Raw genomic sequence first — 54,440 nt, forward strand, 5'->3', positions numbered from 1 at the left:
CACATCGCTCCACAGGCCGTTGGCCAGCCCGGCCGACCCGTAGATGAAGAGCAGGGCCAGCGTGATCAGAAAGGACGGAAAGGAAAGGAAGACGTCGATGAACCTCGCGACGTGACGCGCCCCCGGGAACGGGACGAAGGCGATGACCAGGGCGAGGACGAACCCGAGCACCAGGCAGCCGACCGTGGCCCCGGCGGCCAGCCACACCGTGGTGCCGAGCGCCTCGCGGAAGGAGCGGGAGGCGAAGACGGACCCGTAGGCCGCGAAGGCCCCGCCGTTCTCGGGAGTGAAGGACTCCCGGACGACCAGCACGAGGGGATAGAGGAAGGCCAGCGCGAGCACGGCCACGGGCGGCAGCGCCCACAGCCCGCGCGGCAGCCGGCGGCGCCGGGCCTCAGCCGCAACGGGCGGCGCGGCGGACACGGCAGCCTCACCCATGGCCCACCCCCGCCGCCAGCAGCACCGCGTCCCGCGGCGCGAAGTGCAGGGTCACCCGGTCCCCCAGCGCCGGGGTCTCGCGCAGCTCGGGCAGGTCCGCGGTGACCCGGTGGCCGGCCACGTCCACGTACAGCCGGTGGGTCGAGCCCCGCCACTGCACCTCGGTGAGGGTGCCGGTCAGGGCATTGGCCCCGGCCCCGGACCCGGGGCCGGCGCCGGGGCCGGCGCCGAGCCCGAGCAGGTGCGGCCGTATGCACAGGGTCGCCTGCGCGCCCGGCACGGCCTGCCCGCGGTCCAGTTCCAGGGCCCGGCCCGCGAACACCGCCCCGGAGTCGGCGACCGTCACCGGGAGCAGGTTGGCGTTGCCGACGAAGGAGGCGGTGAACTCGGTGCGCGGGGACCGGTACAGCTCCTGCGGGGTGCCGCAGTCCTGGAGCCGGGCCCGGTCCATGACGGCGATGCGGTCGGCGAGGGTGAGGGCCTCGACCTGGTCGTGGGTGACGTACAGCATCGACACGCCGGGCAGTTCGCGGTGCAGGCGGGCCAGTTCGGCGAGCATCCCGGAGCGCAGCCGGGCGTCGAGCGCGGACAGCGGCTCGTCGAGCAGCAGCACCCCGGGCCGGATGGCGAGCGCCCGGGCGATGGCAACACGCTGCTGCTGCCCGCCCGACAGCTCGCGGGGGTGCCGCTTGGCGTACGCGGCCATCCCGGTCATCTCCAGGGCCTCGGCGACCCGGCCCGGGATCTCGGCCCGCGGGGTCTTCTGCGCCTTCAGCCCGAAGGCGACGTTCTCCTCGACCCGCAGGTGCGGGAAGAGCGCGTACTGCTGGACGACCATGCCGATGCCGCGCTTGTGCGGCGGCAGCGCGGTGACGTCCCGGCCGCCGATCAGGACCCGGCCGGACGCCGGGCGTACGAAGCCCGCAACGGTGCGCAGCGCCGTGGTCTTGCCCGAGCCGGAGGGGCCGAGCAGGGCCATGACCTCGCCCGGCTCCACGGTCAGGTCGAGCCGGTCCAAAACGGTGTTGCCGCCGTACGCGACACTGACCGACTCGAAACGGATACCGCTCACGCCCCGCCCCCCTCCAGCAGACCAGGCAGCTCGGCAACGGAACCGAGAACATTCGTGGCGCCGTTCTCCGTCAGCACGGCGCGGTCGTGGGTGCCGGTCAGCACACCGGCCACGATCCCGGCGCCGGCCCGGCGGCCGCTGAGCATGTCGTACGCGGTGTCGCCGGCGACCGCGATGTCCCGTACGTCGTCGACCGCGCCGGTCCGCAGGAACGCGGTCAGGACCATGTCGGGGCAGGGCCGTCCGCGGCCGCCCGCGTCGGCGGGGCACAGGGTGAGGTCGGCCAGCCCCTGCCAGCCGAGGGCGTCAAGGATGGCGTCCTGGGTGACGCGGGCGAACCCGGTGGTCAGAACAACGGTCCGGCCACCCGCACGCATCTTCTCGATCGCCTCGCGCGCACCGGGCAGCGGGGCGACGAGCCCGCCGTCGACGAGCTCGGCGTACGCCTCCTCGAACGCGGCGTTGGCCTGCCGTGCACGCTCTTGCGAACCGAACAGAGACCGGAACACCGAGATTTTCGACTCCCCCATGGTGTCGCGGACGTACCGGAGCTTGGCCTCGAAACCGGCGGAGCCGGGCTCCACGCCGAGGCGCTCGGCGGCGCGCCCGAAGGCCCGCTCGACGAGGCCGCCGTCAGCCACGGTGGTGCCGGCCATGTCCAGAACAACAAGATTCACGGTGGTCACCAGCCCATTTCGTCGGCGGTCGTCTCGGCAATGGCGGGCGAGCAGGTCATCCCGCGGCCGCCGGGCCCGGTCACGAGCCATACCCCGTCACGGACTTGCTCGCGGTGGATGACGCGGGAGGTGTCGGCGCACTGCGCGTACACGCCCGCCCAGCGGTGGCGGATCCTCGGCAGCGGGCGGCCCAGGAAGGCCTCGACCACCCCGGTGAGGTACTCGTACGGCTCCTCGACGGTGTCGAAGGCGAAGGGGTGCTCGTACTCGTGGGTGTCGCCGATGGTCAGGCCGCCGTCCCGGCGCTGGACCATCAGCAGCTGCATCTTGTGCGCGGCCGCCACCGGGTCCTGGGCCTGCGCCGCATTGAGCGCATCGAGAGCAGCGCTCCGATAGGCGGGGTAGTACCGAAAACTGTCGGCATCGGCGACGGACGTCGTCAGGGGCTCCCCCAGCGGATCGGTCTGCATCATCTGCAGCCGAACCCGCCGCACCGGCAGCTCGGGCGCCAACTCCCGCACCAGCCCGGACAGCCAGGCCCCGGTGGCCAGCACCACGGTGTCCGCCCGGTGCACATCCCCGTGATCATCGCGGACGCTCGCGCTCCCGATGACCTCGCGCACCTCCCGCCCCGGCAGCCAGGTGTACCGCCCGCTGCGCAGGAGCGCCTCACGCAGGTGCACCTGCGCGGTGCGCGGCTCGACGGCAGCGTCCCGCTCGCACCACAGGGCGGCTTCGAAGCTGCCGCGCAGCGCGGGGTTGATCTCCCGGGCCTCCCGGGCGGTGACCAGCCGGTAGCCGCGGGCGGCCGCATCCGACCGGGAGGCGGCCGCTTCGGCGACGGCGTACTCGGCCGCATTGCGGACCGGCGTCAGGGAGCCGTTGGCCCGGAAGCCCAGGCCGGGCACCCGCGCACCGATCTCCTTCCACAGCTCACGGGCCCGCAGGGCGGTGTCGAGCTCCTCGCCCCCGGCCCGCCCGCTGACCCAGATCTGGCCGAAATTGCGCAGTGACGCGCCACGGGCCTCGGCCTCCCGCTCGATGTGGACGACCTCGTGGCCGCGTTCGACTGCTTGCCAGGCGTGCATGGTTCCGACCACGCCGCCTCCGACGACTATGACTCTCACGCCGACCACGGTGGGTGCGGGGCATGGACCTCCGGGGTCCCGTCGAAGACGAAACGGTGAACAGGCCAAGACCTTTGGCCCAGACCCGTTACCTTCCCGTGATCACCCCCCAACCGTGGACGCTCCTAAGCGCGCAAATGAGTCGTAAAACTGAACCGGTCACCGCGATAGAGCGAACGCACCCGCTCCAACGGCCGCCCGTCCTGATCCCGCGAGAACCGGTGGATCAGCAGCATCGGCAGAGCGGGCGGGGTGCCGATCAGCAGCGCCTCGCGCGGCGTCGCGAGCACCGTCTCCAGCTTCTCGTCGGCGTCCCCGAAGACGATCCCGAGACGCTCGCGCAGATATCCGTAGAAGGACGAATCCGGCCGGAAGTCGCTGTCCAGCCGCGGCGCCCGGGCCACCCGGATATACGTGCTCTCCAGCCCCACCCGCTCGTCATCGGCGAGCAGGACGCGCTCCAGGTGCCAGACGGGCTCACCGGCCTCGGCGCCGATCCCGGGCGCCAGATCGGGCGGGCACGCAAACCGCTCCAGCCCGATCAGGTTACGGCCGGGCCGGCGGCCTTGGCGCCGTACGCCCTCGGTGTAACTCGCCAGCGACAGCGGCTGCTCCAGCTTGGGCCCGGCCACGACGGTGCCGCGGCCGGAACGCCGGATCCGCCCTTCGAGCAGCAGCTCGCGCAGGGCTTGGCGCACGGTCTCGCGGGACACCTCGTAGCGCTCGGCGAGATCGCGCTCGGTGGGCAGCAGCCCGCCTTCGCCGAGATCGTCGAGGAGCCCGGCGATCCGGGCCTTGACGGCGTAGTACTTGGGGATGCGGCCGTGCTCCGGAATACCGGAACGCACGGGCGAGCCAGGGCGGTGTTCTTCCACCCTCGGACTGTACGCAACCAAGGTGTCCCCGAACCCCACGCCGTCAAGGCACCGAGCCACCCGACCGCCGCAGCCGACGCCCGGCCAGCACCAGCCCGCCGCCCACGGCCACCACAGCGGCTGCCACCCCGGCCCCGTACGCCCGATCCCGGGGCCCGGTGTCCGCAAGAGACCCGGCCTCGGCGATGCCCTCCGCCACGGAGAACCGGTAGCCGCCGGCCTCGCCGACCCAGTCGCCGTCATCGGCCCGGCGCTGAACGAGCGCCGCGTCGACCACCACCTCCCCGGCCGGGGCATCGGGCGCGAACGCCAGATGCACCCGCACGGTCAGTGACCCGCCGCCCCCGACGGCAAAGCCCGGAAAGGCCGACCCCCCGTCGAACACGGCAATGATCTCGTCCCGATCACTCTGCTCCAGACTCACCGGGAACGTCCCGCCGGGCCCCTCGAACTCCATCCGCACGTGCTCCGGGCGCAGGGCGCGCGCCTCGTCCGTGAACACCACGACGGGATGGATGGCGGTGCACTCGCCGCGGGTGGTGTTCGTCAGGTCCAGGAACCAACTCTGCGACCCCCCGCCGGTCCGGTACACGGCCGGGCCGCCACGGATCCGGGCCCCGATGGGAAAGGCGCTGCTCTTGCCGTCGCCGCAGGTGGCCTGCGCCCGGGACGGCAGCGCGGGCGCGGGCCGGGCCCCACCGCCGGTGCCGATGTCGGCGCCCGCGGTCGGGGCGGCGACCGCAACCAGAACGGCGGAGAAGGCAAGGGTTCTGCGCAGTCGCATGGCGGACCTCCGCGTCGCTGCTCGCCGGACGGACTGACGATCGGACGAGGCGACAATCACCACGGCCTGCCCGCACCCTGCCACGCGCGCGCGACGCCCCCGCCACAGCCACGCCCGGCCACCCCCGCTTTCCGCCCGATCGGCCCAGCCCCGACAACCCGGCCAGGCCCAACGTCGACAGCGCGACGGCCGCGGGCCGTCGCGACGGCGGCGAGACGGCGGCGAGACGGCGAGACGGCGAGACGGCGCCCTGCTGGACCGGCGCTCCGCAGGGCCGCCGCACCGGCGGGCCGCCGCACCAACGAGCGGCCAGGCCACCGGACCGCCAGATCACCCGACCGTCACGCCGCCACCAAACCGCCAGACCACCCGACCACCGGCCGCCAACCGACGGGCCCACCACGCCACAGGCCAACGCCCGCAACGCCGAGCGGGCCCGCCCCCGTCAACGGCACCCAGCCCGCCGCATCTCCGACGGGAGCCGCATGCCCATCCGTCCCCCCTGGCCGTCCCTCCGGGGGTTCCCGGCTGTCTGTTGGCATTCCGGGGCGGGCCGGTCGGTCAAGGGTGGCCGAAGGCCATCGCGCAAGCGACGCGAGCGGAGTGAGCGCCCTTGAGGGACCGGCCCGCCCCGGAAGGACAATGGGCGGCCGGGAAGCCCCAGCCACCCGCGCACCCCCGACCAAGGGGATCCCGCCCCGTCACCCCCGACCGAAGGGGGGCCGCCCCGTCACCCCCGACCGAAGGGGGGCGCCGCCCCCTCACCCCGACCAAGGCGGGGCCGCCCCCTCACCCCCCACGCCCGAAGAACGGCCCCAGTGCCAGTTCCGCCGCCCCCTCCGCCACTCCGCCCGCGGCTACGCCGACCTCCGGCGCGATGCCGCCGAGGCTGCGGGCCTCCAGGACCCGGCGGACTCCCGCCGTGAACACCTCCGGGGCGGAATCCACCACGCGCCCCCCGAGCCACACCCGGTCCACGTCGAGCAAGGCCACCACGTTCGCCGCGCCCTCGCCCAGAATCCGGGCCGCCTCCGCCAGGTCCCCGCGCGTGACCGCCGCCAGGCACAGCACCTCCGCGCAGCCCCGACCGCCGCACCGGCAGGGCGGGCCGTCCAGGCTCAGCACCTGGTGCCCGAACTCCCCCGCCGCCGAACGCACCCCGCGGTACACCTCGCCGTCCAACCGCAGCCCCGCACCAAGGCCACTGCCCAGATGCAGGTACACAGAGGTCCCGAAATCAGCGAGTCCCTGCCCCTCGCCCTGCCCCTGCCCCTGCCCCTGCCCTCGCCCCGGCCCCGGACCAGACCCCGCGACCCCCGCGTTGGTGTCCTTGTCCACCACCACCGGCGGCGCGTCGGGCCCCAGCCCGTCCGCCACCGCCTGCCGCAGCGGGAACCCCTCCCACTCCGGATATCCGGTCACCCGTCCCATCACCCCGGCCCGCCAGTCGAGCGGCCCCGGCGCGGCAACCCCCACCCCGAGCAGCTGCGGCATTTCGGTCGCTGCACCGCCACCGCCCACGCCACCCACGCCCCCGGTGGCCACACCCCCGACCCGCCAGTCGAGCGGTCCCGACCCCCCGGCCAGTCGTCCCACCGCCCGTACGACGGCCTCCACCACCGCATCCGGACCGGCCCCGAAGTCCAGGGGGCCACTGCACCGGTCCACGACCCGGCCCGCCAGATCGACCCGTACAGCCCTCAGCTCGTCGCGGTCCGCGTGTACGCCGACGGCATGCCGGGCCTCCGCCACCAGCCGCAGCAGGGTCCGCGGCTTGCCGCCGGTGGACGCGCCCCGGCCGGCCTCCCCGACGAGCCCCTCCGCCCGCAGCCGCGCCGTGATCTTGCTGACGGCCTGCGGGGTGAGTCCCGTACGCGCGGCGAGGTCGGCACGCCCGAGGCCCCCGGCCCCGGCTCCGCGCAGCAAGGCCAGTACGAGGGCCTCGTTGTGCCCGCGCAACGCAGGCAGATTCACGCCACCGGCACCGACCCGACTCCCACGGCTTTCCCGGCTCCCGCCACGGCCATGCCCATGCCCATGCCCATGCCCATAGCCACACCCATCCCCGTCACGACCCCTGTTACCCCACTCCACCTGCCCATTGTCCACCGTCCTTGCACTTAAGCAACACTGTTGCCAAAGTAGCCCCCATGAACCCCACACCCCCCTCCCCCTCCCCTTCCCTCACCCCTTCCCTCACCCCTTCCCCCTCCCCCACCCACCCCCTCCGCGTAGCAGTAATCGGCTACGGCCTGGCCGGCTCCGTCTTCCACGCCCCCTTGGTCGCCGCCACCGACGGCCTCGTCCTCGACACCGTCGTCACCTCCGACCCCGGCCGCCAGGCCCAGGCACGCGAGGCCTACCCGGACGTCCGGATCGCCACGTCACCCCAGGACCTGTGGGGGGAATCCCCGGACCCCGCGACACAAGCGGCACCCGCGACATCCGCGGCACCCGCGACATCCGCGACACCCGCCACCCCCGTGGACCTCGTCGTCATCGCCTCCCCGAACAAGACCCACGTCCCCCTGGCCACTGCCGCCCTGAACGCCGGCATCCCGGTCGTCGTGGACAAGCCGCTCGCCGCGACCGCCGCCGAGGCCCGCGAGCTCGCCGAGCTCGCCGACCGGACCGGAACGTTCCTCTCCGTCTTCCAGAACCGCCGCTGGGACAACGACTTCCTCACCCTCCGCCGCCTCCTCTCCTCCGGCGAACTCGGCGAGATCCAGCGCTTCGAGTCCCGCTTCGAGCGGTGGCGCCCGCAGCTCAAGGGCGGCTGGCGCGAGTCCGGCGCCCCGGAGGAGATCGGCGGCCTGCTGTACGACCTCGGCAGCCACGTCGTGGACCAGGCACTCGTGCTCTTCGGCCCGGCCGTACGCGTGTATGCGGAGACCGACGTGCGCCGCCCGGGCGCCGAGACGGACGACGACACGTTCATCGCCGTCACGCACGCGAACGGCGTCCGCTCCCACCTCTACGTCAGCGCGACCACGGCCCAACTCGGCCCGCGCTTCCGCGTCCTCGGCTCCCGGGCCGGCTACGTGAAGTACGGCCTCGACCCGCAGGAGGCCGCGCTGCGCGAGGGGCACCGGCCGGGCGACGACGCCCCCTGGGGCGAGGAGCCCGAGCACATGTGGGGCCGCCTGGGCTCCGGCGAGTCCCCGCTGACCGGCGGCGGAACCCCCGTACCCACCCGGCCCGGCGACTACCCGGCGTACTACGCGGCAGTGGCGGCCGCACTGCGCAACGGGGGTCCGGCTCCCGTCACCGCACACGAGGCGGCGCAGTGCCTGGCGGTGCTGGAGGCTGCGCGCGTCTCGTCCCGGGACGGCGTCACCGTGGAACTCTGAGACTTTCGGCCCCTCTGAGACTCAAGTCCCTCACGGTCTCTGAGACTTGAGTCCCAAGCTCCGCGCGAGGCGGGTACGCGAGGCGGGTAATGGACGCGCCCGCCAACACAGACGATCTATCCTTCACAATCTGACGATCATCACACTTGTGAAGAATGGACCCGCCTCGTGAAGCTGCCCCGGATCGCGTCGGCCGTCGCCACGGCCGCGATCGCCCCGGCCGTCCTGCTGGCCTCGCCGGCTTTCGCCGCCGAAGCATCCGCTGCCGTGACGGTCCTCAAGCCGGCCTCTCCGACCGTCCCCGCCCAGGACCCGGTGAACAACGGGCAGCAGCAGGGCAAGCCGGGCGAGGACCCGCAGGCCGCCAAAGACCGGGCCGCCATCCAGGCGATCCTGGCGGACCCGGCGACCGGGCCGGGCGTACGCGAGGCCGCCGAGAAGGCGCTCAAGGGGACGGCCGAGGACATGCGGAAGTTCCTCGACGTCGAGTGGGCCAAGCAGCAGCTCGCGGACGACCGGGTGCTGGTCGCGCGGATCACCGAGGCCGGCGGCCCGGCCGTGCGGAAGGCCGGTGACGCCGCCATGGCCGTCGGCACGCGCGAGGCGATCACCGAGTTCCTGCGGAACGGACAGCACGTCGCCCGCTTCGAGGACGACAAGGCGGAGCTGGCGCGCATGCTCCCCGGCGCCGGCAAGGCGGTCACCGAGGCGGTGAACAAGCTGCTGAGCAGCGGGACGCGCGAGGAGGTGCGCGAGTTCGTCCAGAACGGCCAGCACAAGGCCCGCGCCGAGGACGACCGGGTCGCGCTGCTCGGCATGCTCAAGGACGCCGGACCGGGGCTGAAGGAGGGGATCGTCAAGCTCCTCGAGAAGAACCCGACCCCCGCCGAGCTGCGTACGTTCATGACGACGACGCAGCACGAGCTGCGGGACGACGACAACGCCGTCTTGATCTCGGCGCTGGTGAAGGGCGCCGGACCGGAGCTGAAGAAGGCCGCGCTCGCCGCCCTCAAGGGAACGCCCGCGGACCGCATCGAGTTCCTCAAGAACGGGCAGCACGTCGCCCGCGCCAAGGACAAGGCCGCCGGCAACCAGAGTGGCAAGGACGCCAAGGACGGGGGCACGGACGGCAGCGGCAAGGACGGCAGCGGCAAGGACTCCGCCACCAAGTCCGCCCCGGACACCGGCTCCGGAAACAGCTCCGGCAGCGGCGGCAACACGGCGACCCCGGCCGGCGGCTCCGGCCCGCTGGCCAGCACAGGTGCCAACGCGCAGCTGGCCGTGGCGGCGGGAGCGGGCGCGGCCGCGCTGGGCGCGGGCTCGGGCCTCCTCTACGCCGGACGCCGCCGCCGCGCGACGGCCAAGCGCTGAGCGCACGGCGTAGACGCAGCGGGGCAAGCGGCACACGCCTGCCCCGCTACAGCCGAGCCCGAAGCACCCCGGCCGAAGCACCCCGGCCGGAGCCCCGAACCCGAAACCCCAAGCCCGAACCGCTACCCCCACGCCCCACGCCCTGGACCGCACGCCCCAGGCCCTGTAACCCCACGCCCTGCACCGCACGCCCCACGCCGCACGCCCCACGCCTACGCGCTACGCGCTACGCACTCTTGAACACCTGCCGCTGCCGGCCCAGCCGCTCGATCTCCAGCTCCACGACATCGCCGGCCCGCAGATACGGCTTCGGCTCCGGCCGGCCCATGGCCACGCCGGCCGGCGTACCGGTGACGATGACGTCGCCCGGGTAGAGGGTCATGAACCAGCTCAGGTAACGCACGACCTCGCCGACCGGGAAAATCTGGTCGGCGGTGTTGCCGTCCTGCTTGAGCTCCCCGTTGACCCACAGCCTGACGTCCAGCACCTGCGGGTCCGGGATCTCGTCGGCGGTCACCAGCCACGGGCCGAGCGGGGTGAAGGTCTCGCAGTTCTTGCCCTTGTCCCAGGTGCCGCCGCGCTCGATCTGGAACTCCCGCTCCGAGACGTCGTTCACCAGCACGTACCCGCCCACATGGGCAAGCCCCTCCTCGGCGGAGGCCAGGTAGCGGGCCGTGCTGCCGATGACGACGCCGAGCTCGGCCTCCCAGTCCGTCTTCACGCTGCCGCGCGGGATCAGGACGGTGTCATCCGGCCCGACCACGGTGTCCGCGGCCTTGAGGAACAGGATCGGCTCGGCGGGCGGTTCGGCACCGATCTCGGCGGCGTGCCCGAAGTAGTTCAGCCCGATGCCCACGATCTTGCCGATACGGCCGACCGGCGCGCCGATCCGCAGCCCGTCCGCCTCCAGGACCGGGAGCTCCCCGGACGCCGCCGCCTCCCGTACCCGGGACAGCACGGAGTCGTCGGCGAGCAGGCCTCCGTCCACATCCGTGATCAGGACGGAAAGGTCGCGCAGCGACCCGTTCTGGTCCAGCAGTGCGGGGCGCTCCGCCCCGACCGGTCCGACACGCAGCAGCTTCATGGGCATTCTCCCGTGGTCGAGGCTGGTCGGCCCATGGGCGTGCCACCGGGCCGGACGATGGGGTGCGGCCATCGGAGGATTGGCTGATCCTCCAAGACCCTCGATCAATCCGCAAGACCCTGTTCACGGACTGGAACGCCGACGCCGGGACGCCCGACGAGGCCCGGGACACCCGACGAGGCCCGGGACACCCGACGAGGCCCGGGACACCCGACGACGCCGGGGACGCCGGGGACGCCGGGGACGTCGGCAACGCCCAGCGAAGACCTAAGCCCCACCCACCACCTCCAGCCGCTCCTTGCGGTACTGGAGCCACGCCCGCTCGGCGACGGACCAGGCAGTGGTGGTCGCCAGGTACAGCCCGGCGGCCAGCGGCACGATGGCGGCCGTGATCAGCGTTCCGAACGACAGCAGCGGCAGTACACCGCCCACCCGCCGCAGCATCTCCTGCTGCTCGGCACTCAGCTCGGCCCTTCCCGGGCCCGAGGCCGACGCCCTGCGACCAGAACCGGAACCTGACCCGGACCCGGAACCGGACCTGAACCCGGATCCGGATCCGGAAGCAGCTGCGACCCCAACCAGGGCAGCGGTCCGCCGCCCCCGCACCGCACTCCACGCGGCAACCACCGCAATGACCGCGAACAGCGCAAGAAACACCAGCCCCTGCGCCCCGAACACGCCCCCGGCCCCGAGCGCATCGCCCCACCGGGCACTCAGCGGAGCCGCGAGCAGCCGGTGGTCCAGCAGCTCACCGGACGAGGTGAAGGCCTGGTACATCAGGAAGAACACCGGCAACTGCAGCAGCACCGGCAGGCACCCGGCCGCCGGTGTGGCGCCCTTGAAGGCAGCCCGGTTCAGCGGGTGCAGGGCAAGCCGTACGAGGACGGTGAACAGCACGATCGCGGCAGCGGTCGCGGACTCGGCCAGCGCCGGCTCCAGGAGCCGGCCCAGCTCGACAACAAGATCAGTGAAAACGGACACGCGGGCCCTCCGAGGGGTCTCGTCGAACGTCGAAAGACAGACATGCATTTCGGCGCGACGACCCACGAGGGACGCACAACAAAGCCCAAGCCCAAACCCAAGGCAAGCCCAAGGCAAGCCCGAGGAGGCCCAAAGGCAAGCCCGAGGGAAGCCCAAGGCAAGCCCGAGGAGGCCCAAAGGGAAGCCCAAGGCAAGCCCGACAGGGCAGGGCAAAGCAGAAGGCGAAACAGAAGGCAGCGACGCTGCGCGCCCCTACGCGGCCGTCAGGGCAAGACGGCCGGGTGCCCTGGGGCGTGACCGGCCGGAGGCATCGGGATCACGCTGTGGCAGGAACGCCGTGCGCTGCTCGCGGTCACGGATCGCGGTGCGTATGCGGTGCGGCGGCACAGGCCGTACGAGGCGCGCCACCAGGGCTGCGGCCCCTACGGTGACGGCGGCGGCTGTGGCCGCGAGGGCGACCATGACGGCACCCGGCCCGCTCTCCCCGGCGAACAGCCAGAGGGCTCCTGCGAGCAGCCAGAGGGCTCCCGCGAGCAGCAGCAGCGGCGCCAGCCGCGAACCTGCGGCACCGATCAGGGAGCCGGCCCGGGAAGACACCCGGCGCTTGTCGCTGCTGCCCTGCCCTTCCATGATCCCGCCCCCTCTCCGCATCCCACTCCGCGCGGCCGCACACACCGGCGGCCCACCCCCGATACTAACCACCCCCACCGACACCCAACCGACAACCCCCTGCCCACGGGGCCACTTAACCGGCCGGCGCCGAACGTCCCCCGTCACCGCACGAGCGTCCCCCACACCACGAGCCGGTACTTGGACGAGTACTCCGGCGTGCACGTGGTGAGCGTGATGTACGCGCCGGGCTCGCTGAACCCGTACTCCGGCCGGACCGTGCTCCGCGGTACCGGCGCGATCACCCCGACGTCGCGCTCGCTCGTCTCGGCCAGCGTCTTGCGCACGACGTACGCAAACCTACGCCCCCGCACCTCGACGATCAGCTCGTCCCCGGCCCGCAGGCGGTTGATGTACCGGAACGGCTCGCCGTGGGTGTTGCGGTGCCCGGCCAGTGCGAAGTTGCCCTCCGCGCCGGGCTGGGCGGTCCCGGGGTAGTGGCCGGCGTACCCCTTGTCGAGCACGGACCGCTTGTCGACCCCCTGGGCGACGGGCACGACAACGCCGAGCCGCGGAATCCGCAGCACCCCGTACGCGGCGGAACGCCCCGGCTCAGCACCGGAACCCCCCGCAGACGACACCCCCGACCCAGCAGAAGCCCCACCATCCCCAGAAGGCAACGCCGATGGCGAAGGCAACGCCGACACCGAACCGGAACCCGAACCAGACCCCGAACCGGAACCGACCCCCGAACCCGCAAGAGCAGGCGGCCCCCCAGACGAGCCGGAATCACCACCCCCCGCCCCGACCGCCCCGCCCGCCCACCCCTTCTCCAATGCCGCAACCTGCCGCTCCGCGGCGGCAGCCGCCAGCTGGTTGGTCCACCACACCTGGTGCACGACCAGCAGCAACACCACCACGCCCACCGTCACGGCCAGTTCGGCCGCCACCCACAGCAGACCCCGCAACCGCGCCCGCCAGGCGCCCGCTCCGCGACCGTGCACCACCACACGCATGTGATCCCGCACGGGGCGCACCTTAAGACCTCCCCCGCCAACAGACCAGCGGCAGTACGGTGTGAACCATGCGCCCCGACACGCCTGCCGAGCACATCGCCGAAGCCGAGCGCCTGATCCGCACGGCGACCCGCTACCCCGAGGACCAGGAGCCGCTGCTGCTCCAGGCCGCGGCCCACCTCGAACTGGCCGACGCACGAGAGCGGGCGAGCGCGCTCTACGACCAACTCCTGGCCGGCAAACCCGCCAACGTCCACCTGGTCAAGGCGCTTCAGGCCGCGAACCTGTGGGAGTACGGGCACGAGCCCGAAGCCCGCGCCCTCATCCAGGGCATCCGCGCCGCGGCCCCCTCCGACCCGGCGCCCTGGGAGGTCATCGCGGAGGCCCTGGAGGCGCACGACGAGCTGGCCGACTCGGAGGAGTGCTTCACCCAGGCGGCCGCCCTCCTCATCTCGGACGCCGCCCCGCTGACCCCGGCCACCACGGCCCTCCTGACGGGCCGCCACCGCGTACGCCGCCTGCTCGGGCTGCCGCACGACGACTGGGACATGGTCGCCGACACCCGCCACGCCGGGCCGATCCCGCTGGACGAGCTGCACGACCCGAAGCGCATCTGGGCCCTGGGCTCCGACGACCCGGCCGAGCTCCGCGCCGAGATCGCCCGCCTGCGCGCGGAGCTGGGCGACCGCCGCGCCGCCCTGTCCCGGCCCTTCCCGGTGGCGATCCTGCACTGGCCGCAGCGGGAGCTGGCCGAGCTCCTGACCAGCTACCCGACCCTGGCGGCGGAATACCCGTCGCACGAGGCGCACCTGGCACAGATCGAGGCGTCCCTGCGCACCCTGGCCGCCTCGGGCACGACGAACCTCGGCATCGTCACGGCCAGCGTCCCCTCGTACGAGGCCTTCGCGGCATCGGAGAAGACCTCCCCGGCCTCCCCGTCCCTCCTCCCGGAGTACGCGACGACCCTGGCCGCCCGAGGCAAGGCCACCCCCTGGCCCCCGTCCCCGCACGCCCCCTGCTGGTGCACCTCAACCAAGCCCTACGCCGAATGCCACGGCCGACCCCCCACGGCGTAACCGGCGCAGTCGACGCGATCGGCGCAGTAGGCGCACGGCGCAATCGACACAATCGGCGCGATCGGCGCAGTCGGAGCGATCAGTCGACCATGCCCCAGACGGCGGCGGTAGGCGTCCCAGCCCAACCGTCGCCGGTCTGCCATATAGCGGCGATGCCCTGGTCTTCCAGGTAGGGCCCATACGCACCGATGTCCTCGGAGAACAGAGCGATCAGGTGTGGGGCGGCGAGTTGCTTCTCCCGGTAGAGGAAGTAGCTGTACTCGCGGAGTTGTCCGACGGCTTCTCGCACGGCGGCCGTTGCGTCTCCGTTCCGCACGACCTTGACCTCGACGAGCCACTCCGGATCACCGGGAGACACCACATCGTTCTGCCGGAGGATCAAGTCCTTCGGGTGGACGTGCAGGTTCGTCGGCTCGTAGCTCCGCGTCTCGATATAGGCGCCGAAATCCCTGATCAGCTCCTCATGCTTCTGGCTCTTCACCTGCTGCCGTGCAGCGATGTTCGCGATGTACCCGCTACTGTCCCGCGGCTTGAACCCCGAGGCAAAGGGCCTGGGCATGGATGAGGATGAGGCGGCGGCCTTCCGGCGCTTCTGATCCGACAGCCCGGCCGGCGCGTGATCGTCATCGTCCGCGGCCCTGCGCCAAGCGGCGTCCGCTGCGGCGGCTCGCTGAAGGATGTTGGTAGCCACCCGCAGATCCTCTTGCAGTTGCTCCTCCGCGGGCATGGCATCGACCTCATACCGCCGCGCCGCCACACTCGCCGCCTCATACGCCTCGGGACGCTTCCCACGGCCCAGCACAGGACGGTGCCCCCACTGCCGGGCCAGGTTGGGCGGGAGGGAACCGTGGAGCCGTGCGGAGCGATGCTCCAGCTGCGCCAGGATGGCCCGTTGCTCTTTGATCTTGTCGCTGAGGTCGGTCACACCTTGCTGAACGGTGAGGGTCACCGACCTCAGGTCCGTGCCGAAGATGTAGGCGAGGTACAGGCCCTTCTTGGGGTCCGTGTTGATTTCGGGGTCGAAGAGCCCGATCCATGGCGCGCTCGCCGCGCTCCCGTTGCCGCCGTACCCGGCAACGACCAACGTGCCCAGCAAACCGAGATCGCTGCGACCGGCCACACTGCGCAGGACCTGCTGGCCGGGCACCCCCTTACCCGTACCGGCCTTCTGGTCGTAAGTCCCTGCAACCTCAAGAAGCAAATCCCGCATCGTCATGGCACGAAGCTACGCACAAGCCAAAGCGAGTCAATCCCATTCGATCAGATTTCAATCAGCTTGCGCCCGCGCCAACTGCCCCGCTACGGCCGCACTATCACCCTCTCGCACTCTCGCACTCTCGCCCTCTGAGGGAACAACGCCAGCTGTTGGTGGCCGCGGGCTGTGGCTGTGGGTGGGGTGGGGCGGGTGGCGGCCAGGGTCAGGAGGGCGCGGAGGGCCTTGGTGACCTCGTGCGGGGTGTCGCGGATCATCGACGGAGTCGCGCTGACCACCAGGATTCCGTGGGCCTCCAGGCGGAGTCGGCGGCGGAGGGTGGCCTGCCAGGCGTCGCGGGTGTAGTGGTACTCGGCCGAGTCGATCTCCAGGGCCACGCCCTCGTCCGGCCAGTACGCGTCCGGGCTGGCCAGGAAGGTGCCGTCCGGGGTGTGGAGGCGGGCGTTCCACAGCGGGGTCGGGAGGTCCGTCGCGGTGAGGGCGTCGCGGGCCCGGGCTTCCGCCGGGGAGCGGACCCCGGCCAGGAGTTCCGCGGCCGCGGCGCGGATCGCGGGGCGGCGCAGGAGGCGGGCGGTGCGGAGTTCGGCGTACAGGTCCTGTGGGTGGCACCAGCCGGACTGGACGACGTGGGCCAGGATCGCGCGGGCCCGGTCGGGGTCGGTTGCGCGGGAGGCGAAGTCGGCCGCCGCCCGGACCGGGCGGGTGGAGGGGATGCCCGCCACGGTGATCGTCTGCGGCCAGCGGGCGGTCGGTACGGGCCGTACCTCGGCGGTGGCGGCCGGCCGGCGCGGGGCGCGGACCAGGACGTCGGCCGGGGTCCACGGGGCGTCGCGGATGCCGAGCAGGGCCAGGGCGGCGCCGCCGGTGAGGACGGCCGTGGCGCCGGACAGCGGGTCCGCGGCGGGCTCGGCGGCGTACAGGACGGCGGCGAGAGCGCGCTGGCGGTGGTCCGGGGGGCCGGTCTGCAGGAGGTACACGCGCGGCAGTAACCGCTGCCAGGGGCCGCCGGGGCGGGTGCGGGAAGTGACGGTGCCGTCCGGGATGCCGGATACGGTGAGCTGGTGGCGGGTGGCGAGGTTGAGTTGCCTGCGGAACTGGGGCGGGTGGTTCGGTGTGATCATGCGGGCGGTATGCCCGCTCGCGGGCAACCGGACTCCTGCGCCGACCCTGCCTTGCCCAGCCCGGCCCGGACCGGCTAGTGGCCCGGGTGGTCCGGGGAGAGGAAGACGACCACGGCGGTGGTGCGGGTGCCCGGCAGGGCAGTGACCTCGTGCCAGCCCAGGCGGCGGTACGTGGCCACCGTGTCCGTCGCCAGGCGGGAGGTCAGCAGCCAGGCCCGCCGGTCCGGGGCGTCGGCGGTGACCTCGGCGAGCAGGGCCCGGCCGGTGCCCCGGCCACGCGCGTACGGGCGTACGGCGAGCTCGTCGATCTCCAGCGCGCCCGCGAGGAGGTCCCGTACCCGGTCCGGGCCGAGCTGAGCGGCGACCTGGGCGTACCCGCGATCGGAGGGGAAGTCGGCCGGGGTGAGCCAGGCCGTGGCGAAGCCGTCGACGCCTGCGGCGGACTGGGCGATCGCGGTACGGAAGCCGGGGCGCCGGCTGTGGGACCGGAGCCGGGCCGCGAACTGGCGAATGGTTTCCTCCCCCTCGTTCCACGGCGGGGCCGAGAACACCTCGGCGTAGGCGTCGACCAGCTCGTCCGCGAGATCGAGGACGGCCTCTCCGTAGCAGATCACTGTGCCCGCACCTCTCTCTTCGTCCCGATTGGGGTGGGAGGGCGACTGTATGCCCGCCCGGGACCCCGGGGCGCGTACCGCACGGATCCGGCGAGTGTGCGACAAATCCCCTCGCCCGCGTGCGTGTCGGGGGGCCGGGCAACTGCGTTGAGCAGCCCGTGGACAGACTGCTTCGGGCGACCGGCCGGTGCGCCCTCGCCTTCCTGCTCGTGCTGGGCGTGGTGGCACTGCTGCCGCGTGCCGTGCAGGAGGCCGTACCGGATGCGGTGATCGGCGGGGCCGTGCTCGTACTCGGGGCGCTGGCTGCCGCCCGCCGGGTGCCGAAGCGGCCGCGTTAGCCTCATAAGGCGGGCGCGGCAGGCGCGCACGGGCATACGGACGTACATGCGGACGTACATACGGACGTGCTTGCCTACGGGTCCTGCGGCGCGCGTGGCCGTGGATCGGGCCCGGGCGCAGCACAGGCCGCGGCCCGGGCAGGTCTGTACGGTGCGCGTGCACGCACACGCACACGCATACCGACACACGGATTCGACAAACTGACGAGGGAGTTGGGCATGGCGCGGGTACCGAGTTCCGCAGTGGCGGCCGCCGGGCTGGTCGGCGGTTACGCCGTCGCCCGGTGGACCAAGAAGCGCCCGCTGGGCGGTGTCGTCCTGGGCGCGGCAGGGATCGCGGCCGGACGCGAGTGGCACAAGCGCGGCGGCGTCCCCGCGGCGGTCGGGCTCGGGGCGCTGTACCTGGCCGGCTTCGCGGGTGCGCACCCGCTGGCGAAGAAGGTCGGGGCATGGCCGGCCGTGCTCGGCGCGACGGCGGTCGTGGCCACCACCGCCTGGGCCGTGGCCGACCGCGGCTGAGCCCCGGGAGCCGCCCCGCCCCGCCCCGCCCCGGCGAAGCCGAGCACGCGGATACGGGGGCGGGGCCGCAGCAGCGGTGGAAGGCGGCGCGGTGGCGCGGCGCACTACGCGCCGAAGGCGCGGGAGACCGTGTGGATCAGGAGGCCTGCCAGGGCGCCGACCACCGTGCCGTTGATGCGGATGAACTGGAGGTCGCGGCCGATGTGGGCCTCGATCTTCCGGGTCGTCTGCTCGGCGTCCCACCCGGCCACCGTCTCCGTGATCAGCGAGGTGATCTCGGCACGGTACGTGGTCACCACGTACACCACCGCGCCCTCGATCCACCCCTCCACCTTGTCCTGGAGCCGCTGGTCCGTGGCCAGCCTCGCCCCCAGCGACAGCAGCGAGCCCCGCACCCGGAGCCGCAGCTCGCTGCGCTCGTCCTCCGCCGCCGCCAGGATCAGCGACCGGATCGCCGTCCACGCGGAGGCGATCACGTCCTGGATCTCCTCCCGCTCCAGGATCTCGGCCTTGAGCCGCTCGACCCGCGCCTGGGTGTCCGTGTCCGCCTGGAGGTCGGCCGCGAAGTCCGTCAGGAACCGGTCCACCGCGCCGCGCGCCGGGTGCTGCGGCATGTCCCGCATTTCCGTGAGGAAGCGCAGCAGCTCCTTGTACACGCGCTCGCCGACCTTGCGGTCCACGAACCGCGGGGTCCAGCCCGGCGCGCCGCCCTGGACGGCGTCCATCACCGAGTCCCCGTGCGTCACCAGCCAGTCGCGCGCCTTGGCGCACACCAGGTCGACGACCCTGTGGTGCCCGCCGTCCGCGACGACCCGCTCCAGGGTCTTGCCGATGCCCGGCGCGATCTCGGCGGACTCCGCGCGCCGCGTGATGGCCTCCCCCACGACCGCCTGGACGTCGGAGTCGCGCAGTACGGTCAAGGCCCCGCGCAACGCCGCGGCGAGCTCGGCCGTGACCCGGTCGGCGTGTGCGGGCTCGGCGAGCCAGGCCCCGAGCCGGCGGCCGATGCCGAGGGCGTGCAGGCGGACGCGGACCACGTCCGGGGAGAGGAAGTTCTCGCCGACGAACTCGCCGAGCGTCGCCCCGAGCTGGTCCTTCTTGTTCGGGATGATCGCGGTGTGCGGGATGGGCAGGCCGAGAGGGTGGCGGAACAGCGCCGTCACCGCGAACCAGTCCGCGAGCGCGCCGACCATTCCCGCCTCGGCGGCGGCCCGGACGTAGCCGACCCAGGCGGCTGCGCCGGCGTGCTCCGCCCAGGTGGTGAGTACGTACACCAGCGCGACCAGGAGCAGTAGGCCGGTGGCGGTGGCCTTCATGCGGCGTACGCCGCGCCGGCGCTCCTCGTCCGCCTCGCTGAACACGAAACCGCTGAGCGTGGGTGTGCGGGCAGCCGACCCGCCGCCCCGGCCGCTGCCGCTGCCGCCACCGCCCCGGCCACTTCCACTTCCGCTGCCGCTGCCGCTGCCGCCGGCAACGGCCAGCGCCGTGCCGGTGCGCGCCCCGGCGCCGGTTCCGGGTCCCGTTCCGGGCCGGGGGCCGACCGATGGGCGGGCACCCCTTCCAGGCCGGGGACCGGGACCGGGGTTGGCCCCTGCATCCGGATCCGGGCCAAGCCCTGCCCCGGGGCCGGGATCGGCGTCCCTTCCGAGATCGTGGTTCCTTCCGGGATCGGCGTCCCTTCCGGGACGGGTTTCGGCGCCAGATCCGGAACCAGGTCCGGGTCCAGGGTCAGCGTCGGCGCCGGAGCCGGTTCCGGAGCCGGTTCCGGAGCCGGTTCCGGAGCCAGATCCAGTTCCCGGACCAGAGGCGCCCCCCGGCCTCGGGCTGCCGGCCCCGGAGCCGGTCCGCCCGGACCCCGAGCCCGAGTCGGCCCCAGAGGCAGTGCCGCCCGCCCCCGAGCCGGCGCCTGGATCGGATCCCGAGCCGGGGCGGTCCGGCCCCGGGTCGTGGCCCGGGGGTGGGGCGGCGGGGGTGTCGCCTTCGGGTGCGGTGCGGTCGTTCACGTGCTTCTGCCTTCCCCCGGGCGCCGGTTTTGTCTGCATAGGATCCGACTCCCCGCGAGCCCGAGGAGTTCCCGGCGCGCCCGGCGCGCCGTCCTTGAGGTTGCCCTCAGAGCTCCTTGCGCAGGCTCGGGCCGCCCAGCCCCTCCGGGCCCTCGGGCGTCTTCGGAGTCTTCGTCTTCGGCGGCTTGACCTTGACCTCGACTTCCCGCCCCAGAAGGCGAGGCCCGTCACCACCACCCGCGGGGCGCCCGGCGCCGGCGGGCCCGCGGTGCCCCGCTGGTCGAAGCCGCCCATGATCCCGACGCCCCGTACGTCGAGCTCCACGTCCGGCGGGACGGTGATCTCGATGCCGCCCATGATCGCGACGCAGTTGATCACCACCTCGCGCTCCGCGAAGTTCGCCTCACGCAGGTCGAGCTCGCCGCCGCCCCAGAACGCCACCGCGTCGAAGCGCTGGGGCACCGTCCAGGTGCCCTTGCGTTCGAACCCGGACATCACGGCCACGGCCGTGCCGGACGCCCCCACCGGCGTCCCGCCGCCGACCCGCGCCGGCCAGGAACGGTCCGCCCCCGCCACTGGGAACGACACGCCGACCGTCGCGCCCCCCGCCGCCGGCAGGTCACTGGTCAGCGGCTCGAGCTCGGCGTAGGTGCGCGACGTGTACGCCGCCTCCAGCCGCTCCTCGAATTCGTCCATGTCGAGCCGTCCCTCGGCGACGGCGTCGCGCAGCCGCTCCACCACCCGCTCCCGGTCGGCATCCGACGCCCTCAGTTCCGGCAACGGCTTCGGCGTCGGCGTCGGCTTCTGCGGCCCCTCGTCAGTCATGGGGTCCAGCCTATGCAGCCGGGCACGGGAGTTGTACGGTCCGGACCCCGGTCCTGCCCCCTGATCCGTCCCTGATCCGCCCCTGATGCGGACCTCGCCTGCGGCCCCCTACAAGCTCCCCAGAGTCCCCGCAGTCCCCGTGGCCCCCTCAGCCCCCCGCAGCCCCCCGCAGCCCCCCGGACGCAGCCGACGCGCCCGGGCAGCCGCCGACCCGCCCCTCACCCCCGTCCCGCGTACATCCGCGCGATCACGTCCTCGATGTCCGGCTCCCGTACCGACAGGTCCGACAGCGGGTACTTCGCCGCCACCTCCGCCACCAGCGGCGCCGCCGAGGCCCCCGCCGGGAACGCCAGCCACTGCCGCGGCCCCTCCACCTTCACCACCCGCGCCCCCGGCACACTGATCGCCGGAAGCTCCCGTTCCAGGTCCAGTACGAGCATCCGCTCGCTCTCTCCCACCGACCCCGCCGCATGCAGCCCGGCCAGCGCCCCGTCGTACATCAGGCGCCCGTGGTCGATGACCATCACCCGCTCGCACAGCTGCTCGATGTCCTGGAGGTCGTGGGTGGTCAGCAGCACGGTCGTGCCGAGCTCCTCGTTCAACTGCCGCAGGAAGCCCCGTACCTTCGCCTTGCTCACCACATCGAGCCCGATCGTCGGCTCGTCCAGGTACAGCACGTCCGGATCGTGCAGCAGCGCCGCCGCGATGTCCCCCCGCATCCGCTGCCCCAGCGACAGCTGCCGCACCGGCACGTCCAGCAGCGCGCCCAGGTCCAGCCGGTCCACGCAGCGCTCCAGGTTCTCCTCGAAACGGGCCCGCGGAATCCGGTACAGCCGCCGCATCAGCCCGTACGAGTCCTTCAACGGCAGGTCCCACCACAGCGTGGTGCGCTGCCCGAACACCACCCCGATGCGGTGCGCCAGCCGCATCCGCTCCCGCGCCGGGTTGATGCCGGCAACCCGCAGCCGGCCCCCGCTCGGGGTCAGGATGCCGGTCAGCATCTTGATCGTGGTCGACTTGCCGGCGCCATTGGGCCCGATGTAGCCGACCACCTCGCCCCGCGCCACCTGGAAGCTGATCCCGTCCACGGCCCTGACCTGGCGCTTCTCCCTGCGCAGCAGGCCGGCCCGGCGCCGGACGTCGAAGACCTTCTCGACCCCGTCCAGCTCGATCAGCACGTCCCCGCTCACATCCACCTCCACATCCACATCCACATCCGCACCCCTGCCCTCACTGCCCTCACTGCCTTCGCTGCCCTCACTGCCCACAACGCCTCAGCTCCCCGTGCTCCGATACGTACGAAGGCCCGCGCGCCAGGCCAGCGACGCGGGCACGGACACCGCGAACGCCACCACCGGGCTCATGAACGCCAGCCACCCCGGCAGCCCCAGCGGGTCCGGCCGCCCCAGCACGTACAGCGCGGGCAGCCAGTTGACGAAGGCGAGCGGCACGAGGAACGTGACCCCGCGCAGCAGGTCCTTCGCGAAGACGGTCGGCGGGTACTGGAGCATCGTGTTGCCGCCGTACGTGAAGGAGTTCTGCACCTCCGCCGCGTCCCCGGCGACGAACTGGAACGCCGCTCCGGCCACCATCACCGCCCCGAAGATCGCCGCCCCGGCCACGACCATCACCGGCAGCAGCAGGACCTTGGCGAGCGTCCACTCCACGTCCAGCACCGCCACCGCCCAGGCCATCACCCCCAGCCCCTGCACGACCCGGCCCAGCCGGCGCAGCGCGAACCGGTCCGCCGCGACCTGCGCGAGCACCGGCACCGGCCGCACCAGCATCGTGTCCAGCGAGCCGTCGCGGATCCGCAGCCCGATCCGTTCGGTGGTGCCCAGCAGCAGATCGGCGAGCCCGAGCGAGGCCGACGAGGCCCCGTACAGCAGCGCGATCTCGGGCAGGGTGAACCCGCCCAGCGCGTCGATGTGCGAGAACATCAGGAAGATCGCGACGAAGTCGAGCAGCGTGATCGCCGCGTTCCCGACCGTCGACAGCACGAACGACGCCCGGTACGCCATCGTCGACCGGATCCACATCGCAGCGATCAGCCCGTAGCCGCGCAGCCCCTCCACCGCACGCCGCCCACGGGACCCTCGGAACCCCCGGCCCCCACGAATCCCAGGGCCCACCCAAACCCCGCGGCCCACCTGGCCCCTCTGGCCCCCTTGAACCCTCTGAACCCCTTGAACCCTCTGAACCCCTTGAACCCTCTGAACCCTCTGAACCCCCCGAGCCTCGTCAGCCACCCTGGACCACCACCTTCCGCGTCGCGGCCAACTGCACCATCCGCCCCACCGCCAGCAGAACGAACGCCCACCCCGCCTGGAACGCCAGCGCCCGCGCCACCTCCGCAGCCCCCGCATGCCGGCCCAGCAGCACATCCATCGGCACCTGGAGCACCGCCGACCACGGCAGCACCCGCACCAACTCCCCGAAGCCACCCGGGAACACCGTCAGCGGCAGCAGCATCCCCGAGAAGAAGATCGAGGCCACCGTGGCCATCAGGTTGACCCCGGATCCGTCCATCAGCCAGAACGCCGCGAGCCCCAGCAGGTACCGCAGCGCGAAGCTCACCACCAGCCCCAACAGCACCGACCCCAGGAACAGCAGCCAGCGCAGCGGATCGGCGGGCAGCGCCAGCTCGAAGGCCAGCGCCCCGGCCACCAGCGGCACCGCCCCGCGGGCCACCAACTGGAACGCGGCCCGCCCCAGGTCGGCGGCGAGCCACCACATCTGGAGGTCCGCCGGCCGGTACAGGTCGACGGCGATGTCGCCGGTCCGGATCCGCTCCTGGAGCTCCTCCTGGAAGCCGCCCCCGATCAGCGCGGCGGCCGCCAGCATCGCCTGGCTCACCCAGACGAAGGTCAGCGCCTGCGCCTGGTCGTAGCCGCCGAGGCCGGGGCGCTCGTCCCACAGAGCGACGTACGTGTACGCCAGGATGAAGCCGAAGACGGTGTTCGTGAACACCCCTGCCGCCGTCGCCGCTCCGTAGGTGGCGTACCGCCTCAACCCCCCGGCTGCGACGGCCAGATAGAGCCGCAACCGCCCCAACGCCCGCCCCAACGCCCGCTGGCGCACCGTGTCCCTCCGATTTCCCGCGTCGTTCCCACGCCGTCCGCGCCTCGGCCAAAGACGCGCGAGCTTAGTGCGGAGGAGCGATCCATGCGACCGATTTACGCCCGTCCGACGCGGAATGAGCAGCCATCGGGTAGACACCATGGAGTACAGATCCGGATATTTCGAACAGCTTCGAGGAGTCCCGGCAATGAGCGACCAGTCACCGCCCCCTGGCTGGACCCCTCGTGACCCGGACGCCCCCGGCCGACAGTCCGGAGGACAACCCGGAGGACAGCCCGCCGCACACCCCACCGGCCAACCCGCCGGACAGCACCCCACACCCAAACCGAAGCGGCCGCGCACCGGATGGCGCCGCCTGATCCCCACCTGGCGCGTCGTCCTCGGCTGCGTCCTGCTGCTCGCCCTGCTCCTCGGCGGCGCCCTCATCGCGGGCTACCTGCTCGTCGACATCCCGCCCGCCAACGCCGCCGCCACCGCCCAGTCCAACCTCTACCTCTACTCCGACGGCTCCCAACTCGCCCGCGACGGCGAGGTCAACCGCGTCAACGTCCCGCTCTCCCAGATCCCCCGAACGGTGCAGGAAGCCGTACTCGCCGCCGAGGACCGGGACTTCTACTCCGAGCGGGCCGTCGACCCCAAGGCAATGGTCCGCGCCGCCTGGAACACCCTCACCGGCAAGGGCAAGCAGTCCGGCTCCACCATCACCCAGCAGTACGTCAAGAACTACTACCTGGGCCAGGAACAGACCATCAACCGCAAGATCAAGGAATTCTTCATCGCGATCAAACTGGGCCGCGAAAAATCGAAGGACTACATCCTGGAGGGCTACCTCAACACCAGCTACTTCGGCCGCAACGCCTACGGCATCCAGGCCGCCGCCCAGGCCCACTACGGCAAGGACGTCGGCCGGCTCACCACCGCCGAGGGCGCCTACCTCGCCACCCTCCTCAACTCCCCCAGCACCTTCGACGTCGTCACCCACCCCCGCAGCCGCGCCCGCGCCATCGCCCGCTGGAACTACGTCCTCGACGGCATGGTCAAGAAGAAGTGGCTCACCGAGGCCGAGCGCGCCGCCATCCCCTTCCCCGAACCGGGCAAGGTCCGCGCCGCCCCCGGCCTCTCCGGCCAGCGCGGCTACCTCGTCGAGGCCATCAAGGACTACATCACCGAACACAAGATCCTCGACGAGAACACCCTCGCCGAAGGCGGCTACCGCATCACCACCACCATCGACCGCCGCCGCCAGACCGACCTCGCCGACGCCGTCGACAACCAGATGGTCAGCAAACTCGACCCCGAACAGCGCCCCGTGGACCGCTTCGTCCGCGCCGGCGGCACCTCCATCGACCCGGCCACCGGCAAGGTCGTCGCCATGTACGGCGGCATCGACTACACCAAGCAGTACGTCAACAACGCGACCCGGCACGACTACCAGGTGGCCTCCACCTTCAAACCGTTCGTGTTCGCCTCCGCCGTCCAGAACGACTCCCGCACCCAGGACGGCCGCCTGATCACCCCCGGCACCCTCTACAACGGCGACAACAAGCGCAGCGTCGTCGGCACGCGCATCCCGTACGCACCCGAGAACCAGGGCCAGATCAGCTACGGCCCCATCCCCGTCACCACCGCCACCGACCTCTCCGTCAACACCGTCTTCGCCCAGATGGTCGTCGACGTCGGCACCGCCCAGGTCAAGCGGACCGCGATCGCCCTCGGCATCCCCGAGAGCACCCCGAACTTCACCGCCACCCCGGCCATGGCCCTCGGCACCATGCAGGCCAGCGTCCTCGACATGGCCCAGGCGTACGCGACCCTCGCCGACCACGGGCGGCACACCCCATACACCTTCCTCGAGAAGATCACCAAGGGGGACGACACCGTCCCGCTCCCCGACCGCACCCCGCGCCAGGCCGTCAGCCGCGAAGCCGCCGACACCACCACCTCCATGCTGATCGGCGTCGTCGACAACGGCACCGGCACCGCCGCCCTCGCCGCCGGCCACCCGGCCGCCGGCAAGACCGGCACCGCCGAACTCGACCGCGCCGCCTGGTTCGCGGCGTACACCCCGAACCTGGTCACCGTCGTGGCCATGATGGGCCAGGACCCCGACACCGGCACCCCGGAATCCCTGTACGGGGCACTCGGCCAGGCCCGCATCGGAGGCGGCGGCTACCCGGCCCGGATCTGGGCCCAGTACACGAAGACGGCCCTGGAGGCGACCGACCCCGTCGACTTCGACCTGGAGCTCCAGCCCGGCGCAGCCGCCACCCCGCCTCCCTTCGCACCGCAGACCCCGGAGGAGCCCGGCGAGGCCACCCCCGACACGCCGTTCCCGCCGGAGCACCCGGGCCGGCCGACCCGGCCGCGGGACGGGCAGAACGAAGGCCAGGACCAAGGCCAGGACCAAGGCCAGGAGCAGGAGCAGGACCAAGGTCAGGACCAGGACCAGGACCAGGACCAAGGGCAGCAGGAAGGCGGGCACGCAACCGGCGGCCAGACCGCGGAGGGCGAGACCACCGGCGGAACCGGGGCCGGCGGAACCGGGGCCGGCGGAACCGCCACCGGCGGAACCACCGACACCCCGGGCGGCACGGGCGAAGGCCCGCGCCCCCGCACCCGTACCCGCCCGCCCTCCGAATACCTGGAATGACGGCCCACGCGCGCTGCCCGGCCGGCCGGCGCTGCAACCGGCCGGCACCGCGTCAGTGCCCGGAGGTCGCCTTCAGCCCGACCACCGCCACCAGCAACAGCACGATGAAGCACACCCGGGCCGCGGTGACCGGCTCACCCAGCACGGCCATCCCGAGCACCGCCGCCCCGGCCGCACCGATGCCCACCCACACCCCGTACGCGGTCCCGATCGGCAGGGTCTTCGCCGCGTACGACAGCAGCACCATGCTGGCGACGATCCCCGCACCGGTGAACACGCTCGGCCACAGCCGCGTGAACCCGTCGGTGAACTTCATGCCGATCGACCAGCCGACCTCGAGCAGACCGGCCACGAGAAGGAGAACCCAGGCCACGACAGGCACCTCCGGAACGAGAGCGGAAACGGGGTGCGTCGTCTTGTCGTCAACCCGGTACGGCGCGTCTCGTCGGGGTGGTTCGCACCCCACCGTAGCAAGGCGGGAGCACGGCAAAAGGGCCGGTGACCGAGGTCACCGGCCCACTGGCCGGCCGCAACTACGGCTGCGGACGGAGAGGAAAACCGATCGGACAAGAAACGACCAAAGGTGGAACGATCAGAGGCGGAACGATCAGAGATAGAGACCGGTGGAGTCCTTCGACCCCTCCAGCCGCTCCGAAGCCACCGCATGCAGGTCCCGCTCGCGCATCAGCACGTACGTCGCGCCCCGCACCTCGACCTCGGCCCGGTCCTCGGGGTCGTACAGCACCCGGTCGCCCGGCTCCACACCGCGCACGTTCTGCCCGACCGCGACCACCTCGGCCCAGGCCAGCCGCTTGCCCATGGCAGCGGTCGCCGGGATCAGGATCCCGCCGCCCGAGCGCCGCTCGCCCTCGGGCGTGTCGGACTTCACGAGCACGCGGTCGTGCAGCATGCGAATGGGCAGCTTGTCGTGGGTGGTGGTGTTGGTGTTGTCGCTCACCCCACGAAACTACCCGCCCGCGCCCGGCCTGTCCGCCGCAGGGTCCTCAGCGATTGCGGCGCGCCGACACCACGATCACCCCGACCACGCCCGCCGCCAGCAGCGCGACCGGCACGATCCGGTCCATGCGCGGCGCGCCGTTCTCGTCCCGCAGACCGTCCCGCACGTCCGTCACGAAGCGGTTCACCACGACGACCGCCCGCCCCGCCGTGTGGTCGACCGTCGACACGACCTTGGCCTTCGCGTCCCCGACGATCGTCTTCGGGTGCAGGCGCACACCGATCTCGTCGAGCGTCTCGGCGAGCTGCTCCCGGCGGCGGACGATATCCGCCTCGATCTGTGCGGGCGTCCTGGCTTCCGGCACCGCGCTGCCTCCGTCGTCGTGGTCGTGCCCATGGTCTGGTCGCATGGGGGCGTGATCCGCCATGGACAGTCTGTCAGCTTAGTCTCGTGGCGTAGCGATCCACCTCCCGAGGAGACTGTCGAGATGAGCGAGCGACTCCAGCCGGGCGACACCGCCCCTGCCTTCACCCTGCCCGATGCGGACGGAAACGAGGTCTCGCTCGCCGACCACAAGGGCCGCAAGGTGATCGTGTACTTCTACCCCGCCGCGATGACGCCGGGCTGCACCAAGCAGGCCTGCGACTTCACCGACAACCTGGACGTGCTGGCCGGGGCCGGCTACGACGTCATCGGGGTGTCGCCGGACAAGGCGGAGAAGCTGGCGAAGTTCCGCGAGAAGGAGGACCTGAAGGTCACCCTCGTCGGCGACCCGGAGAAGCAGGTCCTGGAGGCGTACGGCGCCTACGGCGAGAAGAAGCTGTACGGCAAGACCGTGACCGGGGTGATCCGCTCCACGGTGATCGTGGACGAGGAGGGCAAGGTCGAACGCGCCCTCTACAACGTCAAGGCCACCGGCCACGTCGCCAAGATCATCAAGGATCTGGGCATCTGACATCCGCCCTGCCCTCGGAACGGCCCGCACCAAACCGGTGCGGGCCGTTCCGTTTATCGGACACATCCACCCGTAACCGTCCGACTATCGATCCGTTACTCCGTGCGAGGGCCGCACGCACAGGCGGTGACCGAGAACGGAAGCGAAGGGGTGGGGTGACCGATGCCGGTGACCCGGTACACGCGGGAACGGCTCACGGAGGCGGCGCGAACGTCGCGGACGCTGAGCGAGGCGGTGGTGAAGCTGGGCAGCGAGCCACGGAGGGATCTGCGCCGGTACGTACACGACAGGATGCGCAAGCTCGGCGTGGACACGTCCCACTTCGAGCGGGAGGGGGTGAAGTGGACGCGGGAGGTCCTAGCCGAGGCGGTGGCCGCGTCCACGAGCATGTACGAGGTCCTCCACCGACTGGGTCTCGACCCGGTGGGCGGGCACCACACCCACATCAGCCGCAAGGTGAAGGCCTTCGGTATCGACACCTCTCACTTCACGCCGCCACGCCGCACCGAACGCATGCAGGACAACCGACGTCGCCGGTCCGCAGCCGAGATCCTGCAGGAGGACCGCTCACCCCACGCCAGACGCGTGCCGAACACGCGCCTGCGGCGCGCGCTCCTGGAGACCGGGGTCGAGGAGCAGTGCGCCGACTGCGGCATCGAGGCGGTGTGGCTGGGCGAGCCGCTCCCCTTGGAGATCGACCACATCGACGGCGACTGGCGCAACAACCGCCGGGAAAACCTGCGCTTCCTCTGCCCGAACTGCCACTCCACCACGGACACTTACCGCGGCCGCGCGAAGGGACGTCGATGACGACAGGCACGAGCTACACCCGAGAACGACTCACCGAAGCCGCAGCCCAGTGCACGAGCATGGACGAGGTGATCGATTTTCTGGGCACCAAGAGGTACCCCAGGCTCGACACCTACCTCAGAGAGCGGTTCCGGAAGTTCGGCATCGACCTCTCCCACTTCGGCCGTCGGAAGTACCAACGCCACACGAGGCCCGACGGTGCGGCCCTGCGTGACGCGGTTGCCGCCTCGTACTCGCTCGCGGAGACACTGCGACGGCTCGGGATAGCCGTTTCCGGCAGCCAGTGCGCTTCCCTCAAGCGGTGGATCCGTGAGGACGGCCTCTCGACCGGGCATTTCCTCGGCCAGGGCCACCAGCGCGGCAAGCCCGGGACAACGCCACGAAAGCAGGCCTCGGACATCCTCGTAAAGCACGACGGGGCGCGACGCACCCGGACGAGTCTGCTGCGACGCGCCCTCAGGGAGGTCGGCGTGCCCGAGTGCTGTGACCGGTGCGGTGTGACCTCGCATTGGCAGGGCCGCCCCATGACGCTGGAGGTCGACCACGTCAACGGCGACTGGAGCGACGACCGGCGCGAAAACCTCCGCTTGCTCTGCCCCAACTGTCATGCCATCACCAGCACCTGGTGCCGGGGAGGACGCCGACTGTCGCCCATCGGAACGGTCCGGCCGTAGACTAGCCGCAGCACACCGGGGCGGATGTCCACAGTGTCCGGTTTGTCGCGGTCGTGGCGAAATAGGCGATACGCGCTGGGCTTAGAACCCAGTGGGGTAATACCCGTGGGGGTTCGAGTCCCCCCGACCGCACCACACTGCACACAGGCCCCGTGCGCACAGCGCACGGGGCCTGTGGCGTTCCGGCGTGACGGGCGGTCAGCCCACGAGGTCACGGATGACGGGGACCAGGGCGCGGAAGGCCTGGCCGCGGTGGGAGATGGCGCTCTTCTCCTCCGGGGTGAGCTGCGCGGTGGTGCGGGTGTCGTCCAGCGGCTGGAAGATCGGGTCGTAGCCGAAGCCGCCGGTGCCTTCCGGGCTGTGGCGGAGGATGCCCTGGAGGCGGCCCTCCACGACACGTTCGGTGCCGTCCGGGAGGGCGAGGGCCGCGGCGCAGGCGAAGTGGGCGCCGCGGTGTTCGTCGGCGATGTCGGAGAGCTGGGCGAGGAGCAGGTCCAGGTTGGCCTTGTCGTCGCCGTGCGTGCCGGCCCAGCGGGCCGAGAAGATGCCGGGGGCGCCGTTCAGGACGTCGACGCAGAGGCCGGAGTCGTCGGCGATGGCGGGCAGGCCGGTGGCCTGCGCCAGAGCGTGGGCCTTGAGGAGGGCGTTCTCGGCGAAGGTGACGCCCGTTTCCTTGACGTCCGGGACGTGCGGGTACGCGTCTGCGCCGACCAGCTCGTGGGGCAGGCCTGCGTCGGACAGGATGTGGTGCAGCTCGGCCACTTTGCCCGCGTTGCGGGTGGCGAGGACGAGGCGGGGGGTGGAGGGCGTCGAGGTCATGGCGCCCATTATCGCGGCGCCGTGACGGCACCCTCCTGCCCGCCTTGCCCAGTGTCAGCTGGGGGTGCAGACCTTGGAGATTTCCTTCGCGGCGTCGGCGACGGGGGTGACGTCCGGGGTCTTGTTGCCGCTCTGGATGGAGTCGCGGACGTTCTTGACCGCGGTGTTCATGGAGTCGATCGCCTTGCCGAGGTCGGTGTTGTCCGTCTGGTCGCCGATCTTCTTGAGGTTCTGCTCGATCTTGTTGAGGGCGTTCTGGGCGTCCTGCGGGCTGTTGCCGGCGTTGGAGACGGACTGCTGGAGCTCGCCGACGCCGTCGGTGATGGCCACGGCCGTGTTGGCGCAGTCCATGGCCGTCGAGATCGCGTCGCAGGCCGTCAGGGCCGGGAGCGTCAGTGCGGCGGTCACGGCCACGGCGGCTATGCGGAGCTTCATGCGGGTCCCCTCACGAACACGGATATGCGGCTGTGCGGCTGTCTGTATGTCTGTGGGCGCACGGCTGTGTCACCGTGCGCCCGTCGGTCACAAGGACGCAGGAGTGCGGCGCATGGTTCTCGCCGCTCGCGCCCCCGGGCGTTGCGGGTCAGAGTTCCAGGGCGAGGGCGCCGCGCTGGATGGCCTCGAGGTCGGCGCAGCCGCCGGCGGCGAGGTCGAGGAGGGCGTTGAGCTCCTTGCGGTCGAAGGGCTCGCCTTCGGCGGTGCCCTGGACCTCGACGAAGCGGCCGTCGCCGGTGCAGACGACGTTCATGTCGGTTTCGGCGCGCACGTCCTCCTCGTAGCAGAGGTCGAGGAGGGGGACGCCGTCGACGATGCCGACGCTGACGGCGGCGACGGTGCCGGTCAGGGGCTTGCGGCCGGCCTTGATCAGCTTCTTGCGCTGGCCCCAGGCGACGGCGTCGGCGAGGGCGACGTAGGCGCCGGTGATGGCGGCGGTGCGGGTGCCGCCGTCGGCCTGGAGGACGTCGCAGTCGAGGACGATGGTGTTTTCGCCGAGGGCCTTGTAGTCGATGACGGCGCGGAGCGAGCGGCCGATGAGGCGGGAAATCTCGTGGGTGCGGCCGCCGATCTTGCCGCGGACGGATTCGCGGTCGCCGCGGGTGTTGGTGGAGCGGGGCAGCATCGAGTATTCGGAGGTGACCCAGCCTTCGCCGCTGCCCTTGCGCCAGCGCGGGACGCCTTCGGTGAAGGAGGCGGTGCAGAAGACCTTGGTGTCACCGAAGGAGATGAGGACGGAGCCCTCGGCGTGCTTGCTCCATCCGCGTTCGATGGTGACCGGGCGGAGCTGTTCGGGCGTGCGGCCGTCGATGCGTGACATGGTTCCGAGCCTAGTGGGTGCGGGGGTACGCGAAGACCCCGTCGGCCGGGCTGGGTGTGCTCCGGGACGAGGTCTTCGGCGGTCAGTGCGCTCGGGGCGGCCGGGGCGGCCGGGCGGCGGGGACCGGTCTCACATCATGTCTTCGATCTCGGCGGCGATCGGGTCGGCGTCGGTGCCGATGACGACCTGGACGGCGGTGCCCATCTTGACGACGCCGTGGGCGCCGGCGGCCTTCAGGGCGGCTTCGTCGACGAGGCCGGGGTCGGCGACTTCGGTGCGCAGGCGGGTGATGCAGCCTTCGACCTCTTCGATGTTGTCGATGCCGCCGAGCCCGGCGACGATCTTCTCAGCCTTGGTGGCCATGTGTTTCTCCCTGAAGTTCTGCGAAGAACGAGTCTCGGCGGCTCTGGTCCGGCCAGTGCGCTCCGGTTTGTCACGGTAGCCCACTGTTGGCCCAGCTTCGCGAGCGCGGGTGTTGCTTCTGTCGAATGATGACGATCAGCGGCAACCTGCCTTCCGGGCGGGCGGGTACGGATCGCCCGGAGTGGTCTACACCAGTGTGCCGTACGGAGGGCACCTGCCCAAACGGGCGGTCCGGCCAGGGAGGAAGCGGATGAGTGCCGACAGTGCCGCCGCAGCACCAGGGCAGCAGTGGTGGAACGGTCTGTTCCAGGGGCTGCAGAAGATGGGCCGCAGCCTCCAGCTGCCGATCGCCGTGCTGCCGGCCGCCGGCATCCTCAACCGGCTGGGCCAGCCCGATGTGTTCGGTTCGCAGGGGCTGGACTGGGACAACGTCGCCAAGGTGATGGCGGGTGCGGGCGGCGCGCTGCTGGACGGCAGTCTGGGTCTGCCGCTGCTGTTCTGCGTGGGCGTCTCGATCGGCATGGCGAAGAAGGCGGACGGCTCGACGGCGCTGGCGGCGGTCGCGGGGTTCCTCGTCTACTTCGGGGTGCTGCACCAGTTCCCGAAGCCCTGCCCGGAGCCGGCGACGACGGTCGAGCCGGTGGGCTGCCAGACGGCGGAGGGGGCGATCTCGGTCTTCTCGTATGAGAACCCGGGGGTGTTCGGCGGCATCATCATGGGGCTGCTGACGGCGTGGTTCTGGCAGCGGTACCACCGGGTGAGGCTGGTGGACTGGCTGGGTTTCTTCAACGGGCGGCGGCTGGTGCCGATCATCATGTCGTTCGTGGCGATCGTTTTCGCGGTGGTGTGCCTGTGGGTGTGGCCGCCGATCGGCGCGGGGCTGGAGGACTTCAGCGACTGGCTGGTGGGCCTCGGGGCGTGGGGTGCGGGTGTGTTCGGTGTGGCGAACCGTGCGCTGCTGGTGGTCGGGTTGCACCAGTTCCTGAACGTGCCCGTCTGGTTCCAGTTCGGCAGTTACACGAAGCCGGACGGGACGGTGGTGCACGGTGACATCAACATGTTCCTGGCGGGTGACCCGGATGCCGGGCAGTTCACCACGGGCTTCTTCCCGATCATGATGTTCGCCCTGCCGGCGGCGGCGCTGGCGATCACGCACTGCGCGAAGCCGCGGCGGCGCGCGGAGGTGGGCGGGTTGATGCTGTCGGTGGCGCTGACGTCGTTCGTCACGGGGATCACGGAGCCGATCGAGTACTCGTTCCTGTTCGTGGCGCCGGCGTTGTACGCGCTCCACGCGTTGCTGACGGGTGTGTCGATGGCGGTGAGTTGGGCGCTGGGGGTGCACGACGGGTTCAGCTTCTCGGCCGGGCTGATCGACTACGTGATCAACTGGGGGCTGGCGACCAGGCCGTGGCTGATCGTTCCGATCGGGCTGTGTTTCGCGGTGGCGTATTACGCGATCTTCCGTTTCGCCATCACCAGGTTCGGCATCCCGACGCCGGGCCGGGAGTCGGATGAGGAGATCGACCGGATGGAGCGGGAGAACATCCAGGCGTAGCCGGGCCTTGCGGGGCGATTCCGCCTGCTGTCCCCGGGGCCGTTCGGATCGGTCCGGTCCGGGGCTTCGGCGTGTTCCGGTTCTGGCCTTCGGGGGTTCGGTGGGCCTCCTGCCGGGAGGGGCGGTGAGTGTGGTGCACGCCACAAAAAATCGAAGGTTCCTTATCTAACCCCCACCGTGCTACAACTGGTCTACACCAGGTCATTGGTGTAGACCACGCGGGCCGTTTCCGGGCCCGCGCCACCCCCGAACGAAGACGTCGCCTTCCCCGTGTCCTCTGGCGGCGCCTTGCCCTCTGGAGGAAGTTGTGACCACGGCTGCCGCCCCCGCGGCCGCGAAGAAGAAGGGCGCCGGCGCGATGGCTGTCATGCAGCGCATCGGCCGCAGCCTCATGCTGCCCGTCGCGGTGATGCCCGCCGCCGCGCTCCTCGTCCGCTTCGGCCAGGACGACATGCTGGCCGACAAGTCGCTGCCCGGGTTCGTCCAGAAGCTCGGCGGCTACATGGCCGCGGGCGGCGACGCCATCCTCGGCAACATGGCCCTGCTGTTCGCCGTCGGCATCGCGATCGGCTTCGCCAAGAAGTCGGACGGTTCCACCGCGCTGGCCGCGGTCACCGGCTACCTGGTCTTCAAGAACGTACTCGCCACCTTCACCGACTCGAACCTGCCGAAGGTCGCCAAGGTCGTCGACGGCAAGATCGTGAACGTCGAGGCACCGGTCAACGCGGGCGTCCTCGGCGGCGTGGTCATGGGCATCGTCGTCGCTCTGCTGTACCAGAAGTTCTACCGGACCAAGCTGCCGGACTGGGCGGGCTTCTTCGGCGGCCGCCGACTGGTCCCGATCCTCTCCGCCTTCGCGGGCCTGCTGATCGGCATCGTCTTCGGCCTCGTCTGGCCGGTCCTCGGTGCGGGCCTGCACAACCTCGGCGAGTGGCTCGTGGGCTCCGGGGCCGTCGGCGCGGGCATCTTCGGTGTCGCCAACCGCGCCCTGATCCCGATCGGCATGCACCACCTGCTGAACTCCTTCCCCTGGTTCCAGGCGGGCGAGTACAACGGCAAGAGCGGCGACATCGCCCGCTTCCTCGCCGGCGACCCGAGCGCCGGCCAGTTCATGACCGGCTTCTTCCCGATCATGATGTTCGCCCTGCCTGCGGCCTGCCTCGCGATCGTCCACTGCGCCCGGCCCGAGCGCCGCAAGGCCGTCGGCGGCATGATGTTCTCCCTCGCGCTGACTTCCTTCGTCACCGGTGTCACCGAGCCGATCGAGTTCACGTTCATGTTCATCGCACCGGTGCTGTACGCGGTCCACGCGGTGCTCACCGGTGTCTCGATGGCCCTGACCTGGGCGCTCGGCATGAAGGACGGCTTCGGCTTCTCCGCCGGCCTGGTCGACTTCGCCCTGAACCTCGGCATCGCGACCAACCCGTGGGGCCTGGCGCTGGTCGGCCTGTGCTTCGCGGTCCTGTACTACGCGATCTTCCGGTTCGCGATCATCAGGTTCAACCTGCCGACGCCGGGCCGCGAGTCCGACGAGGAGCTGGCCGAGCTGCAGAAGGCCGAGGCCAAGTAGGCGCAGCCGCTGCCGTACGCCGCGAAGCCCCCGCTCTCCCGGATGGGAGGGCGGGGGCTTCGCCGTGTGGTCGGTGGGCGGCCGTGCAGCAGCTCAGGTGCCGGGCCGGGGGTCAGACCTCGTAGACGGCGCCCGCGTGTGCGAGGTCGACCGGGCCGCCGTAGACCGCGCGGGCGTCGGCGAGGTTCTGCCGGGGGTCCGTCCACGGCGGGATGTGCGTCAGGACGAGTCGGCCGACCTGGCCGCCGTACGCGTACTCCCCGGCCTCGCGGCCGTTGAGGTGGAGGTCCGGGATGTCCTCCTTGCCGTGCGTGAAGGAGGCCTCGCACAGGAACAGGTCGACGCCGTCGGCGAGCTGGGCGAGCTCCGGGCAGACTCCGGTGTCGCCGGAGTAGGCCAGCGAGCGGCCGTCGTGCTCGATGCGGATGCCGTACGCCTCGACCGGGTGGCTGACGCGCTCGGTGCGGACCTGGAACGGGCCGATCTCGAAGGTGCCGGACTTCAGCGTGCGGAAGTCGAAGACCTCGCTCATCGAGCGCTCGTCGGGGACGTCCTCGTAGGCGGTCGTGAGGCGCTTCTCGGTGCCCTCGGGCCCGTACACGGGGATGGTGCCGCAGCGGCCGCCGTCGTGCCGGTAGTAGCGGGCCACGAAGTACGCGCACATGTCGATGCAGTGGTCGGCGTGCAGGTGGCTGAGGAAGATCGCGTCGAGGTCGTAGAGGCCGCAGTGGCGCTGCAGGTCGCCGAGGGCGCCGTTGCCCATGTCGAGGAGCAGCCGGAAGCCGTCGGCCTCGACGAGGTAGCTCGAACAGGCCGATTCCGCGGACGGGAACGACCCGGAGCAGCCGACGACGGTGAGCTTCATGGAGCGAGAACCTCCGGGGACGGTCCGTGGACGGAATGCGGGCCGTGCGTGGGTCGAGCGTAAGGCGCGAAACGTCGGGTCGCTCCTCCGCGGCAGGCCGTTGTGGGGGGAATCACCTGTGGTGTCACCCGGGGGAGCGACGGTGTGTACGGGCGTGCCGGGGCCGTCCGGGGGTGGTTGCGTGCCCTGGGCGGCGGGCGCGGCTACCGTCGGACTATGGATACGTCCTGGTGGCCCGCGGCCCTCGCGTTGGTTGCCGTGATGGTGTTGGTGCTGGTCGCGGGGCGTCGGCCGGGGATCGACCGGCGGGCGCCGCCGCCGCACGGGCCGGGTCCGGCGCCGCGGCCGCGGGCGGGCGAGCTGTGGACGCTGGCGGACGGGCGGTCGTGCCTGGTGCTGGCGGCGGCGTCGGTGCGGGGTCACCGGGCGCGTGTCGCGTGGATCACGGGGAAGTACGACGACCGGCGGGCCGGGGTGATCCCGCTGCCGCCGGGGACGGTCGGGGTGACGCCGGGCCGGGTGGGATACCTGGAGGCGGACCGGCCGTCGGAGGTGTGGGTGTGGGAGTTCCGGACCAGGCTGGGGGTGCTGGACCCCGCGGTGTGGGACGAGGTCAAGGGGCTCGGAGGAGGCGGCTGATGGCGGCGGAGGCGGGCGGGGTGCGGGTGCGGCGCGTCTACGATCCGCCGGAGCCGGAGGCGGACGGGGTGCGGGTCCTGGTGGACCGGCTGTGGCCGCGGGGGCTGGCGAAGGCGGCGGCCGCGGTGGACGAGTGGCCGAAGGCGGTGACCCCGTCCGGGGAGCTGCGTAGCTGGTACCACGGGGGCGGGGGTTCGCCGGAGGAGTTCCGGCGGCGGTACGAGGCGGAGCTGGCGGAGCCGGAGGCGGAGGCGGAGCTGTCGCGGCTGCGGGAGCTGGCGGCCCGGGGTCCGGTGACGCTGCTGACCGCGGTCCGCGACCCGGAGTCGAGCCACGCGGCCGTCCTGGCGGACCTGCTGTCCCCGTAACCCGTGCCCCGGGAGCCGTGGCCCGTTTCGCCCCGGAGCCGTACGCCGTACCCCGGAGCCCGTGGCCGCCCGTGGCCGCCGGGCCCGCGGGGCGCCGCGGGCCCGGGGCGGGGTCAGGCCCAGAGCTGGTTGGGTCAGGCCCAGAGCTGGTTCTGGACGGCCTCGATGGCCGCTTCCGTCGTCGGGGCGGTGTAGACGCCGGTCGACAGGTACTTCCAGCCGCCGTCGGCCACGACGAACACGATGTCGGCCGGTTCGCCGGCGGCCACCGCCTTGCGGCCCACGCCGATCGCCGCGTGCAGTGCGGCCCCGGTGGAGACGCCGGCGAAGATGCCCTCCTGCTGGAGCAGCTCGCGGGTGCGGGTGACCGCGTCCGCGGAGCCCACCGAGTAGCGGGTGGTGAGGACGGAGGCGTCGTACAGCTCGGGGACGAAGCCCTCGTCGAGGTTGCGCAGGCCGTAGACGAGGTCGTCGTAGCGCGGCTCCGCGGCGACGATCTTCACGTCGGGCTTGTGCTCGCGCAGGTAGCGGCCGACGCCCATGAGGGTGCCGGTGGTGCCCAGGCCCGCCACGAAGTGGGTGACCGTCGGCAGGTCGCGCAGGATCTCCGGGCCGGTGCCGGCGTAGTGGGCGCCGGCGTTGTCCGGGTTGCCGTACTGGTAGAGCATCACCCAGTCGGGGTGCTCCGCGGCCAGTTCCTTGGCCACCCGGACCGCGGTGTTCGACCCGCCCGCCGCGGGCGACGAGATGATCTCGGCTCCCCACATGGTGAGAAGGTCGCGGCGCTCCTGGCTGGTGTTCTCGGGCATGACGCAGACGATCCGGTAGCCCTTGAGCTTCGCCGCCATCGCCAGCGAGATGCCGGTGTTGCCGGAGGTGGGCTCCAGGATCGTGCAGCCGGGGTGCAGCCTGCCGTCCTTCTCGGCCTGCTCGACCATGTGGAGCGCGGGGCGGTCCTTGATCGAGCCGGTCGGGTTCCGGTCCTCCAGCTTGGCCCAGATGCGGACGTCCTCGGAGGGCGACAGCCGGGGCAGCCGGACGAGCGGCGTGTTGCCGACCGCGGCGAGCGGGGAGTCGTAGCGCATCAGGCGGCGCCGCCGGCCACCGCGGGGAGGATGGTGACGCTGTCGCCGTCCTTGAGGGGGGTTGCGATGCCGTCGAGGAAGCGGACGTCCTCGTCGTTGAGGTAGACGTTCACGAAGCGGCGCAGCTTGCCGCCTTCGACGATGCGCTCCTCGATGCCCTTGTGGCGCGTCTCCAGGTCCGCGAAGAGCTCGGAAAGGGTGCTGCCCTCACCGGTCACGGCCTTCTCGCCGTCGGTGTAGGTGCGGAGGATGGTGGGGATGCGGACCTCGATGGCCATGGCAGGCTCCAGTGTGAAGTGGTGCGGGGAGGGGTTGAGGGCGCGCGGCTCAAGGCCCCCGCGCGAGGGGCTGCGGTGCTCAGGCGGCAGGACAGATGCTGCTGGCGAGGCGGCACAGGTCGACGTGCAGCCGCGCCACGAGCAGCAGTCTGCCGGGCGTCTCGATGCTCACGTCGGGAGGAACCATGCGGTCATGTTAACGATTCCCGGTCCGGCGATTGGAGTGTGATCCCGCATCGTGGACTTGTCCGGCTCGCATCCTGGTCAGTAGGCCTCGACGACCTCGACCTCTTCCTCGGTGACGACGCCGTCGACGATGCGGTAGGAGCGGAACTGGAACTCCCCCAGTCCGTCGGTGTCCGCGGTGGAAACCAGGACGTAGTGCGCGCCGGGCTCGTTGGCGTAGGTGAGGTCGGTGCGCGAGGGGTAGGCCTCGGTGGCGGTGTGCGAGTGGTAGACGATCACGGGTTCCTCGTCGCGGTCGTCCATCTCGCGGTACAGCTTCAGCAGGTCCTTGGAGTCGAACTCGTAGAACGTGGGCGAGCGGGCCGCGTTCAGCATGGGGATGAACCGCTCGGGGCGGCCGGTGCCCGCCGGGCCGGCCACGACGCCGCACGCCTCGTCGGGGTGGTCCTTGCGCGCGTGCGCGACGATCTGGTCGTACAGGGCCTGGGTGAGGGTCAGCATGAGCGACAGGATAAGCAGACGGGCCCCCGCGTACCGAGGTGTGGTACGCGGGGGCCCGCATGCTGGACACGCGGCCTGTGGGCCGCGGTCGGGCGGCGGTCGGGCGGCAGTCGGTGCGCCGGTCGGGGTGCCGGTCAGGACGTGCTGCTGCCGGCCTTGTTGAAGGCGGCTGCGGCGGGGTTGCGGCGCTTGAGCGCGAGGTAGGAGACGCCGAGGACCAGCGCCCACAGCGGGGCGCAGTACAGCGAGACGCGCGCGTCGGCGTCGGCGCCCATCATCACGATGACCACGCCGATGAAGGCGAGGGAGAGGCCGCTGGTCCAGGGTGCGCCGGGCGTCTGGAACGGGGAGGCGGGGAGTTCGCCGCGCCGCACCTTGGCCCGGTAGCGGATCTGGCAGACGAGGATGACGATCCAGGCCCACATGCCGGAGATGGTGGCGAAGGAGACGATGTAGTCGAAGGCCTTGCCGGGGGCGACGTAGTTGATCCAGACGCCGACGAGCATCAGGGCGGCGGAGAAGGTGGTGCCGACCAGCGGGGTGCCGTTCTTCGTCAGCCTGGTGAAGAACTTCGGGCCCTGGCCGTTGAGCGCGAGGTCGCGCAGCATGCGGCCGGTGGAGTACATGCCGGAGTTGCAGGAGGACAGGGCGGCGGTCAGGACGACGAAGTTGACGATCGCGGCGCCGATGCCGAGGCCCATCTTCTCGAAGGCCAGCACGAAGGGGCTCTCGCCCGCCTTGAACTCGGACCACGGGATGACCGACATGATCATGATGAGGGCGCCGACGTAGAAGACGGCGATGCGCCACGGCACGGTGTTGATGGCCTTGGGCAGGGTCTTCTCGGGGTCCTTGGACTCGCCGGCGGTGACGCCGACCAGTTCGACGGCCAGGAAGGCGAAGACGACGATCTGGAGCGTCATCAGCGTCTCGCCGATGCCGTTGGGGAAGAAGCCGCGGTCGTTCCACAGGTTGGCGAAGGATGCGCCGGCGGCGGCGTCGGAGAAGCCGATGGTGAGGATGCCGGCGCAGATCAGGATCATGCCGACGATGGCGGTGACCTTGACCATGGAGAACCAGAACTCCAGCTCGCCGAAGAGCTTCACGGAGATCAGGTTCGCGGCGTAGAGGATGACGGTGAAGATCAGTGCGTACGCCCACTGCGGGAAGCTGTCGTGGGTCCAGTACGACATGTACTTGGCCGCCGCGGTGACCTCGGTGATGCCGGTGACCACCCAGAAGAGCCAGTAGGTCCAGCCGGTGGCGTATCCCCAGAACGGGCCCAGGAACTCGCGGGCGTAGTCCGAGAAGGAGCCCGAGACCGGGCGGTACATCAGCAGCTCGCCCAGGGCGCGCATGATGAAGAAGATGGCCAGGCCTGCGATGGCGTAGGCCAGGATGAGACTCGGTCCGGCCTTCGAGATGGCCTTGCCGGCGCCCAGGAAGAGGCCGGTTCCGATGGCCCCGCCGATCGCGATCATCTGGATCTGGCGGGCGCCGAGCGTGCGGTGGTACCCCTCCCCGTTGTCGGCCCCGGTTCCCTCGCCGGATGCCGTGTGGTGCTGCTCGACCTGCGCTGAGGTCATGTTTCTGTGCGCCTTTCTCCACGCCGACCCGCGCCTGACTGGCTGCGGATCGGGTCCTCGATCCCCCCGGATACGGATGGAGTTGCACGCCGGCGGTCAGCCGGTTCAAGCAGGCCGGCGGGGACATGGGTGGCGCCCCTCCGGCAGTCGTGAAGATTTATCACGATTCGGGGACGGCCGAAGGGCGTAAAAGTGGCGCTGTGCCCGATAAAAACAGGACAAGGGACAAGAAAAAGATCAGATCACCGCATGGCGGTGATCTGATCGTTATTCTGATTTGAGCGTTTGCTGAGGGTTCTCAGAGCGTTTCGATCAGGGTTTCCTGGAGGCCTCCGAGCCAGAGGTACGCCATCACCATCGGCTTGCGCGGATCCTCGTCCGGGAGCCGGTAGAGGGTGGCGCTCTCCTCGTCCTCGGTGATGTCCAGCCGGGCCGCGATCGTCAGCCGCAGGTCGTTGAGGGCGCCGAGCCAGCGCAGCGGCAGCTCTCCGGTGAGCTCCAGCACCGCCGCCCCGCCAGTGCCGGGGGTGAGCCCGTCCAGGCTGCGTACGACGGCCAGCGCGTCCTGGCGCTTGCGGGTGCGCAGGTCGTTCTCGGTGAACCGGCGGAACTCCGCCGAGTGGGCCGCCGCCTCGGCCGGGTCCGCACCCTCCTGCGCGGGGCCGGGCCCGGGCCCGTAGGCGTCGGGGAAGAGCCGGGCGAGTGCCGGGTCGGAGGGGCGCTCGGTGGGGCCCTCGGCGAAGAGGGCGGCCAGCGGGTCGGCCCCGGCGTCCGGCTCGGGCTCGCCGGGGCCGATGAGCTCCAGCAGCTGAACGGCCAGGGAGCGCAGGATGGAAATCTCGATCTCGTCCAGCGCGATGGCGGCCCCGCCGCCCTTGAGGGCTTCGAACATGCCGGTGGACCGTCCCATCACTTCCGGTCCTGGGAGAGGGTCGCCCACAGGCCGTAGCCGTGCATGGCCTGCACGTCGCGCTCCATTTCCTCGCGGGTGCCGCTGGACACGACCGCCCGCCCCTTGTGGTGGACGTCGAGCATCAATTTGTGCGCCTTGTCCTTCGAATAGCCGAAGTACGCCTGGAACACGTACGTCACGTAGCTCATGAGGTTGACCGGGTCGTTGTGCACCAGAGTCACCCAGGGGACGTCGGGTTCGGGGACCGCGGATGCCTCTTCGGCCGATTCGGTGCGTTCGATCTCAATGGGAGCAACACTCACTTGTCCCATGCTGCCACTGCGACAGGCCCGTTGCACAAACAGGACCCATTTCGTCACTCTGACGAGATGTGCGCTAGCATCCCTGGCATGAACCCTGCGGAGCGACCGGAAAAGCAAGGGCGCGAGGCGCCGCTTCCTCAGAAGGGCGGTGGGCCGGGGGCACCTCCCAGCGGTGGCCGGGGGAGGGTGGGCCTGCCGGTGGACGTCCCGTCGACAGCGCTCTTCACGGACCACTACGAGCTCACGATGCTGCAGGCCGCCCTGGCGAACGGCACCGCCGACCGCCGCTCGGTCTTCGAGGTGTTCACCCGCCGGCTGCCCGAGGGACGGCGCTACGGCGTGGTGTGCGGCACCGGCCGCGTCCTGGACGCGGTGGAGAACTTCCGCTTCGACAGCGCCGTCCTGGAGTTCCTGCGCGAGCGGGCCGTCGTCGACATGCGGACCCTGGACTGGCTCTCCTCGTACCGCTTCTCGGGTGACATCTGGGGCTACCCGGAGGGCGAGGTGTACTTCCCCGGCTCACCGATCCTCCGGGTCGAGGGCAGCTTCGCCGAGTGCGTGCTCCTGGAGACCGCCGTCCTGTCGATCCTCAACCACGACTCGGCGATCGCGGCCGCCGCCTCCCGGATGGCCTCGGCCGCCGGCGACCGGCCGCTGATCGAGATGGGGGCGCGCCGCACCCACGAGCTGGCCGCCGTGGCCGCCTCGCGGGCCGCGTACGTCGGCGGCTTCGCCTCCACCTCGGACCTGGCGGCCGGCTTCCGCTACGGCATCCCCACCGTCGGCACCAGCGCGCACGCCTTCACCCTGCTGCACGACAGCGAGCGGGACGCGTTCACCGCCCAGGTGGCCTCGCTGGGCCGCGGCACCACCCTGCTGGTGGACACGTACGACGTGGCGGAGGCGGTCCGCACGGCCGTGGAGATCGCCGGCCCGGAGCTCGGGGCGGTCCGGATCGACTCCGGGGACCTGCTGCTCGTCGCGCACCGGGTGCGCCAGCAGCTGGACGAGCTGGGCGCCACCGGGACGCGGATCGTGGTCACCTCCGACCTCGACGAGTACGCGATCGCCTCGCTGGCGGCCGCCCCGGTCGACGCGTACGGCGTGGGCACGCAGCTGGTCACGGGCAGCGGGCACCCGACCTGCTCCATGGTCTACAAGCTGGTCGCGCGGGCCGAGTCCGCCGACCCCAAGGCGCCGCTGGTGCCGGTCGCGAAGAAGGCCACGGGCGGCAAGACCTCCATCGGCGGCCGCAAGTGGGCCGCCCGCCGCCCGGACGCGGACGGCGTCGCGGAGGCCGAGGTGGTCGGGACCGGGCCGGTCCCGGCGGCCCTGGCCGACCGGCAGCTGCTGGTCCCGCTGGTCAAGGGCGGCGAGGTGGTCGCCCGAGAGCCGCTGGAGGCCGCCCGGGACCGGCACCGCGAGGCCCGCGCCGGGCTCCCGCTGTCCGCGACGCAGCTCTCGCGCGGCGACGCCGTGATCCCGACCGAGTACGTCTGACCGCCGGGCCCCGGCCCGGCGCCGCGCGGGCTGGAAAATCCGGCCCCGTCGGCGTTCGAGGCGCCGGGGCCGGGGCGGAGTCCCCGGTTTCGGGAAGGGGCGGGGCGGGGGAAGAGCCCGCGCAGAGGCCGCCGCACACCGCACCACAACCACCAGCCGAAGGGCATGCGACATGCACCGCGCACTGATCGTCGTCGACGTCCAGAACGACTTCTGCGAAGGCGGCAGCCTCGCGGTCGCCGGCGGGGCCGACGTCGCCGCCGCCATCACCGAGCTCATCGGGCAGTCCACGGCCGGATACCGCCACGTCGTGGCCACCCGCGACCACCACATCGACCCGGGCCCCCACTTCGCGCGGCCGCCGGCCGAACCCGACTACGAGACCTCCTGGCCGGCCCACTGCGTGGCCGGAACCGAGGGCGTCGGGTTCCACCCGAACTTCGCGCCCGCCGTCGCCTCCGGGGCCGTCGCCGCCGTGTTCGACAAGGGCGCGTACGAAGCCGCGTACAGCGGGTTCGAGGGCGCCGACGAGAACGGCACCCCGCTCGCCGACTGGCTGCACGAGCGGCAGGTCACCGAGGTGGACGTGGTGGGCATCGCCACCGACCACTGCGTGCGGGCCACCGCCCTGGACGCCGCCCGCGCAGGTCTGCGCACCCGCGTCCTGCTCGACCTCACCGCCGGCGTGGCCCCGCGCACCACGGAGCGGGCCCTGCAGGAGCTCCGGGCGGCCGGGGTCGACCTGGTCGGCACCCCCGTCGTACGGGCCGCCTGAGGGGGCGCGCAGGCGTGCTCAGGCGCCGCGCAGCAGGGCCCGTATCGGGTGCCAGAGCTCGCCCGCGTGGTCCGGGACGGCCCGCCACAGCAGTCCGTCCGGGTGGTGCAGGACGGCCGTGACCTCGTCCGGGGTCGGCGGCTCGGTGTTGCCGCGCAGGTACACCGCGCGCAGTCCGAGGTTTCGCAGCCTGGTCAGGGCGCGGGCCCGGTTCGCCGCGTGGACCAGGACCCGTACGGGCCCGGTGTCGCTGCTCCCCGCCGGTCTGGGCAGGGTCAGCGCGACGACGACGCTCCCGTTCGGGAGCCTGGTGAAACCTCCTGCAGGCATGCTGTACGTCTCCCCCGTCAGCTGGATGTCAATAACACTGGTCAACACAGGTCGCTTCCGCATCTAAACGCGATCGGCCGCCGCCCGCTAGGGGGCGACGGCCGATCATGCTGTGACCAGCGGTTTTACCGAATTACTTGGAGGACGGGCCGACCTCGACCGTCATCTGGAGACCGTCGTAGGCCTCCTTCAGGATCTTGATCTTGGTGTTGGTGTCAGTGACCTTCACCGAGCCGGTCGGGTTCTCGTCGTAGTAGTACTTGCCCTTGTGGTCGTCGAAGACCAGGTTCGCGGGCTTCGGCTTCAGGAAGAGCGACTCGCCCTTGTTGTGCAGCGTGAACGCGTCCGTCGAGTACGCGCTGAAGGTGGCGTCGTACGGCTGGATCTTGTTGCGCAGCAGGGTGCCGTCCGACCACTTCATCGGCTTGGCGTTGGCGTCGATCGGCAGGATCAGGCCCTGGCCCGGGTGCTGGCTGGTGTTGTTGTCCTTCTGGGACTTGTCCCACAGCCAGATCAGCAGGCCGTCCTGGTACGGGTAGTGCTCGACCCAGTTCGGGCGGGAGTTGGCCCAGCCGAAGTTGTACGGGCCCACCTTGAGGGTGGAGTCGTACGACACGTAGCGGCGGTTCTCCGCGATGTAGTACTGCTCGTACTCCTTGGTGAAGCCGGCGCCGATGCGGGAGAAGCCCTTGCCGGTCCAGCCGTTGTCGCCGTTCTCGGCGCCGTCGGTGAACAGCGCGGAGCCGTCGGCGGTCAGGGTGACCGCGTCGGCCGTGAAGCCCTTGCCGCCCGCGCCGCCGTCCGTCTGGTAGCGGAAGCGCAGGTCGAACTTCTTGCCGGCGTAGGCGTCCAGCGGGAAGTTCAGGTCCTGCCAGCCGCCGGAGACGTCGGTCAGGGCCGGGGCGCCCGCGGCGTCGACCGGGAGGGCCTTGCCGTTCGCGGTACCGGCGAGGGCGGTCCAGGTGGCGCCGCCGTCGGTGGACACCTCGGTGTAGAGGTAGTCGTAGTCCTTCTCGATGTCCCACCAGCCCTTGAGGGAGAGGGCGGCGGACTTCTTGCCGGTCAGGTCGACCGAGCGGGTCAGGGTGTTCTTGAGGTCGTCACCCATGCCGCTCCACCACTGCGAGGAACCCTCGGCGGGGGCGGTGATGTCGGTCTTGACCTTCTTCTTCGGCAGCTCGACGACCAGCGCCTGCTTGTCCTTGGTGTTGTACTCCGCCACACCGAGCTTGTGGGTGGACTTCGTCGCGGCCTTGGCCGTGTCGTAGTTCAGCCAGCCCAGCTGGAGCTTGTCCCAGGCGGTCATGTCGCCCGGGAGGTCGCCTATGGAGTCCTTGCCCTCGCCGAGCCAGGAGCCGGCGGACATCAGGGACCAGAAGCCGACGCCGTTCTCGCCGCCGCCGGAGGTGTCGTACAGGTCCGGCAGGCCGAGGTCGTGGCCGTACTCGTGGGCGAAGACGCCGAGGCCGCCGTTCTCCGGCTGCATGGTGTAGTCGCCGACCCAGATGCCCGAGTTGCCGATCTGGGTGCCGCCGGCCTTGTTGTTCTCCGGGCCGGTCTTGCCCGCGCTGGTGCCGTAGGCGTACCAGCGGTGGGCCCACAGCGCGTCCTTGCCCTGGACACCGCCGCCGGCCGACTCGTCCTCGCCCGCGTGGACGATCTGGAAGTGGTCGATGTAGCCGTCGGACTCGTTGAAGTTGCCGTCGCCGTCGAAGTCGTAGCGGTCCCACTGGTCGTACTGGGCCAGCTGCGCCTTGATCTGCTCGTCGGTCTTGCCGGCCTTCTTCTGGGCCTCGACCCAGGCGGCGACGCCGTCCTTGACGGTGTCCCACACGTTGGAGCAGTTGCTCTGGCCGCAGAAGTTCGAGCCGTAGCGGGCCTCGTTGTACGGGATCTTGACCCAGTCGGAGACCTCGCCCTCGACCGAGTAGCGGCCCGAGGAGGTCTTCTCGTAGTAGGTCTTCAGGGAGTGCTTGCCCTGGCCCGTACCGAAGTACAGCTCCTGGAAGTACTCGCGGCTGAAGTCCTTGCGCCAGGCGGTGCTGTTGTTGTTGGCGCGGTCCGGCTGCGCGATCGTGTTGTGCAGCGGGCCGGGGGTGCCGCCGTACTTCACGACCGGGGGCTTCGGGCCCTCCGGGCCGTCCGGGTCGAACATGGTCTGGTTGTCGACCTGGTCGCCGAACTCGACGAGGATCGTGAAGATCTTGTCGGTCTTCTCGCGGCCGAGCTCGACGTACTTCTTGTCGTCGAGCTTGACGACCTTGGAGGCGCCCCGCTGCTCCACGCCCTTCTTGCCCGCCAGCACCTGGTCAAGGGCAGCCTCGCGCGCCTGCGCCTGCTGCTTGCTGAACGGGCCCTCGAGGTCGTGCTTGACCTTCTCCTTGGCCGGAGCGGTCGGGTCCGGGCGGTCCGCGGCGGGCGCGGTCGACGGCGCCTCGGTGGCCTGGGCGGTGGCGAAGAAGGCGCCGGAGGCCGCGGTGGCGGCCAGGGTCACGCCGATGGCCGCCGTGCGCAGAGCGCGCCGGCGGTAGGAATTGCTGGTCACTTGATGTCGTTCCCCTCCCGCGGCCGCGACACAGGTCGGAACGTCTCCGTAGGAGTGGGGGGTTCCGCGCGGCGCGCGTCTCAAGTGACGACATTTGACCGGAGAGTCTAAAGAAAAGACAGACTTGACTTCTTCCTTTCAACTGCACTATGCGGTGGGGGAGTTCCGCTATCCGGACGTTACGCGGCCATACGGGACGAAGGACGCGTCCTGCCCACGATGCGGGACGGGGTGTGACCCCGTGCGCCCCCCGTGCACCGGGCACCGTGGGTCAGGTCACGCTTACGGCCCGTTCCGTCCGGGCATGCCCCGGTCGTAGAGTCGCTTGACGCGCGACCCAGTTGAGCAGACCCCCCACGCCCGCCTTGAGGACGGAAACCGCCATGCCGCGCCCGACTGCCGCCCAGTTCCTCTACGGGTCCGCCGCCGTCGTCGCCTCGACGATCGCCATGCTGCTGGTCTCGCAGACCCGCTCCGGAGCGGGTGTCGCGGTCATCGCCACGGCCGCCCTCGCCCTCGGCCTGCTCGTCGCACTCACCGCAGCCGCCCCGCGCGGCCGGCGCAGGCGCGCGGCCGGCGCCGGAACCGCCGCCGGCGGCCGTCCGGAGCGCGTGACTGTAACCGAAGTCACGCCCCTTGCGGCGCCCGAGGGCGCCGGCGAAGACACGGCGGCGGCCGCCCGGGTGCCGGAACCCCGGGCGGCCGCTGCCGAACAACCCGTCCACCACTGAACTAGGCGGTCACCACCACCGTCTTGGCGACCTTGTCGTGCAGGGCCTGCCGGTACGGCTTGTCCACGAACATCGACACGAGCAGCACCAGCGGCCACAGGCAGAAGCAGCAGATGAGGGTCGGCAGCCACAGCACGGCGGCACGGGACAGGGCCGCGCCGGACGGCGGGACGCTGCCGTCGTTGAGCATCGCCACGCGCAGCGCCAGCGCCCTCTTGCCGACGGTCCTGCCGTCCTTCCGGGTGAACCACCAGTCGTAGCCGACGTACGCCACGATCGACAGCAGGGTCATGGCCAGGCCGGTGCCGCTGTACGACTTGGTGAAGACCTCGCTGACATCCTCGCCCTCGTCGGTCTGGACCACGTACCGGTTCGGGCCGAAGGCGAGCTGGATGAGGAAGAGCGGGATGAACACGATGACGGCGTCGATGATCCGGGCCGCGACCCGCTTCCCGAAGTCGGCGAGCGGGGGCATGCCGGCGAGCGGGTCGGGCATGTCGTAGCCGCCGCCGGCGCCCGAGCCGAAGGGCTCGCCGCCGCCGTACGGGCCGCCGGGGGGTGTGCCGCCCGGGGGTGTGCCGCCGGGAGGCGTTCCGTTCGACGGGGGCGGCGGACCCTGGGGCTTCTTGAGGAACGGGTCCTCGGGCGGCTGCTCCGGCGGCGGCTGGTCGGTGCTCATGCCCCGAGTCGAACCCGGCCCCGCGGAACCCGCAACGCGGCGGGGTCCGTTCGGGGGAGGGGCCTCCCCCGGCACGTCTCCTGAGGGGTGGTCAGCGGGCCACGTACGTCCCGGCCGCCCTGTCGTGCGCACCCCGGCGGCGGGGCCGGTCCGCGAGGCACCACAGCCCGCCCACGGGCCCGAGGGACGCGCCGACCAGCCAGCGGGACAGGGCCGCGCCGAAGTCGGGCGGGCGGTACGTCGCGGCGGACAGGACGCGGACACCGAGGAGCTTCTTGCCCGGGGTCCGGCCCCAACGGGCGGTCGGCAGCACCTCGTAGAGCAGTCCGAAGACCACGAGGGCGCCCAGGACCACGCCCGCGTATCCGGCGATGGTCGCGTCGAACAGCCAGACGGTGGTGACCCTGCCGCTGGCGCGGGCCGCGTCCACCTTGGACTGGAGGTGGGCGGCGGCCGCCGGTACGAGGGGCCGGGCGACGGCCGCGGCGACGGCGCCGAACACCAGGGTGTCCAGGGCACGGGCCACGAACCGGCGCGCCAGCCCGGAGGGGCGTACGGCCCGCTCCGCCATCTTCTCGAAGACGGCCCGGCCGGTGCTCCGCGCAGGGGCCGCAGCCGCAGCCGGGGCCGGTGCGGCGGAGCCGGTGGAGGCCGCGGGGGCGGGGGCCCGCCGGGGCCCGGGAGCGCCCTGCGGGGCGGGGGCCCGGCGGGCGACGCGGGCCGCCGGCGCCGGAGCGGATGCCGGGGTCTCGGCGGCGGGGAAGCCCCGGACGGCCGGGGGCGCGGGGGAGTCGGTCGACGCGGGGGACCCGGGCGACGGGAGGGACACGGGCGACGCAGGGGCCTCGGGAGCCGCGGGGAACGCGGACGCCCCGCGGGCCGCGGCCGCCGCCGGAGACGGCCGGGCGCCGGGGTGCGGCTGCGGGCGCGGGGCGGCGGGGGCGGGGGCGGCGGGGGCGGCACCGGGGGTGGGGGCGGGCCGCTCCGTCGCCTCGGGCCACGAGGAGGTCATCCCGGAGTCGGTGCCGCTCCCGGGGACGGTGGGCCACGCCGTGGCCGGGGCCGCCTGCGCGGCCGGCGCAGCAGCGGCAGCGGCTGCGGCTGCGGCTGCGGCTGCGGCTGCGGCTGCCGGAGAGCGGGCCGACAGGATGCCCACGCCCTGGGCGGGGTGCCGCTCCGCGGCCGCCGCGGCTGCGGCCGGGGTACGGGCGAACGATACGCCGGGCCCCCGCTCCGTCCGCCCGCCCGGCCCGTCCGAGAGGCTGCCCAGGCCGCTGCCGGGGCATCTGACCACACCGCCGCCCGCGCCGCCGCCCGCGCCGTGCGCACCGCCCGTGGTTCCGCCGGCCGACGGCTCCGGGTGCGGGCCGCGCCCCGGTGCGGCGCCTGCGGGCCGTGCGGGCGTGTGCCCCGGGTCGGGCTCAGGCCCGGGCTCCGGGTCGGGCCGCCCGGCGGGTCCGCTGCCGCTGCCCCAGGACACCCGGCGGTCGTGCGGGCCGCCGAAGCCGGACTGGTGCAGCGGATCGGCCTGCCAGGCGGCGGCGCGTACGGACATCCGGTCCGGCGCGGGCTCCGGCGCCGAGGGCGGTGACGGCGACCGCGACGGTTCGGGGTCGGGTTCGGGGTCGGGGTCGGAGTCGGAGTCGGGGTCGGGCAGCGCCTCGGTCACGGAGGTCTCGTCCGGGAGCGCCGGGCCGGTCCGGTCGGCCGGGGTGGCGGGCCGGCTCGTGCCCGGGACCCAGGACAGGCCGTTCCAGTACCGGACGTAGCCGGGGATGGACGGATCGGGGTAGTAGCCCTCGCGGGCCGCGTGCTCGCCGTCACCAGGGGAGGCCGTCATGTCCCCAACTCCGATCGTGGGCTTGAGGCTTGTGCAAGGGGAGGACCATAGCCAAGAACCGCCCCCCGGGAGGTCCGGTAACGGGAGAATCCAAGCCTTCGGGCGAACATCCCTCCACAGGGTTGTTTTCGGCCATCGAAAGTTTCACGCCAAAGTGTGGTGCGGTGCGCGAAGTCGCGTCATACCCGGGCGCAGGGGTGCTCTCTGCGGGTGTGGGGCGACAACCCGGCCCCGCACACCGAACCGAAGCGAGGCCGCCATGCACCACCACCCCGTCGTCGAGCGCGAGCTGGAACTCCAGCTGATCCTGTCCGCCGAGCGGAGCGTCCCGGTGCCCGCACGTCTGGTCTACCTCGCGGACGACCCGTACGCCGTCCACATCACCTTCCACACCGGCTCCAGCGCCCCCATCAACTGGACCTTCGCCCGCGAGCTGCTGGTGGAGGGAGTGTTCCGCCCCTGCGGGCACGGGGACGTCCGGATCTGGCCGGCCAAGCTGGAGGACCGGTCGGTCCTGTATCTGGCGCTCACCTCCCCCGACGGCGACGCCCTGCTCCAGGCCCCGGCCGCCTCGGTGTCGGCGTGGCTGGAGCGCACGCTGCGGGTGGTCCCGCCGGGCACCGAGGCCGACCTGCTGGGCCTGGACGCCGCGCTGGCCGAGCTGCTCGCCCCGACCCCGGCCGACGACCTGTGGATGCGCGATCCGTGGCCGTCGGACGAGGCCGCGGACGGCGAGCTGTGACGCGGGGCGGCCGGGACCGCGTACCGCACCGCCGCGGGGCCGGGCGGCGGAGGCGAAGGCGAAGGCGGTCAGAAGAGCTTGCCGGGGTTGAGCAGACCCAGCGGGTCGAAGGCCTGTTTGACCGCGCGCTGCATCTCCAGCCCCACCGGTCCGAGCTCGCGGGCGAGCCACTCCTTCTTCAGGACGCCGACCCCGTGCTCCCCGGTGATGGTCCCGCCCAGGCTCAGGCCGAGGGCCATGATCTCGTCGAAGGAGGCGCGGGCCCGGCGCGTCTCGTCCTCGTCGGCGGGGTCGAAGCAGACCACGGGGTGGGTGTTGCCGTCGCCGGCGTGCGCGCAGACGCCGATGACGAGGTCGTGGGTGCGGGCGATGCGGGCGGTCCCGTCGAGCATCTCGGCCAGGCGCGAGCGCGGTACGCAGACGTCGTCGATCATCGTGGCCGGGCGCAGCGCGTCCAGGGCGGTCAGCGCCATCCGGCGGGCCTTGAGCAGCAGTTCGGACTCCGCCTCGTCCTCGGCGGGTACGACGGCCGTGGCGCCGGCGGCCGTGCACAGCCCGGCGACGGCCGCGAGGTCGTCGGGCGCGTGCGGGGTGTCGAACGCGGCGAGCAGCAGGGCCTCGGTGGTCTCGGGCAGGCCCTCCCCCAAGCTCTCGGCTTCGCTCGAGCAGGGGGGACCCCCATGCCCCAGCGCGTTGACGGCCCGTACGGTGGTACGGTCCATCAGCTCCAGCAGCGAGGGCGTCAGCCCGGCCTCCATGACGGCGCAGACGGCGGCGCAGGCGGCCGCGGCGGAGGGGAACTCGGCGGCCAGCGCGAGCTGTCGGGGCGGGGCCGGGCGCAGGGCGAGGACGGCCTGGACGACGACGCCGAGGCTGCCCTCGGAGCCGACGAAGAGGCGGGTGAGGTCGTATCCGGCGACGCCCTTGGCGGTGCGCCGGCCGGTGCGCAGGAGCCGGCCGTCGGCGAGGACCACGTCGAGGCCGAGGACGTACTCGGCGGTGACGCCGTACTTGACGCAGCACAGGCCGCCGGAGCCGGTGCCGATGTTGCCGCCGATGGTGCACTGCTCCCAGCTGGAGGGGTCGGGCGGGTAGTACAGGCCCTGTTCGGCGACGGCGCGCGAGAGCACGGCGTTGACGACGCCCGGTTCGACGACGGCGGTCCGGTCGACGGTGTTGACCTCCAGGATGCGGTCCATCCTGACGAGGGAGAGCAGGATGCAGCCGTCGGTGGCGTTGGCGGCGCCGGACAGGCCGGTGCGGGCGCCCTGCGGGACGACCGGGACCCGTAGCGCGGTGGCCGTGCGCAGGACGTGCCGGACCTGCTCCACGGTGCGGGGCAGGACCACGGCCGCCGGGGTGCCGGCGGGGCAGAAGTTCGCCATGTCGGTGGCGTAGGAGGCGGTGACCTGCGGGTCGGTGAGGAGGGCCGCGGCGGGGAGTCCTTCGAGGAGGCGCGTGCGCAGCCGTGCGGTGAGCTCGTCGTCCTTGAGTTCCATGGGCCCAGCGTGGCACCGGGGGCCATCGGTGTGAACACGGCCGCGGCGGGCTTCGGACACTGCGGTGCGCCATTCATATTGACGCACAGTGATCGCATGGACCGTTTCGACAAGGAAGCGCAGGAGGCTGCGCCGCCCGTGACGTTCACGGGCCGCAAGACGCTCGTGGCGGCCGCGGTCGCGGTGGTCCTGATCGTCGGGGCGCTGGTGATCCGGCCGGCCCGCGCGGGCGGCGACGCCCGGCCTCAGGGGCCGAAGGAGCGGGCCGCCTCGGCGGTCGGGATGGGGGCGCCGGCGGCGGCGGCGGACCTGTCGGCGCTGATCGCGGACCGGGAGAAGTGGGTCGCGGGGCATCCGCGGGACGACGCGTCGTGGGCGGTGCTGGGGTCGGCGTACCTGGAGCTTGCGCGGCGCAGACCGGACCCGGTCTGGTTTCCGAAGGCGGAGAAGGCGCTGAAGCGGTCGCTGGAGCTCCGCCCGGCGGAGAAGGGCAACCTCGACGCGATGACGGGCATGGGCACGCTGGCCAACGCCCGCGGGGACTACGGGACCGGGCGGAAGTGGGGCGAGCTCGTACGGGCGCAGGCGCCGCAGCGGTGGACGGCGTACCCGGTACTGGTGGACGCGTACTCGGGGCTGGGGGACTACAAGGCGGCCGAGAAGGCGATGGAGCGGCTGGTGGAGATCCGGCCGGGGCCGGCGGCGTTCCTGAGGGCCTCGCAGGTGTACCGGGACCGCGGCTGGCGCGAGGACGCCGCGGCGGCGCTGGAGCGTGCGGCGGGGGCGGCGAAGTCCCCGGCGGAGAAGGCGTACGTGCTGTACCGGCGCGGGGAGTTGCTGTGGGAGCGGGGCGAGCCGGCGGAGGCGCTGCGCCAGTACGAGGGGGCGCTGCGGACGGACCCGGCACAGGCGGAGGCGCTGGGGGGCCGGGCGCGGGCGCTGGCGGGGCTGGGGCGCGGCGGGGAGGCGGTACGGGACTACCGGCTGGCGCTGGGGCGGGCGCAGTCGCCGCAGCTGGCGCTGGAGCTGGGCGAGCTGCTGGAGTCGCTGGGGCGCTGGGACGAGGCGAAGGCCTCGTTCGACCTGGTGCGGGCGGCGGCCGTGAGCCGGCGGGGCGGGGTGAACGAGTCAGTGGTCCTCGGCTTGTTCGAGGCGGACCACGGGGATCCGGTGGCGGCGGTGCGGCGGCTGACGGCGGAGTGGGCGCGGCACAAGAACGTGCAGGTGGCCGAC

Annotated in this window: 57 protein-coding genes, 1 tRNA gene, 1 pseudogene and 1 riboswitch (2 of these 60 running past the window's edge); of the genes and pseudogenes, 20 read left to right on the plus strand and 39 right to left on the minus strand. The window is 72.0% G+C overall.

Translation table 11 applies throughout. The features are described 5' to 3' along the window. From AC068A_RS03010 to AC068A_RS03040, 7 genes are all read right to left on the minus strand, one after another. A protein-coding gene (locus tag AC068A_RS03010; RefSeq protein WP_478579849.1) for a 2-aminoethylphosphonate ABC transporter permease subunit crosses the window boundary here: on the minus strand, window positions 1-438 show its 5' portion. 435 nt of this gene lie to the left of the window's left edge; the window shows 438 of its 873 coding nt (coding positions 1-438); the start codon lies at window positions 436-438; its stop codon lies off the left edge, out of view. Beyond that, window positions 431-1,510 carry an ABC transporter ATP-binding protein gene (locus tag AC068A_RS03015; protein WP_478579851.1) on the minus strand — a complete coding sequence of 360 codons (1,080 nt, stop codon included), beginning with the start codon at window positions 1,508-1,510 and terminating at the stop codon, window positions 431-433. Before AC068A_RS03015 ends, AC068A_RS03010 begins: the two co-directional genes overlap by 8 nt. Next, a complete protein-coding gene (locus AC068A_RS03020) occupies window positions 1,507-2,187 on the minus strand; it encodes a phosphonatase-like hydrolase (RefSeq protein ID WP_478579854.1) in 681 nt (226 codons plus the stop codon). Before AC068A_RS03020 ends, AC068A_RS03015 begins: the two co-directional genes overlap by 4 nt. 5 nt (window positions 2,188-2,192) lie before the next feature. Next, window positions 2,193-3,314, minus strand: coding sequence for a TIGR03364 family FAD-dependent oxidoreductase (locus AC068A_RS03025; protein WP_478579856.1), 1,122 nt, complete (start codon window positions 3,312-3,314; stop codon window positions 2,193-2,195). Window positions 3,315-3,439: 125 nt separating this feature from the next. Next, the gene (locus tag AC068A_RS03030; RefSeq protein WP_478579858.1) at window positions 3,440-4,189 is read right to left on the minus strand and encodes a GntR family transcriptional regulator; all 750 of its coding nucleotides are present in this window, start codon (window positions 4,187-4,189) and stop codon (window positions 3,440-3,442) included. Window positions 4,190-4,232: 43 nt separating this feature from the next. Further along, on the minus strand, window positions 4,233-4,973 hold the full coding sequence (locus AC068A_RS03035; protein WP_478579860.1) for a hypothetical protein: 741 nt from the start codon (window positions 4,971-4,973) through the stop codon (window positions 4,233-4,235). Window positions 4,974-5,762: 789 nt separating this feature from the next. Further along, entirely contained in the window at window positions 5,763-6,941 is a 1,179-nt protein-coding gene (locus AC068A_RS03040) for an ROK family transcriptional regulator (RefSeq protein ID WP_478580089.1), read from the minus strand. A gap of 182 nt (window positions 6,942-7,123) precedes the next feature. Here AC068A_RS03040 and AC068A_RS03045 point away from each other — a divergent pair, with 182 nt between their 5' ends. Together AC068A_RS03045 and AC068A_RS03050 are read left to right on the plus strand one after the other, a co-directional pair. Beyond that, window positions 7,124-8,323 carry a Gfo/Idh/MocA family oxidoreductase gene (locus AC068A_RS03045; RefSeq protein ID WP_478579862.1) on the plus strand — a complete coding sequence of 400 codons (1,200 nt, stop codon included), beginning with the start codon at window positions 7,124-7,126 and terminating at the stop codon, window positions 8,321-8,323. 168 nt (window positions 8,324-8,491) lie between these two features. Next, window positions 8,492-9,694 (plus strand): ALF repeat-containing protein, encoded by a 1,203-nt coding sequence (locus AC068A_RS03050; RefSeq protein WP_478579864.1) that lies wholly within the window; start codon window positions 8,492-8,494, stop codon window positions 9,692-9,694. A 226-nt stretch (window positions 9,695-9,920) separates the two neighbouring features. On the opposite strand, the gene AC068A_RS03055 is transcribed toward AC068A_RS03050, so the two are convergent. From AC068A_RS03055 to AC068A_RS03070, 4 genes are all read right to left on the minus strand, one after another. After that, window positions 9,921-10,778 carry a fumarylacetoacetate hydrolase family protein gene (locus AC068A_RS03055; RefSeq protein ID WP_478579866.1) on the minus strand — a complete coding sequence of 286 codons (858 nt, stop codon included), beginning with the start codon at window positions 10,776-10,778 and terminating at the stop codon, window positions 9,921-9,923. Between the two features lie 267 nt (window positions 10,779-11,045). Further along, window positions 11,046-11,759: a YidC/Oxa1 family membrane protein insertase gene (locus tag AC068A_RS03060; RefSeq protein WP_478579869.1), complete on the minus strand. Its 714-nt coding sequence runs from the start codon at window positions 11,757-11,759 to the stop codon at window positions 11,046-11,048. Window positions 11,760-12,011: 252 nt separating this feature from the next. Further along, on the minus strand, window positions 12,012-12,389 hold the full coding sequence (locus AC068A_RS03065) for a DUF6412 domain-containing protein (RefSeq protein WP_478579872.1): 378 nt from the start codon (window positions 12,387-12,389) through the stop codon (window positions 12,012-12,014). Between the two features lie 143 nt (window positions 12,390-12,532). Further along, window positions 12,533-13,384: a class E sortase gene (locus AC068A_RS03070; protein WP_478580091.1), complete on the minus strand. Its 852-nt coding sequence runs from the start codon at window positions 13,382-13,384 to the stop codon at window positions 12,533-12,535. A 68-nt stretch (window positions 13,385-13,452) separates the two neighbouring features. Between AC068A_RS03070 and AC068A_RS03075 the strand changes: the two genes are divergently transcribed. Then, complete coding sequence (locus tag AC068A_RS03075; RefSeq protein WP_478579875.1) at window positions 13,453-14,460, plus strand: hypothetical protein; 1,008 nt, start codon at window positions 13,453-13,455, stop codon at window positions 14,458-14,460. A 79-nt stretch (window positions 14,461-14,539) separates the two neighbouring features. Here the strand turns inward: AC068A_RS03075 and AC068A_RS03080 are convergent, their stop codons facing one another. The 3 genes from AC068A_RS03080 to AC068A_RS03090 form a co-directional block, all read right to left on the minus strand. Then, the gene (locus AC068A_RS03080) at window positions 14,540-15,676 is read right to left on the minus strand and encodes an MrcB family domain-containing protein (protein WP_478579877.1); all 1,137 of its coding nucleotides are present in this window, start codon (window positions 15,674-15,676) and stop codon (window positions 14,540-14,542) included. 83 nt (window positions 15,677-15,759) lie between these two features. After that, window positions 15,760-16,794, minus strand: a complete 1,035-nt coding sequence (locus AC068A_RS03085; protein ID WP_478579879.1) for a hypothetical protein — start codon at window positions 16,792-16,794, stop codon at window positions 15,760-15,762. Between the two features lie 74 nt (window positions 16,795-16,868). Then, a complete protein-coding gene (locus AC068A_RS03090; RefSeq protein WP_478579882.1) occupies window positions 16,869-17,408 on the minus strand; it encodes a GNAT family N-acetyltransferase in 540 nt (179 codons plus the stop codon). Between the two features lie 158 nt (window positions 17,409-17,566). Here AC068A_RS03090 and AC068A_RS03095 point away from each other — a divergent pair, with 158 nt between their 5' ends. After that, window positions 17,567-17,746, plus strand: a complete 180-nt coding sequence (locus AC068A_RS03095) for a hypothetical protein (RefSeq protein WP_478579883.1) — start codon at window positions 17,567-17,569, stop codon at window positions 17,744-17,746. Between the two features lie 219 nt (window positions 17,747-17,965). Continuing rightward, window positions 17,966-18,265, plus strand: coding sequence for a hypothetical protein (locus tag AC068A_RS03100; protein WP_478579886.1), 300 nt, complete (start codon window positions 17,966-17,968; stop codon window positions 18,263-18,265). Between the two features lie 104 nt (window positions 18,266-18,369). On the opposite strand, the gene AC068A_RS03105 is transcribed toward AC068A_RS03100, so the two are convergent. Next, window positions 18,370-19,746 (minus strand): DUF445 domain-containing protein, encoded by a 1,377-nt coding sequence (locus AC068A_RS03105; protein WP_478580094.1) that lies wholly within the window; start codon window positions 19,744-19,746, stop codon window positions 18,370-18,372. 868 nt (window positions 19,747-20,614) lie between these two features. On the opposite strand from AC068A_RS03105, the gene AC068A_RS03110 reads away from it, so the two are divergent. Next, window positions 20,615-20,917: a hypothetical protein gene (locus AC068A_RS03110; RefSeq protein WP_478580110.1), complete on the plus strand. Its 303-nt coding sequence runs from the start codon at window positions 20,615-20,617 to the stop codon at window positions 20,915-20,917. Window positions 20,918-20,940: 23 nt separating this feature from the next. Here the strand turns inward: AC068A_RS03110 and AC068A_RS03115 are convergent. From AC068A_RS03115 to AC068A_RS03130, 4 genes and pseudogenes are all read right to left on the minus strand, one after another. Next, a pseudogene (locus tag AC068A_RS03115) lies at window positions 20,941-21,093 on the minus strand (DUF1707 SHOCT-like domain-containing protein); the annotation flags it as partial. 218 nt (window positions 21,094-21,311) lie between these two features. After that, window positions 21,312-22,289, minus strand: coding sequence for an ABC transporter ATP-binding protein (locus AC068A_RS03120; RefSeq protein ID WP_478580097.1), 978 nt, complete (start codon window positions 22,287-22,289; stop codon window positions 21,312-21,314). 78 nt (window positions 22,290-22,367) lie between these two features. Then, window positions 22,368-23,225 (minus strand): ABC transporter permease, encoded by an 858-nt coding sequence (locus AC068A_RS03125; protein WP_478579887.1) that lies wholly within the window; start codon window positions 23,223-23,225, stop codon window positions 22,368-22,370. A gap of 109 nt (window positions 23,226-23,334) precedes the next feature. Further along, window positions 23,335-24,138: an ABC transporter permease gene (locus AC068A_RS03130; RefSeq protein WP_478580100.1), complete on the minus strand. Its 804-nt coding sequence runs from the start codon at window positions 24,136-24,138 to the stop codon at window positions 23,335-23,337. A 223-nt stretch (window positions 24,139-24,361) separates the two neighbouring features. On the opposite strand from AC068A_RS03130, the gene AC068A_RS03135 reads away from it, so the two are divergent. Then, entirely contained in the window at window positions 24,362-26,824 is a 2,463-nt protein-coding gene (locus AC068A_RS03135; RefSeq protein ID WP_478579888.1) for a transglycosylase domain-containing protein, read from the plus strand. A 52-nt stretch (window positions 26,825-26,876) separates the two neighbouring features. Here AC068A_RS03135 and AC068A_RS03140 read toward each other — a convergent pair whose 3' ends face one another. The 3 genes from AC068A_RS03140 to AC068A_RS03150 all read right to left on the minus strand — a co-directional run bounded on the left by AC068A_RS03140 (window position 26,877) and on the right by AC068A_RS03150 (window position 28,191). Next, window positions 26,877-27,197, minus strand: coding sequence for a DMT family transporter (locus AC068A_RS03140; protein ID WP_478579891.1), 321 nt, complete (start codon window positions 27,195-27,197; stop codon window positions 26,877-26,879). 32 nt (window positions 27,198-27,229) lie between these two features. Next, a riboswitch (guanidine-III (ykkC-III) riboswitch) is annotated at window positions 27,230-27,291 on the minus strand. Between the two features lie 140 nt (window positions 27,292-27,431). Then, complete coding sequence (locus AC068A_RS03145) at window positions 27,432-27,734, minus strand: GroES family chaperonin (RefSeq protein ID WP_478580103.1); 303 nt, start codon at window positions 27,732-27,734, stop codon at window positions 27,432-27,434. Between the two features lie 94 nt (window positions 27,735-27,828). Beyond that, window positions 27,829-28,191, minus strand: coding sequence for a DUF3618 domain-containing protein (locus tag AC068A_RS03150; RefSeq protein ID WP_478579893.1), 363 nt, complete (start codon window positions 28,189-28,191; stop codon window positions 27,829-27,831). Window positions 28,192-28,269: 78 nt separating this feature from the next. On the opposite strand from AC068A_RS03150, the gene bcp reads away from it, so the two are divergent. From bcp to AC068A_RS03170, 4 genes are all read left to right on the plus strand, one after another. Then, on the plus strand, window positions 28,270-28,737 hold the full coding sequence (gene bcp / locus AC068A_RS03155; RefSeq protein WP_478579895.1) for a thioredoxin-dependent thiol peroxidase: 468 nt from the start codon (window positions 28,270-28,272) through the stop codon (window positions 28,735-28,737). A gap of 162 nt (window positions 28,738-28,899) precedes the next feature. Then, window positions 28,900-29,547, plus strand: coding sequence for an HNH endonuclease signature motif containing protein (locus tag AC068A_RS03160; RefSeq protein ID WP_478579898.1), 648 nt, complete (start codon window positions 28,900-28,902; stop codon window positions 29,545-29,547). Further along, on the plus strand, window positions 29,544-30,221 hold the full coding sequence (locus AC068A_RS03165) for an HNH endonuclease (protein WP_478579900.1): 678 nt from the start codon (window positions 29,544-29,546) through the stop codon (window positions 30,219-30,221). Before AC068A_RS03160 ends, AC068A_RS03165 begins: the two co-directional genes overlap by 4 nt. Before the next feature lie 47 nt (window positions 30,222-30,268). Continuing rightward, window positions 30,269-30,356, plus strand: a tRNA-Leu gene (locus AC068A_RS03170). A gap of 63 nt (window positions 30,357-30,419) precedes the next feature. On the opposite strand, the gene rdgB is transcribed toward AC068A_RS03170, so the two are convergent. From rdgB to AC068A_RS03190, 4 genes are all read right to left on the minus strand, one after another. Further along, complete coding sequence (gene rdgB, locus AC068A_RS03175) at window positions 30,420-31,040, minus strand: RdgB/HAM1 family non-canonical purine NTP pyrophosphatase (RefSeq protein ID WP_478579902.1); 621 nt, start codon at window positions 31,038-31,040, stop codon at window positions 30,420-30,422. A 54-nt stretch (window positions 31,041-31,094) separates the two neighbouring features. Then, entirely contained in the window at window positions 31,095-31,475 is a 381-nt protein-coding gene (locus tag AC068A_RS03180) for a hypothetical protein (RefSeq protein WP_478579905.1), read from the minus strand. A 148-nt stretch (window positions 31,476-31,623) separates the two neighbouring features. Next, window positions 31,624-32,355 carry a ribonuclease PH gene (gene rph, locus AC068A_RS03185; protein WP_478579908.1) on the minus strand — a complete coding sequence of 244 codons (732 nt, stop codon included), beginning with the start codon at window positions 32,353-32,355 and terminating at the stop codon, window positions 31,624-31,626. A 129-nt stretch (window positions 32,356-32,484) separates the two neighbouring features. Further along, window positions 32,485-32,802: a PTS sugar transporter subunit IIB gene (locus tag AC068A_RS03190; RefSeq protein WP_478579909.1), complete on the minus strand. Its 318-nt coding sequence runs from the start codon at window positions 32,800-32,802 to the stop codon at window positions 32,485-32,487. Between the two features lie 166 nt (window positions 32,803-32,968). Between AC068A_RS03190 and AC068A_RS03195 the strand changes: the two genes are divergently transcribed. Next, window positions 32,969-34,273 (plus strand): PTS transporter subunit EIIC, encoded by a 1,305-nt coding sequence (locus tag AC068A_RS03195; protein ID WP_478579911.1) that lies wholly within the window; start codon window positions 32,969-32,971, stop codon window positions 34,271-34,273. A 358-nt stretch (window positions 34,274-34,631) separates the two neighbouring features. After that, a complete protein-coding gene (locus AC068A_RS03200; protein ID WP_478580106.1) occupies window positions 34,632-35,843 on the plus strand; it encodes a PTS transporter subunit EIIC in 1,212 nt (403 codons plus the stop codon). A 112-nt stretch (window positions 35,844-35,955) separates the two neighbouring features. On the opposite strand, the gene AC068A_RS03205 is transcribed toward AC068A_RS03200, so the two are convergent. Beyond that, window positions 35,956-36,708 carry an MBL fold metallo-hydrolase gene (locus tag AC068A_RS03205; protein ID WP_478579914.1) on the minus strand — a complete coding sequence of 251 codons (753 nt, stop codon included), beginning with the start codon at window positions 36,706-36,708 and terminating at the stop codon, window positions 35,956-35,958. Between the two features lie 216 nt (window positions 36,709-36,924). Here AC068A_RS03205 and AC068A_RS03210 point away from each other — a divergent pair, with 216 nt between their 5' ends. Together AC068A_RS03210 and AC068A_RS03215 are read left to right on the plus strand one after the other, a co-directional pair. Beyond that, a complete protein-coding gene (locus tag AC068A_RS03210) occupies window positions 36,925-37,347 on the plus strand; it encodes a hypothetical protein (protein ID WP_478579916.1) in 423 nt (140 codons plus the stop codon). Further along, window positions 37,347-37,715 carry a DUF488 domain-containing protein gene (locus AC068A_RS03215; protein ID WP_478579917.1) on the plus strand — a complete coding sequence of 123 codons (369 nt, stop codon included), beginning with the start codon at window positions 37,347-37,349 and terminating at the stop codon, window positions 37,713-37,715. The genes AC068A_RS03210 and AC068A_RS03215 overlap by 1 nt, the downstream gene beginning before the upstream one ends. A 134-nt stretch (window positions 37,716-37,849) precedes the next feature. Here AC068A_RS03215 and AC068A_RS03220 read toward each other — a convergent pair whose 3' ends face one another. The 7 genes from AC068A_RS03220 to clpS all read right to left on the minus strand — a co-directional run bounded on the left by AC068A_RS03220 (window position 37,850) and on the right by clpS (window position 42,575). After that, window positions 37,850-38,800: a PLP-dependent cysteine synthase family protein gene (locus tag AC068A_RS03220; protein WP_478579920.1), complete on the minus strand. Its 951-nt coding sequence runs from the start codon at window positions 38,798-38,800 to the stop codon at window positions 37,850-37,852. Further along, the gene (locus AC068A_RS03225) at window positions 38,800-39,078 is read right to left on the minus strand and encodes a MoaD/ThiS family protein (protein ID WP_478579922.1); all 279 of its coding nucleotides are present in this window, start codon (window positions 39,076-39,078) and stop codon (window positions 38,800-38,802) included. The genes AC068A_RS03220 and AC068A_RS03225 overlap by 1 nt, the downstream gene beginning before the upstream one ends. A 79-nt stretch (window positions 39,079-39,157) precedes the next feature. Beyond that, window positions 39,158-39,265, minus strand: a complete 108-nt coding sequence (locus tag AC068A_RS03230) for a putative leader peptide (RefSeq protein ID WP_360637723.1) — start codon at window positions 39,263-39,265, stop codon at window positions 39,158-39,160. Between the two features lie 77 nt (window positions 39,266-39,342). Further along, complete coding sequence (locus AC068A_RS03235; RefSeq protein WP_478579923.1) at window positions 39,343-39,765, minus strand: M67 family metallopeptidase; 423 nt, start codon at window positions 39,763-39,765, stop codon at window positions 39,343-39,345. A 134-nt stretch (window positions 39,766-39,899) separates the two neighbouring features. Beyond that, the gene (locus AC068A_RS03240) at window positions 39,900-41,351 is read right to left on the minus strand and encodes an amino acid permease (protein ID WP_478579926.1); all 1,452 of its coding nucleotides are present in this window, start codon (window positions 41,349-41,351) and stop codon (window positions 39,900-39,902) included. Between the two features lie 298 nt (window positions 41,352-41,649). Further along, window positions 41,650-42,261, minus strand: coding sequence for a DUF2017 domain-containing protein (locus tag AC068A_RS03245; protein ID WP_478579929.1), 612 nt, complete (start codon window positions 42,259-42,261; stop codon window positions 41,650-41,652). Further along, entirely contained in the window at window positions 42,261-42,575 is a 315-nt protein-coding gene (gene clpS, locus AC068A_RS03250; RefSeq protein WP_478579932.1) for an ATP-dependent Clp protease adapter ClpS, read from the minus strand. The genes AC068A_RS03245 and clpS overlap by 1 nt, the downstream gene beginning before the upstream one ends. A gap of 189 nt (window positions 42,576-42,764) precedes the next feature. Between clpS and AC068A_RS03255 the strand changes: the two genes are divergently transcribed. Both AC068A_RS03255 and AC068A_RS03260 read left to right on the plus strand, forming a co-directional pair. Next, on the plus strand, window positions 42,765-44,066 hold the full coding sequence (locus AC068A_RS03255; RefSeq protein ID WP_478579934.1) for a nicotinate phosphoribosyltransferase: 1,302 nt from the start codon (window positions 42,765-42,767) through the stop codon (window positions 44,064-44,066). Window positions 44,067-44,238: 172 nt separating this feature from the next. Next, window positions 44,239-44,841, plus strand: a complete 603-nt coding sequence (locus AC068A_RS03260; RefSeq protein WP_478579936.1) for an isochorismatase family protein — start codon at window positions 44,239-44,241, stop codon at window positions 44,839-44,841. A gap of 18 nt (window positions 44,842-44,859) precedes the next feature. Here AC068A_RS03260 and AC068A_RS03265 read toward each other — a convergent pair whose 3' ends face one another. Then, on the minus strand, window positions 44,860-45,171 hold the full coding sequence (locus tag AC068A_RS03265; protein WP_478579938.1) for a hypothetical protein: 312 nt from the start codon (window positions 45,169-45,171) through the stop codon (window positions 44,860-44,862). Window positions 45,172-45,304: 133 nt separating this feature from the next. After that, window positions 45,305-47,716 carry an immune inhibitor A domain-containing protein gene (locus AC068A_RS03270; RefSeq protein WP_478579941.1) on the minus strand — a complete coding sequence of 804 codons (2,412 nt, stop codon included), beginning with the start codon at window positions 47,714-47,716 and terminating at the stop codon, window positions 45,305-45,307. 383 nt (window positions 47,717-48,099) lie between these two features. Between AC068A_RS03270 and AC068A_RS03275 the strand changes: the two genes are divergently transcribed. Beyond that, complete coding sequence (locus AC068A_RS03275) at window positions 48,100-48,447, plus strand: hypothetical protein (RefSeq protein ID WP_478579943.1); 348 nt, start codon at window positions 48,100-48,102, stop codon at window positions 48,445-48,447. A 1-nt stretch (window position 48,448) separates the two neighbouring features. Here the strand turns inward: AC068A_RS03275 and AC068A_RS03280 are convergent, their stop codons facing one another. Both AC068A_RS03280 and AC068A_RS03285 read right to left on the minus strand, forming a co-directional pair. Further along, the gene (locus AC068A_RS03280) at window positions 48,449-49,126 is read right to left on the minus strand and encodes an RDD family protein (RefSeq protein ID WP_478579945.1); all 678 of its coding nucleotides are present in this window, start codon (window positions 49,124-49,126) and stop codon (window positions 48,449-48,451) included. 91 nt (window positions 49,127-49,217) lie between these two features. Next, window positions 49,218-50,966, minus strand: coding sequence for an RDD family protein (locus tag AC068A_RS03285; protein WP_478579946.1), 1,749 nt, complete (start codon window positions 50,964-50,966; stop codon window positions 49,218-49,220). A 259-nt stretch (window positions 50,967-51,225) separates the two neighbouring features. On the opposite strand from AC068A_RS03285, the gene AC068A_RS03290 reads away from it, so the two are divergent. Continuing rightward, window positions 51,226-51,708, plus strand: a complete 483-nt coding sequence (locus AC068A_RS03290) for an SsgA family sporulation/cell division regulator (RefSeq protein WP_478579949.1) — start codon at window positions 51,226-51,228, stop codon at window positions 51,706-51,708. Between the two features lie 68 nt (window positions 51,709-51,776). On the opposite strand, the gene AC068A_RS03295 is transcribed toward AC068A_RS03290, so the two are convergent. After that, the gene (locus tag AC068A_RS03295; RefSeq protein WP_478579951.1) at window positions 51,777-53,207 is read right to left on the minus strand and encodes an FAD-binding oxidoreductase; all 1,431 of its coding nucleotides are present in this window, start codon (window positions 53,205-53,207) and stop codon (window positions 51,777-51,779) included. Window positions 53,208-53,303: 96 nt separating this feature from the next. On the opposite strand from AC068A_RS03295, the gene AC068A_RS03300 reads away from it, so the two are divergent. Then, window positions 53,304-54,440, plus strand: the 5' portion of a protein-coding gene (locus tag AC068A_RS03300) for a tetratricopeptide repeat protein (RefSeq protein WP_478579954.1). 495 nt of this gene lie beyond the right edge of the window; only the first 1,137 of its 1,632 coding nucleotides appear in the window; its start codon is at window positions 53,304-53,306; its stop codon lies beyond the right edge, outside the window.

The organism is Streptomyces sp. NPDC043854, assembly GCF_056436005.1.

Bases quoted from the DNA above. Each gene is read 5' to 3' on its own strand.
- AC068A_RS03035 (WP_478579860.1), bottom strand. From the start codon at position 4,973: ATGCGACTGCGCAGAACCCTTGCCTTCTCCGCCGTTCTGGTTGCGGTC.
- AC068A_RS03045 (WP_478579862.1), top strand. From the start codon at position 7,124: ATGAACCCCACACCCCCCTCCCCCTCCCCTTCCCTCACCCCTTCCCTC.
- AC068A_RS03055 (WP_478579866.1), bottom strand. From the start codon at position 10,778: ATGAAGCTGCTGCGTGTCGGACCGGTCGGGGCGGAGCGCCCCGCACTG.
- AC068A_RS03065 (WP_478579872.1), bottom strand. From the start codon at position 12,389: ATGGAAGGGCAGGGCAGCAGCGACAAGCGCCGGGTGTCTTCCCGGGCC.
- AC068A_RS03070 (WP_478580091.1), bottom strand. From the start codon at position 13,384: ATGCGTGTGGTGGTGCACGGTCGCGGAGCGGGCGCCTGGCGGGCGCGG.
- AC068A_RS03075 (WP_478579875.1), top strand. From the start codon at position 13,453: ATGCGCCCCGACACGCCTGCCGAGCACATCGCCGAAGCCGAGCGCCTG.
- AC068A_RS03080 (WP_478579877.1), bottom strand. From the start codon at position 15,676: ATGACGATGCGGGATTTGCTTCTTGAGGTTGCAGGGACTTACGACCAG.
- AC068A_RS03085 (WP_478579879.1), bottom strand. From the start codon at position 16,794: ATGATCACACCGAACCACCCGCCCCAGTTCCGCAGGCAACTCAACCTC.
- AC068A_RS03100 (WP_478579886.1), top strand. From the start codon at position 17,966: ATGGCGCGGGTACCGAGTTCCGCAGTGGCGGCCGCCGGGCTGGTCGGC.
- AC068A_RS03110 (WP_478580110.1), top strand. From the start codon at position 20,615: ATGCCGCCCATGATCGCGACGCAGTTGATCACCACCTCGCGCTCCGCG.
- AC068A_RS03135 (WP_478579888.1), top strand. From the start codon at position 24,362: ATGAGCGACCAGTCACCGCCCCCTGGCTGGACCCCTCGTGACCCGGAC.
- AC068A_RS03145 (WP_478580103.1), bottom strand. From the start codon at position 27,734: ATGCTGCACGACCGCGTGCTCGTGAAGTCCGACACGCCCGAGGGCGAG.
- AC068A_RS03150 (WP_478579893.1), bottom strand. From the start codon at position 28,191: ATGCGACCAGACCATGGGCACGACCACGACGACGGAGGCAGCGCGGTG.
- bcp (WP_478579895.1), top strand. From the start codon at position 28,270: ATGAGCGAGCGACTCCAGCCGGGCGACACCGCCCCTGCCTTCACCCTG.
- AC068A_RS03160 (WP_478579898.1), top strand. From the start codon at position 28,900: ATGCCGGTGACCCGGTACACGCGGGAACGGCTCACGGAGGCGGCGCGA.
- AC068A_RS03165 (WP_478579900.1), top strand. From the start codon at position 29,544: ATGACGACAGGCACGAGCTACACCCGAGAACGACTCACCGAAGCCGCA.
- rdgB (WP_478579902.1), bottom strand. From the start codon at position 31,040: ATGACCTCGACGCCCTCCACCCCCCGCCTCGTCCTCGCCACCCGCAAC.
- AC068A_RS03180 (WP_478579905.1), bottom strand. From the start codon at position 31,475: ATGAAGCTCCGCATAGCCGCCGTGGCCGTGACCGCCGCACTGACGCTC.
- rph (WP_478579908.1), bottom strand. From the start codon at position 32,355: ATGTCACGCATCGACGGCCGCACGCCCGAACAGCTCCGCCCGGTCACC.
- AC068A_RS03195 (WP_478579911.1), top strand. From the start codon at position 32,969: ATGAGTGCCGACAGTGCCGCCGCAGCACCAGGGCAGCAGTGGTGGAAC.
- AC068A_RS03200 (WP_478580106.1), top strand. From the start codon at position 34,632: ATGGCTGTCATGCAGCGCATCGGCCGCAGCCTCATGCTGCCCGTCGCG.
- AC068A_RS03205 (WP_478579914.1), bottom strand. From the start codon at position 36,708: ATGAAGCTCACCGTCGTCGGCTGCTCCGGGTCGTTCCCGTCCGCGGAA.
- AC068A_RS03210 (WP_478579916.1), top strand. From the start codon at position 36,925: ATGGATACGTCCTGGTGGCCCGCGGCCCTCGCGTTGGTTGCCGTGATG.
- AC068A_RS03215 (WP_478579917.1), top strand. From the start codon at position 37,347: ATGGCGGCGGAGGCGGGCGGGGTGCGGGTGCGGCGCGTCTACGATCCG.
- AC068A_RS03220 (WP_478579920.1), bottom strand. From the start codon at position 38,800: ATGCGCTACGACTCCCCGCTCGCCGCGGTCGGCAACACGCCGCTCGTC.
- AC068A_RS03225 (WP_478579922.1), bottom strand. From the start codon at position 39,078: ATGGCCATCGAGGTCCGCATCCCCACCATCCTCCGCACCTACACCGAC.
- AC068A_RS03230 (WP_360637723.1), bottom strand. From the start codon at position 39,265: ATGGTTCCTCCCGACGTGAGCATCGAGACGCCCGGCAGACTGCTGCTC.
- AC068A_RS03235 (WP_478579923.1), bottom strand. From the start codon at position 39,765: ATGCTGACCCTCACCCAGGCCCTGTACGACCAGATCGTCGCGCACGCG.
- AC068A_RS03240 (WP_478579926.1), bottom strand. From the start codon at position 41,351: ATGACCTCAGCGCAGGTCGAGCAGCACCACACGGCATCCGGCGAGGGA.
- AC068A_RS03245 (WP_478579929.1), bottom strand. From the start codon at position 42,261: ATGGGACGGTCCACCGGCATGTTCGAAGCCCTCAAGGGCGGCGGGGCC.
- clpS (WP_478579932.1), bottom strand. From the start codon at position 42,575: ATGGGACAAGTGAGTGTTGCTCCCATTGAGATCGAACGCACCGAATCG.
- AC068A_RS03260 (WP_478579936.1), top strand. From the start codon at position 44,239: ATGCACCGCGCACTGATCGTCGTCGACGTCCAGAACGACTTCTGCGAA.
- AC068A_RS03265 (WP_478579938.1), bottom strand. From the start codon at position 45,171: ATGCCTGCAGGAGGTTTCACCAGGCTCCCGAACGGGAGCGTCGTCGTC.
- AC068A_RS03275 (WP_478579943.1), top strand. From the start codon at position 48,100: ATGCCGCGCCCGACTGCCGCCCAGTTCCTCTACGGGTCCGCCGCCGTC.
- AC068A_RS03280 (WP_478579945.1), bottom strand. From the start codon at position 49,126: ATGAGCACCGACCAGCCGCCGCCGGAGCAGCCGCCCGAGGACCCGTTC.
- AC068A_RS03285 (WP_478579946.1), bottom strand. From the start codon at position 50,966: ATGACGGCCTCCCCTGGTGACGGCGAGCACGCGGCCCGCGAGGGCTAC.
- AC068A_RS03290 (WP_478579949.1), top strand. From the start codon at position 51,226: ATGCACCACCACCCCGTCGTCGAGCGCGAGCTGGAACTCCAGCTGATC.
- AC068A_RS03295 (WP_478579951.1), bottom strand. From the start codon at position 53,207: ATGGAACTCAAGGACGACGAGCTCACCGCACGGCTGCGCACGCGCCTC.